A 49,080-nucleotide genomic window follows, 5' to 3' on the forward strand; every position below is an offset into this window, starting at 1 on the left:
CTTGTCGAAAGAACATTCGCATGGCTTGAAAACTTCAGAAGACTCAGTAAGGATTTTGAATATCTCTTGGAAACAAGTCAAGCGATGATTTACCTTGCTTCCATAAAATTATTATTGAATAAATTTTAAACAGTCTCTAAAGTGTTCATGAAATATTTTTCAATTTTCCATTGGAAATATCCAAAATCTTTTTCAATTTCTCTGAGTTTTTTATTTCTTGTATTGTTTTTAGTTTCAATGGTGGTGTTGGGTAATCCGCCAACTGCAATTGAAACCAGCGCGTGGTATGCCATTGATTTAATTTGAACCCGATGTTTTTGTAAAGGCCGATCGCTGTGAAGCCAAGCGAAGTGTGCAGCTTTTCACTTTTTTCATTGGGCAGTGCGATCCCCGCAAATGCATTTACAAATCCCTGCAAACGTAAAACATCAAAAAGAGTTTCGTACAGAATTTTTCCTATTCCTTTTCCCTGCGCTTCTGCTGCTAAATAAATAGTCACTTCCGGCGACCAATGGTAAGCAGCTTTCGGGCGGAATTTACTGGCATAAGCATAACCGGTTATTTTTTCATTCTTAGTGCAAACGAGCCAGGGATAATCGGCAGCGTTCATTTTGATTCTTTCGGAAAATTCCCTGACAGAAGGAACTTCGTACTCGAAAGTTATTCCTGTGTTGATTACATAGGGTTTGTAAACTTCCAGTGCAGAAGCTGTGTCTGATAATTCTATTGGGCGGATGGAGTACATGATTTTTATAATGATGGCTCGGTTCCTGCGGGAAAGAAAGACGGAGTACTGTTGCGTCAGCTTTTAAATCCCATACAAACTTCCATATTTTTCTTTTGCATAATTCATGAAGTATGAAAAATTAAGCGGTTCGCCCGTGACGCGCGTGCATAACTCGCCGGCGCGATACCGTTTTCCGTACTGGTGAATATTTTCCCTCAACCATTTCAGTAGCGAAGAAAAATTTCCGGATTCGATTTCTTTTTCAAGCGAAGGAATATTTTTTTTCGCATGTGCAAAAAACTGTGCGGCATAAAAACTTCCGAGCGAATAGGTGGGGAAATAGCCGAAACTTCCATGCGACCAATGCACATCCTGCAAACATCCGTGCGCATCATCAGGCACATCGATGCCGAGATAATCTTTGTAGCGTGCATTCCAGTAAGCGGGAATTTCTTCGGGCTGCAGTTTATTTTCAAAAAGCGCTTTCTCCACTTCGAAGCGTATCATCACATGAAAATGGTACGTGAGTTCGTCGGCGTTAATGCGGATGAGCGATGGCTGAACGACATTGATCGCAGCGAAGATGTCTTCCGCTTTAGAATTTTTCAATTGTTCCGGAAAATGGTTTTTCATTTCCGGGAATTGCCCTTTCCAGAAAATCAAACTTCTTCCCACATTATTTTCCCACAAGCGCGATTGCGATTCGTGAATGCCGAGTGAAACTGCTTCTGCAGAAGGCAAACCGTATTCGGAAGTTGGCAATCCCTGCTCGTAAAGTGCATGGCCGCCTTCGTGAATGGTTCCTGTTATGCAATCGGCAATATTATTTTCATCTACGCGCGTGGTCACGCGCACGTCGAGCGAACCGAAGCTGGTGGTGAACGGATGAACAGAAAGATCCTGGCGCCCGGTATTGAAATCAAATCCCATTTGTTTCAGCAGGTGAATACTGAAATCCCATTGCTGATCTTTCGGAAAATGCCTGTGAAGAATTTCATTACTGTGTATTTTTTTTTCCGTGATCTTTTTTACAAACGGAACTAATTCTTTCCGTACATCTTCAAAAAGTTTTTCTACGTCTTTCGTGGTGAGGCCCGGTTCATGATTATCGAGCAAGGCATCGTACGGATGTTCTTTGTAGCCGAGCAATTCGCATTCTTTTCTTTTCAATGCAATGAGTTTTTTCAGTTGCGGTGCAAAGACTGAAAAATCGCTTTTTGATTTTGCGATCTGCCACGCCGAAAAACTTTCTGAAACAGTACGGCTCATTTCTTCCACGAATTCGCGCGTATATTTTTTTGCTTTCCGGTAATCTTTCAGTGTTTGTTTTACATTGGCGCTTTGTGTTTCATCGAGGCCATTCCCGGCGTTGAGCCCTTCCAGCAATTTTCCGAGTTCTTCACTCGTCACCATCTCGTGCACGATGCCCGCGAGTGTGGACAGTTGCTGCGCGCGTGTGGCTGCGCTTCCTTCGGGCATGTAGGTTTCCTGGTCCCAGCCAAGAACGGCGGTAGTGTAACCGAGATCTGCTATTCTTCGCAGCGAATTTTTATAAGTGTTGTAATCAGTCATCGGAGTTAAAATTTGAAGATTTGCTATTCGAAGATTTGCAGATTGGGAAAATAAATTCAGGCATTGGAATTAATTTCTTTGCAGCGTGCGATTGCAATAGCGAGTAAGGCCCAGCCGGAGATGAAACAAATTCCACCAATGGGCGTGACGGGGCCGAGCCATTCCCAGCTTTTCATTCCGATCACGTTGCGCATGCTGAGTAAATAAAGTGATCCGCTGAAAAATATTATTCCAATGATGAACAATCCTCCGGCTGCTGAAACTAATTTTCCGAATGAAAATTGTTTCTGAAGAATTCCCGTGAGCACGAGCGCGAGTGCGTGATACATCTGGTAACGTGCGGCGGTCTGAAAATTTTCCAGCATCTGCGCATCCATTTCTCCGGTGGAAATATATTTTTTCAATCCGTGTGCTGCAAATGCCCCGAGGCACACGGAAAGCGCGGCGAAAATGGTTCCGGCGAGGATAATTTTTTTTGACATCATGCAAATATAGGGAGGAGTTGTGAGGGAGTAGAACAGAGATGCCCTAAAGTAAAAACGGCAACAAAGTTCAAAGGGAGGCACAGCAGAAAATTTAAAGTGATGAAGTGATGACGCATAGCCCGGCTACCGCCACTTCCCGAACACGTTCGGGATTGGCGGTAGCCGGAGCAGAGAAAATAAGAAGAGCAACCGGTGCGCTCCAAAAAATAATGATTGTTGGAAAAACTTTGTGTTCATACTAAGACGATCTCTTGGATTCCTTTCAACTGCCGCTTTTCTCTTCTGAAATATTTGTTTCGCCACCGAAAGTATTTCCATTTCACATCGTCTTATTCTTAAACAGTAGATTTGAGGGTTGGAAGAATCAGAATTACTTCGTCATCTGCGGGAGGGAAAGCAGGAATATTATTCTACGCTTTTCCGATTGCACGGCAGGCAGGTTTACAATACATGCCTGGGTTTGCTGCAGCATGAAACGGATGCGGAGGATGTGGCGCAGGAAGTGTTCATTGAAGTATTCCGTTCGGTAAAAAAGTTCAGGGGCGATTCGAAAATTTCGACCTGGCTTTACCGGATCGCGATGAATAAATGTCTCGATCATATCCGTTCAAAGAAACGCGGGAAGCGTTCGGGAAATGTGATCAGTATAGACGGGGAAATGAATGTGCAGATTCCTGTTTCAAATTCATTTGTTCATCCCGGAATTGCGCTGGAAAACAAAGAGCGGGCAAAAATTCTTTTCGGCGCGATCTCTGTTCTTCCCGAAAATCAGCGTGTAGCTTTTACGCTGAACAAAGTGGATGGATTGAGTTACCAGGAGATCTGTGAAGTGATGAAAATGAAATTACCTGCTGTGGAATCGCTGATCCATCGCGCAAAACAGAACCTGAAAAGATCGCTGGAAGAATATTATAAAAGTTAGTCAATTGTTTGTCTTCAACCGGCGCTAAGACGTACAGCGAACAAAAAAAATAAAAAAATGAAAACGGACCACGAAAAAGAAGCAAGGATGACGATGGAGTCGCTGGAGAATATTTTTCCTGCGGAAGTTCCTTTACATCTTGAGAAAAAATTTCTCGAGAAACTGGAACTGGAAAAACGTTCATCGGGAAGAGCTATGAAATTTTTCTGGGCGGCGGCGGTTATTCTTTTTGCAGTGAATGCGTTCGCTGCTTTCAATTACCTGGATTCTCCGGGCGAAGTTCCGAAAAGCAATACTTCGAATTCCTCAACTGATAAAACGATGAATGCAAAATTGCTCGGAAAATATTATTTCGATAACACTTCATCGTGGTACCAATAGAATTCAAGATTCAAGATTGTAAATTGCCTGCCTGCGGCGTGCAGGTAAAACATACAACCCAATGGATATTTTAGAAAATAAAAAATTCACCGGTGCAACACTTCTGCTGTTGCTCGTACTGAATTCTGCATTGCTGGTGATACTCGTGATGCGCCATCATGGTCCGCCCATGCGTCCGCCTTTCCCGCCTATGCGCCCTGATATGCAGATGCCCGGCGGCCCGCACGCAGGCCCGCGCGATTTTCTCGTGCATGAACTGGATCTGAATTCCGATCAGCAGAAAAAATTCGACGACATGATCTTTGCGCATCGTCAGTTGATGGAAGAATTGCAGCGGAAGATTCATGATCACCGCGATTCGCTGATTCACGAACTCGGAAAGAATAATTCCGATTCTTCATTGGTAAATTCGCTGACGATGGAGATCGGCGCAGACCAGGCGGCGATCGAGAAAAATAATTTCAATCACTTCCGCTCTTTAAGAATGATCTGCACTGATCAGCAGAAACTGAAATTCGACAGTGTGATCACGATCGCGCTTCACATGATGGGACCCGAAGGACATCCGCATCCGCACTCTCCGGGAAACTTTTAAAAAATAAAAACCCAAAACCCAAAAAACAAAAGTCAATTGGGATTTGAGTTTGTGATTTGCCTGCCCGCCCGGATGACCCGGTTGGACGGGCCGTAGGCAGGCAATTTTTATTTCTTACTGATGCGGATGCTGTTTAATATATTCATCAAGTGCATCGGTAGAGGAAGAAAAACTGAATCCATCATTTAACTGGTAATAATTATTCGGATCCGTTGTTTTTCCATAAGCAAATTTTGCCCAGTCGAGTTTGTTGTCTTCGAAGGAGAACATGCCCATTATTTCTTTCACCTGCGCCGTACTCATGCAATTGGAATTGAGAATTTGTTTCGCCACTTTTAATTTCCCTTCTTCGAAAGATTGTTTATCAATGGACGCTTTTGCGTTGGTGAAATCACTTTCCGACATGGGGAATGCACAAACATTCGCGGTATTACTTGCTGTTGTTGCTCCGGTAGATTGAGTATTTGTATTGGAAGACGTGGTGGTGGAAGAAGTGGTGGTAGTGGTGGTCGTTGAAGAACCTGTTGCCGGGCCCATTCCTGTAATATTGATATTCACACCCACACCACCTGCATTCACGCCCACATTTGCGCCGTCGGCAGAAGAAGTAGTGGTTGTAGTGGTAGTGGTTGTAGCTCCGGTTCCATCGGTAACAGTTGTTCCGGTAGAAACATTTCCTGCATTCGGATCATTCGTTGTTGTGGTTCCGGTAGTGGTGGTGGAAACGGTGGTGCTTGTTCCGCCGATCATGACTGATCCGGCAGGGTTGTATTGGTACACAACCTGTGTTGCCGAACTTGTTGACGTCCCGGTGATGTCGGCAACACTTTGCCCTTTCAGTTTCAAACCATTTTTTCCCTGAGCAATGGCGTAGGTGAATTCCTTGTTCGTCACATTCTCACCGCCGTCCATCATATAAACGTTTTGATCGATGGGCGCCATTTTTGTGTCTTCGAAGATCACGCGTACTTTGTAATTCGGCGCGTTGAGCCCGACCACCTTTACATTGGTTTCGGGTTTTTCATTTTGTTTGAGTCCGTTCACGATGAGTGTGAAGCGGTAACCGTCCTGCGAGAAGACGACAATGTTGTTCGATTGTTGTGCAGAAGCAAAGGATGTTGTGAAGAACAATATTGCGATTGCAGAGATCTGGAGAAAAGTTTTCATGAGGATTTTGTTTTTGATTTCGTGAGGTACAATTTCAACTGTTGTGCCAGACCTGTTGTGAGTTCACAGGAATCCGGAAACAAGGTACGCCGGAGTTTTGTTCCGTGTGGTTGTAAAATTCTTTTTTGATTCGGGGTTGTTGAGGAATGATCATGCAACAAATGTAGTTGTGGGCGCTGTGAAATCAATTTTAAAGTGTACATAATATGTTATTTTAGAATCATAAATCAGGTTAAGGAGTATTTCATATAATGAGAAATCTTATCTTGGCACGTCTGTTGTGAGTTCACATTATAGATAGTTTAATCGTAATAAAAATTATTTTCATGAATCAACTCTTACAGAACAGGTATAATGAGCTCGGTACGGAGCAGCGATCCGAATTGCGGCACGAGTTGAAAGATTCTCCCATGGCGCTGAAACTGATCGGAATTCTTGAACAGAAAAAAGATAAGAAGATCAATATGATCGAAGTGATCGGTTTATTGTATGGAAATGAAACAGGTTTTGAAGTGAGAAGGAATCGTTATTTCAAATTACGGAGACTCTTGCTCGACCGGATGGAAATCCAGGGCACAGACGAAAAAAGATCATCCGGAAAATTACTTCCACTTGAGAAAAAACTTTTTGAATGCCGGCAATTGGTCAGTGAAAATCATTTTCAATTAGCGAAGCAGCAACTCCGAGAACTGGTGAATGAATGTCGTGAACGGAATATTTTCGAGATCTACCCGGAAGCAGTGAGCCAGCTTATCTATTGCAATCTCGCCATGAACGTGCTGAAAGAAAATCAGAAACTCGCTGATGAATTGGTTGAAGCGAGTAAACTTCTTCACGATCTGCGATTGATGCAGGCCATCGTTCGTAAATTGTATTCGCACGTGGTAGCGCGATCGCACACGCACGTGCATGAAGCGCTTGCCCATCTGCGTCGCATTGCCATTCGAAGAAAAAATTTTCCGCGTTATCGTTTGTTCTATCATTTCACGGTGATCACGAATACTTCCGGAATTCCGGGTGGCAGTACAAAAGCAACAGCCCGTCATTTCACATCACTCAAACGTCTTCTTGAAAAACATCCCGGAATGCCGGCTGGATATTATGAGGCAAATGCTGCGACCATTCTGCAGTTTTATCTGAATATGGCGGAGGGCACACATTATTTCATGAAAGGAAATGTGCCGGCCTGTTATCGTCTTTTCAAAGAAGCGTGGAGCATTCAGGATCGCACGCCTAACCTGCGCATACGCAGGAGCGAGAGTAGTTTCTCCAATAGGATCGCTATAGAAATTGCCACCGGCAGATTCCGTGATGCGTTGAAAACTGCAGAAGAACTTATAGAATTCCAGAAAGAACAACACCAGGAAGAAAAAAGATTGAAAGGATTTGCAGACATGGCGATGATCTATACTTATTCGTGGCCGACATTGACGTGCAAAGATCCGGACTTCATCAAAGGAAAACTGCGTGAGTATATTTCTTCATTGAAGAAAAATGATTCGCCGCAGTTGACCGAAGCTTTAACGACACAGGCCGTTTTTCTTTTTCTGAATAAAGAATTCCGTGAAGCTTCTAAGATTGCGAAGCAAACCGCTGTGATGAAAATGTTTTCCGCAATGGGATTGGAAATTTATAATGAACTGTTGCTATTGACGGACAGATCGACGGCTGCGGAAATTGATGCGCTAAAGAAAAAAACAGAAGTGACCCTGCATCATGCCGTTTCATCTGATCTTGTTATTTCCATGAAACGCGCAATGAACCTGGTTAAGCTGGTGGAGAAATGAGGAGGAATAATTCCATTCCACAAAATGAAAATTGTTTTTTCTGAGTTCAGTATTTTTTCGAGAATGGCTGATTCTGGCACTATTTCCATCGGATTCTGCGATTTCTCATTTCCAAATGATATTAGTTATGAACAGAGATTTTTATTTAATAGCTTGATTTTCAAAAATTTATCATTCATAAACAATCCTGTTCTGTCGACGAACTTCAAATATTCTTCGACGGGTATTGACTTTTAGGAAAGAGGTTTGTACTTTTGCGCCCGAATTCACCCTGTTAAATGGTGGTGATAAACCGGCAAACAAAACAAAAAAATGAAAAATCTCGCAGCAGTTCTCTTTATTTCTTTCTCATTTTTTCTCGCATCGTGCGAAAAAGAAGAACTTCCAACTCCGGCAACTACCGGTACTACAGCAACAACTTCCACGGTTTCTGTTGAATACCGCGTATCATCAGTTTCCGGTCATTTCACTGCAACTTATTCTGTAATGGAAAACGGGGCGATGACTGAAAAAACTTATAACTACGACAGAACTCAGAATTCTATCACGTTCAACACGGCACCGGGAACAAATCTTTCTGTGAAAGCTCACAATTCAATTCCTTCCGGCGATGAAGTAGAAGTGGAGATCTGGGTGAACGGAGCGCTTTTCAAATCCGGAACGGCTGATGCGCCGGGTGCAATTGCAATTGCTGAAGGAAAATACTGACCCAGGAAAAACCCATAACCCCGAAAGAGACCCGCACAATCAGATGCGGGTTTTTTTATTTCCCGCTGTGAATGTTTCCTAAATTCGTGTCCGCATGAAAACAATTCTCATCATCGGTGCCGGCCGGTCTTCTTCTTCACTCATTCATTACCTGCTGACCGAAGGAAAAAAAATAAATTGGAAGATCAGAGTGGGGGATGCCGATGAACAAGCTGCATTTGCGAAAGTGAAAAGTTTTAAAAACGGTCATGGTTTTCGTCTTGACATTCACGATGAAAAGCAACGTGAAAAAGAAATTTCAGGATCCGATATTGTTGTTTCCATGCTTCCGGCTTCCATGCATGGCGCTGTTGCAAAAGATTGTGTGCGTCTTGGAAAAAGCCTTGTCACTGCGTCATACGTTTCCGAAGAAATGAGATCGTTCGATAAAGAAGCGAAAAAGAAAAAAATAATTCTTCTCAACGAGATCGGCCTCGATCCGGGGATCGATCACATGTCGGCGATGGAGATTATTTCGCGGATAAAAAATTCCGGCGGAGAAATGAATGCATTCTATTCTTATACGGGCGGACTTGTAGCGCCGGAATCGAACGATAATCCATGGGGATATAAATTTTCCTGGAATCCGAGGAATGTAATTCTTGCAGGACAAAGCACGGCACAATTCATTGAGAATGGCAAATACAAATACCTTCCCTATTATCGATTGTTTGCAGAAGCAAAAACAATTGAAGTGGATGGCTACGGAAAATTCGACGCTTATGCCAACCGCGATTCACTCAGTTATCGCAGCGTTTACGGGCTGGAAAATATTCCAACAATGCTGCGTGGCACTTTGCGTGCAGAAGGATATTGCAAAGCATGGAATATTTTTGTGCAGGCCGGATTCACAGATGACAGTTACAAGGTCAGCGATTCAGAAAACATTACGTATGCACAATTCTGCGAATCGTTTTTACCGGAAGGAAAAGGTTCGCTGAAAAAAAGAATGGCTCTTCTCGCCGGGCTGAAAGAAAATGATGAAGCAATGAAGAAAGTGGAGTGGACCGGAATATTTTCGAATGATGAATTCATTTTGAAAAATGCATCACCTGCGCAGGTGCTCCAGGCATTGCTCGAGAAAAAATGGAAATTGCAACACGGCGATAAGGACATGATCGTGATGCAACATCGTTTTGAATATTCGCTCAAGGGAAAAGAGCATCATCTCACTTCATCTCTTGTCGTTAAAGGAGAAGATGAAATTCATACCGCAATGGCGAAAACTGTCGGGCTTCCTGCGGCGATCGCGGTGAAACTTATTCTCACCGGGAAGATCGCACGTACAGGCGTGTGCGTTCCTGTACACGCTGACATCTACGCGCCCGTGCTGGAAGAATTGAAATCTTTCGGAATAAAATTCAGCGAAAAGAAAAATTAATTTCCTGATCGGCGGAATCTTTTCGGCCGGCCTAATTCTTCGGTCGGAACTGTTGAAGCGCTGTCGGCTTTAGGCGCACTGTTTGCAGAACCACTTTTGCTTTTATCCGGCTGTTGCTGTCCCGGTTCGTCAATGGTAATTGAACCAGCGCCGCTACCGCCACCGGATGCATTTTTCGGATTTACGGCTGCGCTGTCCGTGGTTTTCTGATCATTTTGATAAGTAGGACGGCTTTGTCCGCCTTCATCGATCGTGATCCCCCCGCTTGAATTAGAACTTCCCGGCGCAGGACTTTCTTTCTGTTCCGCGTTTGATTTTTTCGATTTCGATTTTCCTTTTTTTGTTTCCTGCGTTTGTGCAAAAGCAAATGCAGTGAGAAAAATTGCGAAGATGGTGAAGAGCCGTTTCATGATAATAGTTTTGAAGAAGTAATTCCAAAATCAGTGCCAGAGAAAAATAGGCGACCAAAAATTATTTCATCAGTTCCAGCGCTTCCGGAACTGTGACCTGTTGTCCTTTGAAGTAAGCGATAACAAATGCATCATCGAATCCCATCGATTTCAGTTGGTCTTTCATTGCAACTATTTTCTGATAATCATTCGTGCTTCCAACTGTGTAACGATTCAATCCGGCTGCCGTAACATCGGTCTTCACATCTTTCACATTGCTGAGTTTAGAAGTGAAATCAGATGGCGGTGTGTTTTTGAAAACGCCGAGCTGCACGCGGAATTCTATAAGATTTTTCACGTTGGCACTCTGCTGCGTGCTGTCTGAAAGATTTTCTTTTTCGTGTTTTACATAAATGGCGCCGGCTTTCTCCAGCGGAATTCGTTTTCCTCCCTGATAAGCCGTGATGAATGCACCGTTGTATCCTTTCACATTCAATTGCGCTTTTGCATTCGCTGCATCCTGGAAGGTTGAATAAGATCCACTCATGTATTTGTACAATCCGTCTTCCGTTTTGAAAACAGAAAGGTTTGGCACATCAGCAAACGTACTTCGTGATATAGGATGGCTGAATGCTCCCAGCTGAACACGGAATACAATGCAGGTATCACATCCGGGAACTCCGGGATCGCCGGAAATTTCTCCGGTTGAACCGGTGCTTCCTGTAGCGCCGTGTGTTCCCGTACTTCCTGTTGCACCATGTGTGCCTGTGCTTCCTGTTGCACCATGTGTTCCCGTACTTCCTGTAGCGCCAACAATTCCTGTTGCTCCCGTTGCGCCAACAATTCCTGTTGCTCCCGTTGAGCCCGTTGCACCATTCACAAAAATATCTTTCACTTCAATGAATTTTCCATCTGCATTTTTGTAAACGATCACCGGATCTTTGAATCCCTGCGCTTCGAGTTGTTTTCTTCTTTTCTCAGCAGAAAGAACATCAGGAAAATTTCCTGCTACATAAATTGTAGAAGAGTCGGGGAGAAAAACACCGCTCACATCAGATTCACTCAGCAATTTGGTCATGAAGGTTGTGGAAATTCCTTTACTGTAAGTTCCGAGTGAAACCATGTACATTTTTCTTCCGGCGCCACCTGTACCAGTGAGATCCTGCCCGCTGTGAAGAATCACATGCGTTGCAAAAAGTTCACCGGTTGAATCGTTGTAAAGATCCCAGCGATGCTGAATCATAGAATCTGTGAGAGTAACTCCCTGCTCATCGGTGAAAGATCCGCGGGAAGAACCGAGTTCTTTATCCATATAGTCAGCGGTGTGATCGGCATCATCATCAAGCGGACAACCGAGTTTATCAACCGGAACACCGTGTGGAGTCAGGCCGCATGAATCTATGAGATCGGGTACGCCATCGCCATCATAATCTTCATCATTGAATACGAGAATCTCATTGTTATTTTCATTTTCACCCGAGGTATCAATATCCTGTTTACTGTTGATGTTGTAGCGGATAGATAAAGCCGTAAAAAGAAAATTATCATTCTTCGCAGTTCCGGCGCGATTACCTAAACTTTTATCTGTAACTCCATCAATATAATCGGTCATTGTAAAATGAACTGACGTTCCTATTCTTGCATCAAGCTGATCAGTAAGTTTCATTTTAAATCCGATACCGACAGGAATAGACCACGAACGCTCAGAATATTTTCCGAAACCATCGAGATTCAATTCGCGCACATCCGTTTCGTAAGTGAAATCGCGCGTGAGAAAAGTTGCCAGCGCTGCATTCGGATCATTTTCCGGAAGACTGCGAATGGATCCGTCACTCCAGTAATTATAAAAATTTCCATTCTTATCCTTGAGATCAGTCTTGGTAAGAAATTCAAAGGATTCGAAACCGAATGTTACATAAGGAAAAACAGAATGCTTTCCTCCATCAATGAAATTGCTGAAATCATATTCGAGTTCAACGCCACCCATTCTTATCTGTGATTCAAAATTCAGGTTACGATAAATGAGATGTTCATTCGCACCGAGTTTTCCAAAAATAGAATAGAATCCGAATCGCAAACATGGAGTGATCGCCTGCTGAATAATAACCTGGTAACCTACGCGGCTTACAGAGGGACTCACAAGATGTTTTGAATACAGATCGCCATAGTAAGACATGAGGCCCGTACCCACACCGATCGTAGGATTAAAGACAAGCGGTTTCTGCTCCGTTTTTGCTCCGGTAGCATGCGAAAGAGTCAACGAGGATTCTTGCGCGCTGATCTGCAGATGGGGTGTCAGCAGCCCGATAAGGATCAGGCCTGTCAGCTTCAAATGGGTCATTAATACAAAAATAGCAAGAATGAACGAATGCTCACTGCACCCATTTCTGGCTCGTGATCATGAGCGCCTCCTGTACGGTAATGCGGGTACCGGAATTGTAGGCAGTAACAAACGGGCCAACCACTCCTTTTGCCTTCACTTCCTCACGGTGATTCCTTGCATCTCCATAAACTGTGAATGAACCAACCGTATATTTATTGAGGCCGTTATGCTGTTCCATATTTATATTTTCTGAAATGCTGTAAGTGCTTTTGTAGTAAGAGATCGGTACACGCCGACTCATTGCTGCAATCTGAACACTATATTTTACACCGGCGCCTGTCTTCGCCTGCTGTTGCTGTTGCTGTTGCTGTTGGTTGTCAACAACAACTTGCGTCTCTTTCACTTTCACAATCGATGCGGAGGTTTGCACTACTTTACCTGTGCCATTTTCCACATAGGAGAAAAAGCCGGTTATAGTTTGCGGCCCGCTCACATCGGGAGAAACAATGACTTTATATTTTATGTTCAATGAATTTTTTTGCGGCAATGCCCACCAGGAAAATTTCGCTTTGTTATTTTCAAATTTAAAATCAGATCCATCGGCGTCGATTACCTGTGCAGAAAAACCAGCGGGCAATGAATCTTCGAATTTTCCAAAGCTGGAAAGATCATCTTTGCCAATGGAAATACTCACTTCGAATGAACCGGAAACTTCATCGGCAGGAACAGTGCGGTCAGCATGAACATCTGCTGCAGGTTTCGCTGTTGAATCAGTATGCGAATCCACAACCTGGGTTCCACTTTCACCGGTCACATTCACTTTTAATGGTGTCAGTTGAATATTGCTGGGAAGATTATCTACAGTGTGAGAAATTTTGCTGGAAAGTTCGAAGGTGCCGGAAGCTGTTGCGGGTGGAGTGACTTTGTAAGAAATTTTCAATTCAGGAGTATCGCCCACGCGCGACCAGAGAAATTTCACAATTTGTTTTTCAAACATGAATGAAGAACCATCGGTTTCCACTTTTTCTGCGGTCCATCCTTCAGGAAGATTCATTGCATAGCGGAGAAATCCGGTTTCGCCATTGGTCTGAATAGTGACCTCAACAGTGAAAGGTTCTCCTGCTTTTACATCAGAAGGGGCTTTTACATCAGCGGTAGGATCAGTACCCGTGATCAATTTCACGAATAGCGCGATGAAAAGATTGACAATGATGATGAGCGATCTGACCATAGTTTTCTTTTTGTGTTATTATCACTGATCAAAGAAATAATCGATAAGGCGGTTAATGCGATCTGCTGTCCAGTCACCGATCCCGTCAAAGAAATTATCGATCACCGTATTGATCTCATCAGCGGTGATCACACAATCTTTATTGACATCAGCTGCACGGAATTCTTCGGGAATACAATCGGCGCCGGTCTTGTCAGTATGAACTTCATTGTTTCCCTGCGAAAGTGTCTGCTGTGACGGATGCGCAGCGAATGAATCGCGCTGTGCTTCGTTGAGTGAATCTTTTCGCGCCTGCTCTGCGATCTTATCGTAATCGATCGTCACTCCGTTTCCATCTACAATAGCGCCGTGTTTTGTATTGGGTTCTTTGTCGAGATAATCAGGAACGCCATCGTTGTCATCATCAAGCGGGCAACCTTTGTGATCTACTTTCACTCCTTTAGGAGTTCCCTGGCATTCATCACTTCCATCAACTACTCCGTCTCCGTCGTAATCTTCATTCAACATTGCTTTGATATCTATTCCTTCATTTTTTTCTTTATCTACTTTTCCGAGTTTGTAATAAACCGAACATCCCATCCACCACCAGGAATCATTGCCACCTTCTTTTACATTATCAATATAATCGGTGAACGTGAGAAAATAATTTGCGCGGACATCTACACCGAGATGATTTCCGAAATTGAATCGTGCGCCGATCCCGATCGGAATTCCAAATGTGTGTCGTGCATAATTATTCGTGCTATCGGTAAGTTTTGTTTCATACTTGTAATCGCGCTGTAGAATCGGAGAGAATTGTGCGATGGGAGAATTCTGATCCACATCGTGAATAGAACCATCTGACCAGTAGAAATATTTATTTCCATTCACATCTTTAAGGTCGCCATGCGGATCGAAAGTCATGAATCCGAATCCTGCTGTAATAAAAGGAGCGAAGATGGAATTCCGGGGCATGATCATATCGTTATTGAAATAGAAAACGCCATTCGCTCCTACAAAGAGTATCGGTGATTCGAAATTTCTGTTCAGTGTAACGCTTCTTTCATTTTTTGAAAGCGTTCCGTAGTTCGCAAAAATTTCTGCGCCGAAATAATTTCCGAAACGTTGTTCAACGCCAAAACGGTAAGCCGAACGGAAAGAACCGCCTGAGTGATTCGAGTGGCCAACATCGCCGGAAAAAAGAGTGAGGCCTGCGCCGCCACTGATGAGTGGCAATTCCGTGGAAGTGGATTGCGCCGATGAATAAACACTAGCGAGAAAAGCGATCATCACCAGCGGAAATTTTTTTCGCATCATGGGTTCCTAATTGCGGATCCGCAATAAACTGATTGCAGCACAATACGGATCGGAGCAAAACTATTTTATGCCACCCTGCGAAAATTTACCGGCGAGCTTAGTTTTAAACAGTGATTTGTTAATGGGGCGTGCACAATTCTCATTTCTCATTGGGGAAAAACGAAAATCGCTGTGAAGAAAAGAGGAAGGAGGGAACAGGCGGGGTTGTTAACAATCGAATGTTGAAAGCGAGAAAAATGAAATCTCCGGAATCAGAAATTCGGCTTCAACATATACTTCGAATAAAAATCGTTGATGATCTTCACCGCTTCATCGGCAGTATCCACCACATGGAAAAGTTCAAGATCATCGGGGCTCACATTTTTTTCTTTAGCAAGCATGGTGCTGCGTATCCAGTTCACCAATCCATTCCAGTATTCTGTGCCCACGAGCACAACAGGGTAATGCGCGATCTTCGAAGTCTGCACGAGCGTGAGCGCTTCGAATAATTCATCAAGCGTTCCGAATCCGCCGGGCATGGCAATGAATCCCTGGGAATATTTCAGGAAAATAGTTTTTCGCACGAAGAAATAATCGAAGTTGATATTCTTGTCGTGATCTACGTAAAGATTCGCTGATTGCTCGAAAGGAAGCCGGATATTCAATCCTACTGATTTTCCTTTTCCGGCTTTCGCTCCTTTATTTCCTGCTTCCATAATTCCCGGTCCGCCACCGGTGATCACACCGTAACCTTCCAGCGTTAGTTTCATTGCTATTTCTTCAGCAAGCTGGTAATATTTATTGTGAGATTTCGTGCGGGCCGATCCGAAAAGGGAAACGCACGGGCCGATCTTCTGCATTTTTTCAAATCCCTCTACAAACTCCGACATGATCTTGAATATCTGCCAGGAGTCGCCCGCTTTTATTTCACTCCAGTCTTTTTCTGCAAAGGCACGGCGGATCTTATCTTCATTGGTCATAAATAGCAGGAGTAAGTGAATAGAGATTTCAATTCAAATTTTCTTTTCTTGGAAACGATCGGGGGAAATAAGGGCTTTGCGAAAATGTATTGAATTGATTGCACTTGTTTAACGAATAGAGAAGGTGAATGTTTCAGTGTAAAAGTAACCTTTGGCCTCTATAACGTATTTTAACGTATGATTTTGAATAATGATTTTCTGCAACCGTTGAATGCTGAAATTTATTCGTTGCTTCTTTGCTTTCATTTTACTTCAATGAGTTTTATGACTTTGGAATATTCGCCGCTTTTGAAACGGATCAAATAAATTCCCGCATCAAGCGTGCTCAGATCAGTGGTGAAAGTGTGATCGCCAGCCGACTGAAAATTATCATCAGATAAAATTACGGCAACGCGTTTCCCGATCGCATCAAACAATTCTATTGAAACCTGTTCATCACCTGGAATTTCATAATGAATGGTGAGCGAATTTCCGAACGGATTGGGATAAACGCTGAAATCAAACTGGAAATTACCAGGTGGAGTTACCGGCGTTGAAGAACAGATCCAGCCAATTGAATCGAGTTCTGCTATCACGTGCGCGCGCCTGTTCGCCATGAATTTTTTAAGCGCTGGAATATCTCCGATCGGTGTGTGAATGGTCATCGTATCGATCGTTGCGTAGAATGCCTGTTCGGGAAACATCTGGTTCGAATCGGGTTCGGCAGCAAAATCAGGATAGATAATAGCTGCAAGACTATCGATCTCTGAATATGTTTTACTGGTTGTGTCCAACTCATCAAGATAATCGCAGATCGTGTTCAGGTAAGTTGTTTTATAATTAGAATCGGCGATCATTTTTATTGCAAGTGTATTCATAGCGCGAAGAATGCTCACATTCTCAGTTGAATCTTCCGACCAGAATGGGTAAAATCCGAAAGCTACACTTACATCCCAGGTACACCATTCGAATTTACCGGTGAGCGTGTCGTCGTACAGGTAATAATTGTGAGCGGCATTGAAGTACGCATCCAGATCTACAAAAAGATTTCTTGCGGCCCATTGTTCTATCAGCGGATCAGTGTCAAGATAATTTTCGAGCGAGTCATAGAATTCTGCAGTTGGAGTATTGTTGATCTTGTCGATGAGATTCACAAGGTCGCTCCAGTCATTGATGGTTGTGTTGGAATGCAACTCGTAATAAGGATAGTAAGTTGACGGCACGCTTCCCATCCAGGTGAGTGTTCCGCCCGGATCACCTTTAAAAAGATTTCCTCCCCAGGTGTTATAATGGGTTTGTATGAATTCTTTGTCCACTTGTTCTATGATTTTGTAAAGTCCCACGTATTGCCCGTTGTACGATACGCGTGCGTAAGTGCAACGCGGCGCAGGCAATCCTTTACGATTCATGAAATCAAGCAGGAGTTTTTCCCGCATCATGGTTGGATCAAGCGTGTTGTTGTTGAGATCGATCACCGTCAACCCTTCCAGTTTTTTTCCAATCACGTAATTATTGAAAGTTATTTTAATAGATTTTTTCCGGCCGGGATAACCGAAACTTGAATTTCCCTTCAGCTTTATTCCCACAGAATCAATGGGCGTTCCGTCAATGATAAAATTTCCCATCATATTTTTTGTACTGATATTGAAAGAATCGGCATGTTCTTTATAAAGCATCAGGGAATCCCAGAAAGAAGGTTGAGAAAAAGTGATATTAATATCGTGAATGTGAGAAGAATTGAAAAGCGTATCACCCGGATTCTGCGCAAGGAGAAAACGGGAAATAATTGTAATGAAAAAAAATAAAAACCGAAATTTGATTTTCATCCTGGTGGTTATAATTAATCGGAATACGTAATTTCTTCACTCATCTTCCACAATTTTTCCTGGTTGTCCCTGTCATAGGAGTAAGCGTTCGATTTGATTTGTTTGCCATTGAATTTCAGGAATATTCCGTTCGAATTATTGTAGTTGCCGCCGATGGTCATTGTACATAACATCTTTGCCGCTTTTTCGGGCGGCGAAGACATCATCCCGAAAATAAAATTAGCGAACGCCGACATTTCGCGGGTCAATTCCGATTTCATCAAACCGGGATGATAAACACTCGCGGTAACTCCACTGCCTTCGATTCTCCGCGCGAGGGCGTATGTGAAAAGTAAATTCATCATTTTTGTTGCGCCGAAAGTGCCCATGAAACCGGGATTCCATTTTTGTTTTCCGTGAATGTCATCGAAATTCACCTTCGTCGTCGAAGGAGCGGACACGGTGAGAACGCGCGAAGGTTTTCCGGCTTTCAAAAGATCAAGCAATTCATTCGTGAGTAGAAAAGTGCCGAGGTGATTTGTCGCGAACATGTATTCATGTCCGAGTGAATTTTGCTTTCGTTGCTTAATGAAAATGGCAGCGGTATTGATCAAACCATTCAATGAAGAATGTTTGCTTTTTATTTCGGCAACAGCTTTTCGGATCGAAGAAGGTTCACTCAGGTCGGCAACGAAATATTCTACATCGTTGTTTTTCGTTGCGCTGATAATTTCATTTTTGATCTTTAAAAGTTTATCCGCGTTTCTTGCAAGAAGAATAATGCGGCAATTATTTTTTGCAAGTTCGAGCGCAGTCGCTTTTCCAAGAGAACCTGTTGCGCCGGTAACGACAATTGTTTTTTTCATGAAAGGTGTAAATAGGTTGAGAAAGTTAGTGCATTCTGACAATTTTCCCCGGTAAAATCCAATGATGGGCTTATAGATTTTGCAGATAATTCATAAAGTCCTCTCCTTCCAAAATCCTATCTTTGCCATCCAATTTCTCACTATGTACACGATCAGATTCGGAACCGACGGATGGCGCGCCATCATTGCACAGGAATTCACGGTTGAAAATGTTGCGCGGCTAACAGAAGGAACAGCGCTGTGGATGAAAAAAAATTTCAAGGATCCTTCAGTGGTTGTTGGGCATGACTGCCGTTTCGGTGGCGAACTTTTCGCAGAAACTACCGCAAAAGTTTTTATTCATCACGGCGTGAAAGTTTTTCTCGCAAAGGATTTTGTGAGCACGCCCATGATCTCACTCGGTGCAAAAAATTACAACACTTCGATCGGCGTCATCATTACCGCTTCGCATAATCCGCCTTCGTATAACGGATACAAACTGAAAGCCGGTTATGGCGGGCCACTTTCGCCGGAAGACATTGCTGTGATAGAACCCATGATCCCTGAAAAATGTTCGGTCGATCTTAATTCTGTTCAATTAAGCAACTTGCCAACCGATCAACTGCAGTGGGTAAAGCTCGAGGAAGATTACATTGTTCATGTGAAAAAAAATTTCGATCTCGATGCGATCCGCAATTCAGGAATTCGTTTTGGTTATGATGCGATGTATGGCGCCGGGCAGAACGTGATCAAAAGGTTGTTTCCTAACACAACCATGCTTCATTGCGATTACAACCCATCTTTTAACGGGCAAGCGCCTGAGCCCATTCTCAGGAACCTGAAAGAATTTTCCGATCTCATCCGAACTTCAAAAAAAATAGATTGTGGTTTAGCGACCGATGGAGATGCTGACCGTATCGGCTTATTCGACAGCGACGGAAATTTTGTGGACTCGCATCACATCATTCTCCTGCTCATTCATTATCTGGTGAAATACAAAGGCATGAAAGGAAAAGTGTGCACTGCATTTTCCACGACAGTGAAAATTAAAAATATGTGCAAACATTACGGCCTTGAACTGGAAACAGTGAAGATCGGTTTCAAATACATTTGCGGAATTATGGTGAAGGAAGATGTATTGCTGGGAGGAGAAGAATCCGGAGGCATTGCGATCAAAGGCCACATTCCCGAGCGTGATGGAATATGGATGGGACTCGTGATCTGGGAATTCATGGCGAAGAGCGGGAAAAATCTGAAACAGCTGATTGAAGAAGTTTATGCGATTACCGGCCCATTCTCATTCGAGCGAGTGGATCTTCATCTTGATGAACGTGTGAAGCAAAAAGTGATTGCCGACTGCAAAGCCGGAAAATATTCTTCCTTTGGAAAATATAAAGTGGATCGCGTGGAAGATCTCGACGGATGGAAATTTTTTCTCAATCACGAATCGTGGGTGATGATACGCGCGAGCGGGACTGAGCCCGTGTTGCGCACATACGCAGAGGCGGCTACGCACGAGGAAGCTGTTGCAATACTGGAAGCGACGAAGAAAGTTTTGCTGGGGTGAGTTGTTATGCCTGTCCGGCCCTATGTTCTCAGGCGGTGCAGAATAAACGCGCAGAAAACTATTTAATGAATCGCTACAGTCATAATGATTAATACCAACTGGCGTTGCCGCTGAATGCTGCCGCCTCTTAGTACTTCCCTTCCAACAAATCCTTCATCACAGGCGCAATCAATTTTTCCCACACTGCATATTCTTTCGCCGAAGGATGAAGCCCATCGCCGGCGATCAGCGTATCATCACTTCCCATATTTTTTGAAACAGGAAAAATATCAACGAGTTTCAATTCTCTTTTTGCTGCTTCTTCCGAAATAATTTTATTGAATTCCGAAATTCCCGCAGAAATATCTCTTCCGCCCGAATATAATTTTCCAGTGGGTGTTACTCCGAAATCAGGAATGGTAATAAGCACAATATTATTTTTCTTAGCAAGTTTTTCCTGGAGATGATCGAGAATAAAAATAAGATGAGAATGAAAAGTTTCTTTACTCACTCCCTGCACCCAGTCGTTCACACCAATGAGCAGCGTCACCACATCTGCTTTGCTGTCATCGAAAACAGAAAGTTCATTGTCGATCAGGTCCTGCGTGGTCCAGCCCGTGCGCGAAGGATTTGCAACAAGATCCACTTTTATTTTATCCGATGAAATTTCATTCGCCATGATCAACGGCCACGACTCATCACGTGTAGCACCTTCGCAAATTGTGTAGGAATCGCCAAGCGCAACATATCGAACAGAAGAAGAATCAATAGTGTTCATGGAATTATTTTTCGGATCGCAACTCCAGCTCGTGAGCAGGATCGGGGCAAGTATCGGAAGGAAAAGAATTTGTTTCATGTGAAGATATACGAAATTTCAGATCGCGCGGATTCAATACTCAAGATTGAAAATTCAAAATTGTTTATAGCATTATTTGATCCTGAATCTTCAATTTTGAATTTTGAATAGCGCTTATCTTTACAAAATGAATTCCCTTCCCATCGAAGAAGTAGTTGCGGAGATAAAAGAAAAACTTTCTTCGGGCAATACTGTTATTCTTGAAGCACCACCCGGTGCAGGAAAAAGTACATGGCTTCCTTTGCAGTTGCTGAATGAAAATTGGCTTGATGGAAAAAAAATTCTCATGCTCGAACCGCGGCGGCTTGCTGCAAGAACTGTTGCAGCCCGGCTTGCTTCGCACCTTGGAGAAGAGAGCGGTGAAACGATCGGCTACCGGATTCGATTTGAAAAAAAGATCAGTGAGAAGACAAGAATTGAAATTCTTACCGAAGGAATTCTTACCCGCATGTTGCTCGATGATGCTTCACTTGAAAATGTGGGCCTCGTCATTTTCGATGAGTTTCATGAGAGAAGTATTCACGCCGACCTTGGCCTGGCGATTTGCCTCGAAGTGCAGAAAATTCTCCGGCCTGATCTCAGAATTCTTATCATGTCGGCTACCATCAGCGGAGAAAAAATAGCTGCTCTGCTTGATCATGCGCCGGTGATCACGAGCCAGGGACGCCGGCATCCGGTTGTGTTTAAGTACAACTCTTATGAGGAAAACATTCCACTTCCGGTTCAAACAGCGAAATTAGTGAGGCAGTCCTTCCGCGAGAACGATGGCGATGTTCTTGTTTTTCTTCCGGGGGCAGGGGAAATTCTCCGCACAATTGAAAATCTTGAAAAGGAAAACACCGGTGCGCTCATCGTTCCATTGTACGGCGATCTTTCTATTCAGAAGCAGCAGGAAGCGATAGAACCGGATAAAAATGACCGGAGAAAAATTGTTCTAGCGACTTCCATTGCGGAAACAAGTTTAACGATCGAAGGAATAAAAATTGTTGTTGATTCCGGTTTTGCGCGTGTGCCGCGATTCGATCCATCTTCGGGAATGACAAAACTGCAAACAGTTCGCGTAACGCGCGACAGTGCGGATCAGCGTGCGGGGCGCGCCGGACGACTCGGCCCCGGAATTTGTTACCGGTTGTGGAGTGAAGGATTCGACCATCATCTTATTCCGCATCGTGCGCCGGAGATCGAAGAAAGTGATCTTGCCTCCTTGTTGCTCGACGTGATGAGATGGGGAAATGAAAATATTTTTTCGCTCACGTGGATCACCGTACCCCCGCGAGGCGCGGTGGCGCAGGCAAAAGAATTACTGGAAGAAATCGGTGCGACCGAAAATGGAAAGATAACGGAGAAGGGAAAACAACTTGCAAAAATTCCCGCTCATCCCCGGATCGCCAATATGCTCTTGCATGCAAAAGAGATTCACGCGGAAAAATTTTCCTGCGATCTCGTTTCAATTCTTGAAGAACGCGATCCATTACCAGCAGGAAGTGGCGCAGATATTCATTTGAGGATAGAATCACTGGAGAAATGGAGAAAACGGGAAATGGTGAATGCAGACAAACGGCGTCTCGAACAGATCAACAGGGGATCAGAAAACTGGAAACGTATCATTGGATTAAAAAATAGTATTTCAGAAAAAAATAATTCTTCAGCCGGAGAATTGCTCGCGTGTGCGTACCCGGAACGCATTGCAAAAAAATGGAGGGGAAAAAATACCGTCTCGCTAATGGAAGGATTGCGGTTCTTCCCGAACACGATGCACTGCTAAATGAAGAATACATTTCCATTGCGCAACTTGATGCCGGCATGAAAGGAGAAGCAAAAATATTTCTCGCTGCGGCGCTTGACCCGGAAGTGATCGCACACCTCGCGCAGGAGAAGCGGGTAGTGGAGTGGGATGAAAAGAAAGGAGAGCTGGTCGCACATACGGAACTCCGCTTCGGGGAAATTATTCTTGAAAAAAAAATTCTGAAAACGATCCCTGAAGAAGAAAAAATAAAACTTGTCATTGACGCGGTGAAAAAAAGTGAAATGCAGTTGTTGAATATTTCAGAAGAATTTCTTGAATTTACATCGAGAGTGATCTGCCTGCGAAAATGGAATGCATCAAAAAACTGGCCGGATCTTTCTATGGAAAATCTTGTTTTGACCTCTGACGAATGGCTTGCTCCTTACCTGCAACATGTAAAAACAAAGAACGATCTTCTGAAAATAAATCTCCTGGAAATAATTTCAGCCAGATTCTCCTACGAAGAAAAACAATTGCTTGAAAAACTTGCGCCGCAGAAATTATCCGTACCAAGCGGATCGCACATAAAAATTAAATATCACGATGATGGAAGTGCGCCGGTGCTCGCGGTACGTTTGCAGGAAATTTTCGGAATGATAAAAACGCCGTCCATCAACAACGGAAAAATAAAATTGCTCATTCATCTCCTCTCGCCCGCGTACAGGCCCGTGCAGGTTACGCAGGATCTTGAAAGTTTCTGGAAGAATACATACTCCGAAGTGCGGAAAGATCTTCGCTCACGTTACCCGAAACATTCCTGGCCTGAAGATCCGCTAACGGCTGTTGCGGTTAGAGGAGTCAAAAGAAAATAACATCACCTGCAGTTTTTGGTCAATTGTCATTGTGGAAGTTTATCTTTTTTATAAATAGAAAAACTGCTCATAAGAAAAAGAAGCAGCGCGAAAACAGGAATTGATCTCGACATTTTATTTCAGGTTTAATGAGCGATCCATTGACATTTTACTTTTCCATTTTCAAAGATCATGCCCGGAGCAGGAATTTTAAGAAATCCAACAGCAACAAAAACAGTATGAAGAAAATGGGAATGAGTTCTGATCTTTGAGAGATCGATGTCGGGAGAAATATAAAATTGCTGGTAACGCTGGAAAGTGAGAAGATTTCCATTCGCAGAATAGTAAGGAGGATTGGTTCTTGCCCCCGTCATTCCGTTTGCTCCATAACCGAACGCAATATTCAGCCAGGAAGGAAACCTGTTTTCGCCGGGAATAAAAGAAGAAATATTTACCGACGCCCAATAGATCTGCCCGTTGTAATCTTTGAAGAGTTGTGAAGAAAAATTTTCGCCAAGCAATGAAGGGCGATATTGGGCATAACCACTTTTAGAAAAAGAAAATTTCGGAGTGATGAATTGTTTTTTTAAAAAAATATTTTGCCCTGCATATAAAAAATAGCCACCCGCATTCGCAGCCATGTCTCCCCATGAAAATCCCCATCCCGAAGAATAACCATCGAAAATTTCAAGTACACCCTGGTAAGTGAAACCCGTCAGTCCGCCAAGCAAAGTTGAATTCCTGAAATTCATTCCACTCCAGTAATAAAGATCGGTGCAGTAACGGCCGATCTCATACGAAGCAGTGATGTGTCCGCATTTATCCATTCCCATCCACTCGGCGTTGTCATTGAAGTAATGAAATTTTTCACGCGGATAATCTTTGTACCATACATTTTGCAAAGCAATGAGCGATCCGCCGCCGCCAGCGAGTTCGAAAGAAAAAATTCCGATCGCTCTTTTTTTATTGAAAGTTTTTGAAGGATTAAAAAATGTATCGATATGATTTTCCGGCCTGGCATAAACGTCTCCGCCACATCGTGGAAATTCCACGTCCTGCGCCCCAGCGAAAAAATTCAGAAATAAAACAGTGAAGAGCAATAATGCAATTCGGCTCATTTCATAAAGTTAAGGGAATGAAAGAATAGCTGAGTTAACAGGGCATTTTTATTCTCAAATTCTTCTTTTCTGCCTTTCTTATTTACGCAAAAAAATCCCCGATAAAATCAATTACCGGGGAGAGTGGGTCTTCGGTTGAAAAGATCAATGCATCACAGAAAGTTTTTTTGTGATCACTGATCCTCCTGCGATAATCTTCACAAAATAAATTCCCGGAGGAAGTGAAGATGTTTCCAGCTCTGTTTTGTGGTCTCCTGCGCCAAGAACTCCAGGTTCATTCGCACGCATCATGAGTTTTCCTGCATCGTCGAAAATATTTATTTCAACGGCGCTGTTTTCTGTCAATGAATAATTCACAGAAACATTTTCATTCGCCGGATTCGGATAAAGAGTCGCATTTTCATCTGGTAATATTGCATTCGAAATTCCACTTGCATTTGGTGTGTAATTTATATTTCCCGCGAGTAATCCTGCATTGTTAGTTTCATCGGTCTCCGTTATAGCACTGTTCGAATCAGTCCACACACCGAGACGATAAGTTCCCGCAGGAATTCCCGATGTCTGATTGATGTCAATGTTCCAGTTGGAAATCGTGATGAGTGAATTTCCCGAGAGTGAAGGAATATTCTGCGTACCAATGATCCAGTAATTTGTGGTGTTCGGATCGTAGAGATACATAGCTACATCAAAAGAACCGGCAGCATTCGCATCGTTGTTCAGAACATCAATGGTGATATTCGTGATGATCCCGTTTGCGCCGGGCGGATTGTAACTGTAATTGATGCCGGGTAAGAGATCCTGCGCAGATAGTTTCACGAGGCCGAGTCCAAGCGCGGCGATTACAAGTAAAATTTTTGTTTTCATTTTGTTTTGAGTTTAGTTCCGTAAGCAGATTTTACTAATCGCTCCGGGATGTTTCATCCGGCTTCACTTTTACTCTTGAAAAATGACCAGCAGGATTCCGGAGAACAAATGTTGAAACAATCGGGCCATTTGATTTTTGATGATACACCGGAATGTCCGGTTAAGCTTGAGAAATTGCAAATGAATATTCATTAATGAGAGGAGGGAATGGAATTTTTGTGTGACTTCACAGAGGAGTTATTGGCTATCGGGGTTTTGGAGTATTGAGGTAACGGGGTAATGTTTTAAATTCATTCATAACCCAAAACCCAAAATTCAAAACTCATAACCAATCCCTTATCTTTACGCATCATTTCTCTATGAAAAAAGAATCGCATTACACCCGGCAGGTCATTCTGCTCATCATCGTTGCAGGCCTGGGTTACTTCGTCGACATTTATGATCTGATCCTTTTTCTTTTCGTAAAAAAATCTTCGCTGAATGAACTTCATATTCCGGAAGATCAATACCCTGTTCTTCTGAATTTCCAGATGTTCGGAATGCTCCTTGGGGGAATTGTATGGGGTGTGCTTGGCGATAAAAAAGGACGACTTTCAACTTTATTTTTTACGATCTTCATTTATTCGCTTGCAAATATTGCGAATGGTTTTGTGCAGACACTTCATCAGTATGAAGGATTGCGTTTCATTGCAGGATTCGGACTTGCCGGCGAACTCGGTGTCGGAATCACATTGGTTTCAGAACTCATGTCGAAAGAAACACGTGGCTACGGGACATCGATTGTTGCAGGAATAGGAATTGCCGGTGCGGGGCTGGGTTATGTTATATCACAACATTTGGGATGGAGACAGGCTTACTGGGCAGGCGGAGTACTCGGGCTCGTGTTGCTGGTGATGCGGATGTCTGTAAGTGAAAGTTCCCTGTTTCACAAATCGAAAAAAGATAATGTGGCGATGGGGAATTTTTTCAGTTTATTCACGAATGGAAATCGAACGATGAAATATATTTATTGTATTCTCATTGGAATTCCTGTCTGGTTCGTGATCGGGATCGTGATCGCGGGCGCGGAAAAATTTGCGACAAATATTTTTCACGTTGAAGGGATCTTCGATGCAAATGGAAATCCTTTAAAGAATATACATGGAAATAAGATTGTTGATGAGATCGGCGCTAAGGCCGTGTTGTATCATTACATCGGTGCATCGGCCGGAAGTTTCCTATTGGGATTTCTCGGGCAATGGCTGAAGTCGAGAAAGAAAGCACTCATTATTTCGCTTACGATGCTCTCGATCTCGCTCGGCGCATTTTTCTATTCCTCCGGAATTTCACTGTCACTTTATTATTTCATCATTTTTATTCTCGGAATTGCACAAGGATACTGGGCGATCTTCATCACGGTTGCATCCGAACAATTCGGAACCAATCTTCGCGCAACAGTTTCTACAACTGCACCGAATTTTGTGCGCGGTGCATTACCGCTCATGGCATTCGGCTATGCGGCTCTCGGCACAGCGAAGGATGGAACGATGAAAGGTGCAATTATTGTTGGGGCAATTGTAATTGCCCTTGCATTTTTCGCGACGACACAATTGAAAGAAACCTATGGTAAGGAATTGGATTATTTAGAACCTGTCGAATGAAAACACTGGTGCTTGGTGCTTCCGAAAATCCGGAACGGTATAGTTTTCGTGCCGTGAATTCACTTTTGAATCACAACGAAGAAGTGGTAGCGTTGGGAATAAAAGAAGGAGAGATACGTGGTGTAAAAATTCTTACCGGTAAACCGGAAATAAAAAACATTGACACGGTAACGATTTATGTAGGACCGAAAAATTTACCGGAGTGGTATGATTATATTCTTTCATTGAAACCGAAACGGGTGATCTTCAATCCCGGCGCAGAGAACCCGGAGTTTGAAAAAATGTGCAGGGAAAATAATATTGAAGTAGTGGAAGCGTGTACGCTGGTGATGTTGAGTATCGGAATTTACTAGAGTACGAAATACGAAAAGTTTACTAAAAGTTACGTAATACGAAATCCCGAACGCGTTCGGGAAAAAGTCTATTGGGGAACACAGATTTCGTATTCATCTGCATGACGTAACTTTTAGTAAACTTTTTGTATTTCGTACTCACCCGATCTTCATAACAGATTCTGTTTCTTCGAATCCAAAAAATTATTCTTTCCAATACACATACTCCCACCTTGTCACCGCTTTTGTTTGTGGAACATGTGTGGGATGAAATTCGTCGTCAATCGCCTGAGCGTATTGCGTGCTTGTGAATGTGTGCGCGAGGCCGTTTTTAAAATAAAAATAAACGTCTGAACTTAACGTGTCTCCGTTGTCAGAAAAATAATATTCATTTTCTCTTTTGTCCTGGTTAATGTCGGCATGATAAAAACGTTTTCCGTTCTTCCAGCGTTCGAATGTAAGTTCCTTGTCGTTCCTGTCGTAATAGTAAACTGTTTTTGATCCCACCCAGTTTTTTTCCGGCTTATCCGGGTGATCCGAATTATTGGAAAGAAGTGTAACCACGTAACTGCTGTCAGTATCGTATTGGTAAGAGTATTCCTGGTAACCTTCCTGCCTTGTGGTCACGAAATGTTCATAAATTATTTTATGCTCGCTGTTGAATTTTTCCTCCACCGTGCAATAGTAATCCGGTTGGGTTGTGTTATAATACACCGGGTCTTTATGCCGGTCGTAACGGAAATGATCGTAACGCACAACTTTTCCGTGCTGATCGGTTACTTTTACCCTGTAATTCGGGTTGTTGTATTTCGTTTTATAAAAATAATTTTCGCCTGAGATCACTTCACCATTCGGCCCATAATGGTAATCGCTTAAGAGACGATGCATACTATCGATTGTCATTTTTTTTACTTCAGTTTGTCCGCTGTGAGAAGTTTCCCTGCTCGTCACGGTCATTGCGTTGTAAGAATAAGAGGTGAGCGAAAAAAGTTCGTTGTTGATGATCATTTTTTCTTCAGTGATGCGGTTGCGATCATCGTACTTTGTGATTACTTCCTTTGTGCGCACGGTCAATGAATCGCGGTAGATAAATGTATAAGAACGGTAATTATCGGAATAAAAATATTTTTCAGAATATTTTTCACTTCCATCTGCATGATAACAAATGACACTGTCTGTTAATCCCGGCTTGTTGTACCAGGTAACGGTAGAATCGAGTAACCCGGTTTTTGAAGTGGTGCAATCATAAATAGTTTTTATTTCAGTTTGTTTTCGGATCGCATGCATCCGCACATACGCGCTGTCCTGCGCCTGCGTGACCGCGGGAATGAAAAAAATAATAAACATGAAAAAATTCCGCATAAAGAAATGGATCCGAGAAGATGTGCGCTGGTTATACGATGCTTTTACCGGGCAATTTCCATACCCGGCTTCGTCATTCAGACCAACATAAAAATACGGAAGTCAATAATGCGGACAATCAACTACTTCTTTTGCTTTTTCCTTGAGCCGGGTAAAATTGTAACGTACTGTAAAAGTGTAATTGTCATTCTGCATCGACGGCTCTCCCGGCATGCACATGATGTAAACATATTTTGAAAAATACAAAGGCCTTCCCCGGTTGCACATTGCCGTAAATTCAAAATTCTTCCACGCTACTGAAAGCCCGCCGCAGAGTTGCGAATGAAAATGTGTCATAGGAAGCACATTCGATTTACTAAATGGATCAGTGTTTTCTGAAAAATAATCATCAAGAGAATCGTTGCTGGAATTCAAAGTATAATCGTGATGATAATTTCCATTCACAAAATAATTCAAACGGTAACCGGCAAATAAATGAAAACGTAATTGATTCACCTGAAAAACAAATCCTGCTGTGACCGGCATGCAGAGTTTCGTAAAATGTTCTTCGAAATTCTCTTCACGGTTCCAGGTTCCGGAATTATCCTGTCCGCTATTCGTAATCTGCTCGTGGTATCCTATCAGTTCATATTGAATTCCTGTTCCAAAACGCAAATGCTTTTTTATTGTAAATTCAGTTCCCACGCCTGCGAGCGGTCGCGTGAAGTAAGTTTTGTCTGAAGAATATTGTGATGAGGTATAAATTCTACCGGCTCGCGAAAGAAATTCAGTGGAGACTCCGACTTCCGGCCCGAAAGAAAATTCAACCTGCGCGAATGTAATTTTTGCCGAAAGAAAAATGAATTGCAGAATAAAAAGTGAACGGGCTATCATGGGGTTTTTATTTCAAGACGGAGAAATTGGAAATTGGTTGTCAGGGATGAAATGAAAAAAGCCGCCTGATTAGGTCGGTCTTTTTCATTTCTGGTGTCAGATCGGGCAGGTGCATTTGTCAGTCCGGGCCCGAGTCGAGGACTAATTATTCAGCATCACCGGCATCACCAGCATGAGCGTGTCTTCTTCTGCATTTGGTTTTACCGATGGAAGAAGAATTCCAGCACGATTCGGCGCCGACATTTCAATGAGCGCTTCTTCACTTCCGATATTCGTGAGCATCTCGGCAAGAAATTTTGAATTGAAACCGATCTCCATATCATCACCGGAATAAGAACAGGTCAAACGTTCAGCAGCTTCATTCGAGAAATCAAGATCCTCCGCGGAAATATTCAATTCGTTTCCCACTACTTTAAGTCGCACCTGGTGCGTGGTTTTATTCGCGAAGATCGCAACGCGGCGAATAGAACCAAGAAGAGAATTCGTATCGATAGTAAGTTTGTTCGGATTATTTTTCGGGATCACCGCTTCGTAGTTCGGATATTTTCCGTCGATGAGGCGACAGATCATCGTTGTCCCTACGGTTCCGTCAGGTGCAATTCCCCAGGTGAATCTTGCGTTCGTTGCATTGTATTCCACGCGGATAATTCCATCAACACCTACAAGAACATTCTTGAGAAGATTCAAAGGTTTTCTCGGAAGAATGAAAGAAGCGCTTCCGCTTGCTTTGATATCGGTGCGGCGATAACGCACGAGTTTGTGCGCATCAGTTGCAACGAAGGTCGTACTGTCGGGCGCGAATTGAACGAACACGCCCGACATAACGGGACGAAGTTCATCATTACCGGCAGCGAATAAAGTTTTTGCAATGGCGCGGCCAAGTACAGAAGCATCCATCTCTATCTTCGAACCTTTGTCAACCGTAGGCGCTTTCGGAAATTCATCACCGTTCTGGCCGGTGATCTTGTACTTTCCGTAATCGGAAGAAATTTCTATTGCAAATCTTTTTTTGTCGACAGAAAAAGTGAGCGGTTGTTCCGGAAAAGTTTTCAGCGTATCGATGAGCAGTTTTGCAGGCACCGCTACATTACCCGTGTCTTTCGATTCCACGGTAAGATGTGTGGTCATCGTAGTCTCAAGATCAGAGGCCGATATCGTAAGTGATCCTTTGTCTATCTCAAAAAGAAAATTGTCGAGAATAGGAAGTGTGTTGGTAGAATTCAGCACGCCGCTCAGTGTCTGGAGTTGCTTCAGAAGTGATGAACTGGAAACAATGAATTTCATAGGAAAATGGTTCTGAAAAAGTGAATCACAAAATTATCCCTTTTGAGGGCGAACACAGAATGAAAAAAACCGACTTTTTAACTTATTACTAACAATTTGGTGGGAAGATTACAGATATACAGATTGCTCACGCGCAAGATTGCTTCTCCCGAATGAATTCGGGATCGCAATGACCACGCCCAATCTGTATAGCTGTAATCTTCCCTTTACTTTTTCTTCGGAGTTCTTCCCAGCGCTGCGTCCATCTTTGCTTTCTCTTCATCCGCTTTTGCTTTCTGCGCAGCGAGCGAAAAATAATCGGGATCGATGAGTAATTTTCCGAACACGAAATAATTCAGTATCACAAAATCTTTTCCGTTGTTCACAATGCCGTACATGTGATCGGGATCGAAGGGCGGGGGAGCGGCCGCAGTAGTATCGTCCGGCATGAAGCCGTCATTTTTTTTCATGAACATCAGCACTTCATTCGGTTTTCCGCTGGCGTCGGTAACGGTGATGCGTTGTGCCCACGGGGAATGCATGATGGAATCCTTGTGTTCCGGTTTCAGTGTCGTTTCAAAATTCTCGAAATTTATTTTTCCGAAATAGGAAATGTATTGACGGACCGGAATAGTATCGAAATAAATTTTTTTCCCGTCGAGCGATGTTACATTATAACTTTTTCCGTCGGCGCCCTGGCTTACAATGAAAGAAGTTTCGGGATGGCCGGCATGTTCCACTTTTATAGAACGGATATCGGGAGCGTAGTATTGAAAAATAGTGCGGTCTCTCCATTCTGCTTCCTTCGTGAAATAATACGGCGAGAGATAACCTTCCCACCCTTTCACTTCTATCACGAAAGGTTCAGTGGAATTCAGAATATCATCGGGATCTGAAACATCGCAATTGAGCATATAGGTTCCGGTTTCGTCGGGAGTAGCGCCGCCTATGTAATATTGTTTTACAAGATCATCTCCCACGTAGATCGCGCATTTTGTTGCACCGGTTGCAAGTTGTTTGATGATGTTCTCTCTCGCTTTGAGTCCCACCGGTTCTTTCACCGAAAGATTATGAATGGTGCGGAGTAATTGTGTAATTGCATCCGGCCGCGCCACATATTTTCCGTCCACCATCCATTTTATTTTTCCGCCCGGCATAGTTTCTTTGGTGAGCGTCACCTGGTTCAGCGCTTTATCGGCGAGAAAAATTTTTGTGACATGGGCAGTATCTTCAAATGAAAAATCGCGGAGTTCTTTTTTCATCGAACTTCTGTCGCGTTGCATCACCATCCAGAAAGTGAAACTTCCGAGAATGATCACGACCACCAATGCGAATACATTGCGTTTCATAGGGAATGAAGAATAAATGAGAGGGGAGTTGTACTTTTCAAATATCGCGATAAAGTTCCATCGCAATCGGCCTTGCTTGCCAATGGAAGAATATTTGCATTAACTGGATGGATACGGTTCACGTGCGGTAAATGAAAGATCATTTTTTTCTTCTTATTCGGGCAATTGAAGTGCGGAACATTTTGTTTGCTGGTACTGAGAAATTATGAAGGAGCACAATGATCAGTGAGTAAATGATCGCAACTATGAACGCCACCCATAATTTCACAAAGAAGAAAAGTATGAGTCCGATTGCGAAACTCACAATGACCGTATCGATCACCCGATAATTTTTATCAAACACATATTTCTGTTTCCGCATCCATGCGCGATAAAGGCCAATGAGAATAATAATGAACACCGGCGCAAGCGTATTGATCAGTTGCCATTTCAACCGGTGATCTTTTATTTTTCCTCGATCGAGCAAACGAAGCGTTACTTCGCGAGAACGCAGCGCGAGCATTCCTTTGTCATCACACAGGTAATTCACGCAGTTGAGCAGGAAAGTTTTATTTGCATACAATACAGGGTTGTGATAATTCATCAGGTCATAACCGAGATCGGCGGTTTCTGTTCCTTTCACAGGATTCATTGCCACTTCTCCGTCACCAACAACAATGATCTTCGAATCTTTTATGCTGTGTTGTTTGTAACCGATGATCTTGCTGTTCTTGAAGGTGTCGGGCAAAAATTTATTTTTATAATAAGAATCAAAATTTCCTTCGAGCAGCACAGCAACCGACTGATCAGGTTTATCAAACATACGTTGATCGGGCGGCTGAAGAATTGCAAGTTTTATGCTGATGTGTGCGGGCGTACGCATGAAGCGCGACTTATCTGAACTCTTCAGCAGAATTGTTTTCTTCACATTCGTCGTGGTTCCAACCGTGTCAATCGTGGAAAGAAAATCGAATTTGATGCGATCAAGATTTCTTACAATGGGATGATCTTCGAGCGGAAGAATGGTAGGTGAATAAACCCACGGCACTTTGCGGTACTGTCCTCCTCTCATTGGTAAAACAAGATCGCTGCAATAGAGATCCTGCACCAGCGTTGTATTCATTCTCGCTCCATAACGGAATGTGAGATCTTCAAGTCCAAGTTTACGCGGCATCGCAAGTGTCTGGTAAGTCGCCGCAAGACTATCAATATCCGTGTACACCGGATCCACGAGAAAAAGCGCTTTTCCGCCGTACATAATAAACTGGTCGAGAATAAATAATTCCTGCGCGGTAAATACAGAATCGGGAGAATCAACAATGATGGCAGAATATTTATTCACGATCTGCGTTGCATCCTGCATCGTATCGCGGAATGCACCCAGGTTATTGTGAAACGGAACAAAATCGACATCATAATATTCGCGAAGCCCATTCACAAGATCGCGCAACTGGAGCGTATCGGCCTCGCCATGTCCCTGCGTGATCGCGATCTTCGGTTTCAATCGCATCTGTAATTTGCGAATCGCATTCGTGAATTCATATTCGAGCCCTTCCACCGCGTGATTGATTATTTCTTCATCGCTCTTTTCCATATTCGTTCCAAGCAATGGAATTTTCACTTCTTTCCCTTTATAACTCGCGATCGCCCATGGATAAAGTTTCATCACAGTCTCCGCACCTTTATCATCAACGAATGGTTCGGAATGCGGTTTCAACCCTTTTCCTTCAAGCTGTGTCTGGAAAGCGGTGCGCTGTGCGGGATTAGGATTTTCATTCGGATCTATGAATTCATAAGCGATGCGGTCTCCGCCATAAGCACGGAATTCATCGAGCATGATTCTCGCTTCATCACGCAGATGTTTGAAATCGCCTGCACCCTGCGGAAAATCGCCTTCAAGATAAACTTTGAAATAAACAATGTCATCGAGATCCTTCAGCATCTGCTTGGTCGTCGGCGCAAGCGTGTAGCGTTTTTCCTGTGTAAGATCGAAGCGCACAAAATAATATTGTGAGGCCACATTGAGCAGCACAATGATCACTAATCCCAGGAAGAGATTGATGATGTCCGATCTTTTATTTCTTTTTGTGCGCAATGAAATTATTATTTACCACTTTCTCGATTCGAGAATGGTTTTGGTAAGCGTTACGAAAAATCCGTTGAACGTAATAAAGTAGATCACATCTCTGGTGTCAATGACGCCGCGGGCAAGTGAATTGTAATGTTCATTGATTCCAATGGACTGTATGAACGTATCTGCTTTTCCGAAAAGTGAAAGCGAACTGATCTGTTCGAACCCGATGTAACAGAAAAAACAAAGGGCAAGAGCGAGAATAAAAGAGATGATCTGGTTGTCGGTGAGTGAAGATGCAAAAATTCCAATGGCCACAAAAGAAGAACCAAGCATCAGCAATCCGAAGTAGGAGCCCCATGTTCCGCCCGAATCTATATTTCCCTGCGGACTTCCGAGTTTGATCACGCTGTAATAATAAACGAGCGTAGGGAGAAGTGAAATTAGAACGAGAATGAATCCGGCAAAATATTTTGCGAGAATGATCTGGATGTCGGTGAGCGGGCGGGTGAGGAGCAATTCAATTGTGCCCGATCTTTTTTCTTCGGCAAAAGAACGCATGGTGATCGCGGGAATGAGAAAAAGAAAAACCCACGGTGCAATCGCAAAAAGAGTTTTCATATCGGCGCGGCCGTCATCGAGAATATTGCTTTCCCCGCGGATGATCCACATGAAAAGTGAAATGGCGAGAAGGAAAACAATAATGACTATGTACCCGATGAGGGAACTGAGAAAACTTCGGATCTCTTTTGCAAAAAGTGAATACATATTTTCCTTCGGGGACGTTCTGTTTCCGGTGAATCAACAGGCGGGTTCAAAAATAACGATTCATCCGGTAGAAAGATTTGATTTGCATAGAAGCTTTTAACATCCTTTTGCACAATGAAATTTAATAATTCAAAAATTCAAAGATTCAAAGATTTTAAAGGAGTGAGTCTTCTTTTCATTGAATCCTTGAATCTTTGAATTTAGAATAATGAAATGATAGTTTTTGGAGTAATTTCGCTCCTTAAAATCAGCAATGTTAGTTCTCAAATTCGGTGGAACATCAGTGGGCAGTCCTGAACGGATGAAAGCTCTTGTTCCGCTTATTGTCAATGAAAAACCGAAGATCGTGGTGCTTTCTGCCATGTCGGGAACAACGAATGCGTTGCTGGAGATCGCCAATTCTCTTTATGCAAAAGATAATGATGCGGCGAGAAAACAGATCGAATTGCTCGAAGCGAAATACCGCACCGTAGTAAAGGAACTTTATTCTTCCACCAAAGCGCAGCAGAAAGGAAATGAACTGGTGTCGGAACATTTTAATTTTCTCCGCAGTTTCACTATCGATCTTTTTACTTCCAATGAAGAGAAATCGATTCTTGCACAGGGAGAATTGCTAAGCACGGCGCTCGTGCAGTTTTATCTCGAAGAAAAAGGAATAAAATCTGTTCTGCTTGCGGCGTTGAATTTCATGCGCATCGATGAAAATGATGAACCCGATCTTGTTTACATCGAGAAAAATCTGCAGGAACAACTGGCAAAACACAAAGGCGTGAATCTTTTCATCACGCAGGGTTACATCTGCAGGAATGCATTCGGTGAAATTGATAATCTGAAAAGAGGCGGCAGCGATTACACCGGGACGCTCATTGGCGCAGCGATCCGTGCAGAGCAGGTTCAGATATGGACCGACATCGATGGTATGCATAACAATGATCCGCGCATCGTGGAAAAAACTTTTCCCATTCACGAATTAACTTTTGATGAAGCAGCAGAGCTCGCGTATTTCGGAGCGAAAATCCTTCATCCCACCTGCGTGTTGCCCGCGCAGAAGAGAAATGTTCCGGTTGCGTTGCTCAATACCATGCAGCCCGAATCGAAAGGAACAGTGATCGGAAATAATATTCTTGCCGAGCGCTTCACGGCGATCGCGGCGAAAGACGGGATCACGGCAGTCAAAATAAAATCGACACGTATGTTATTGGCGTATGGATTTCTCCGTTCTGTATTCGAAGTTTTTGAACGCTACAAAACGCCGATCGATATGATCACCACATCCGAAGTGGCGGTTTCCGTTACCATCGACAACGCTTCTCATCTCAATGACATTATTCCCGAATTGGAAAATTTCGGAAGCGTGGAAGTAGATAAAGATCAGACCATCGTTTGTATTGTTGGAACTTTCGGCAAAGACAAACAGGGATATGCTTCGAAAGTTTTCGACTCGCTGAAAAATATTCCCATTCGCATGATCTCCTATGGCGGAAGTGAAAATAATATTTCCATTCTCATTGATACACCCAGAAAAAAAGAAACGCTCCAGGCACTGAACAAAGGATTATTCAATCTTTGATAAACCTCGCTCCGTTGCGCCTTAGCGGTTACCATTCATGTTTTCCAACCAAAATATAGCTCTCTTTCAGCAACACGCTACTCCTTTCTACGCGTATGATCTTTCATTGCTCGATGATACGTTGAAATTTTGCAACAAATCCTCCTCGAAGCATGGCTTTCATGTTCATTATGCTCTGAAAGCAAATTCAAATCCGGAAATTCTTCAGCGTATTCAGAAAGCCGGACTCGGCGCCGACTGTGTGAGTGGCAATGAAGTGACACGCGCCGTGGAATGCGGATTTACTTCTTCTTCCATTGCTTTTGCCGGAGTTGGGAAGAGCGACGCTGAAATTAAAATTGGTTTGTCGAATGACATTTTCTGTTTCAATTGCGAATCGCTTCCTGAACTGGAAGTGATTGATCAGTTGGCGCGGGAGGCAGGCAGGCAGGCGCGCGTGGCGTTGCGCATAAACCCGAACGTACACGCGAACACGCATCATTACATCACGACGGGACTCGAAGAAAATAAATTCGGTATCAGTATTCATGAATTGCCGGGTGTGATTGACGCGATGAGTGTACTGAAAAATATTTCGCTTTGCGGGATTCATTTTCACATCGGATCGCAGATCACTGATCTGAATGTTTTCCGTTCGCTCTGTATGCGCGTGAATGAAATACAGGAATGGTTTGCTTCGAAGAGAATTTCACTGGCGCACGTGAATGTCGGCGGCGGACTCGGTGTGAATTATCATGAGCCGGAAAGAAATGCTATCCCTGATTTCGAATCTTTCTTCAGCATCTTCGCGAAATTTCTCGAAATACGGAGAGGACAGGAAGTTCATTTCGAGCTCGGCCGCGCACTCGTTGCGCAATGCGGAACGCTCGTATCGCGCGTGCTGTATGTGAAGAAAGGTGTGAATACGAATTTTGCAATTCTCGATGCAGGAATGACGGAACTAATTCGTCCGGCATTGTACCAGGCCTACCACAAAATTGAAAATCTCACGCCTTCGCCAGGCGCAACAGAAAATCGTTACGATGTTGTCGGGCCTGTTTGCGAAAGTTCCGATTGTTTTGCAAAAGCAATTGATCTTCCTGAAGTAAAGCGAGGAGACCTTATTGCTATTAGAACGACGGGAGCGTATGGAGAAGTAATGGCGAGCGGATATAATTTGAGAGAGCGGGAAGAGACGATGTATTATTGATTTTCAGTTGGAAGAGATGCAGTTTGAAAATTCTTTGTGACTTAGCGCCTTTGCAGTTAAATAAAATAATGGTTTAGGAACCGCCCTTCAATTCTTCAGGGCAGGCTGTGGCGCCAAGGCGCGAAGTTGAATCTCAAAAGAACAAGACCATCCTATTGATTTTTCAGTTTTCATTCGGGAATACGATAAGCATACATCACGCGCTGCGGTGTGTAACCGAGCAAGTCAACACTTCCATCATCGTAAACGCGGAATGTCCAATTCAGATAATAGGGTAAACCGCTTTTATCATGTGGGAAAAAATAAAAATAATCGACATCAGTGTACCCGGTGCCGGCGTGTGAGGTCATGTAACTTCTGGTAATGTTATCATATTCCCCGGGCATGGAAGGACTGAAGTATTCGCAACCGTATCGCGGATTCATTTTTTTTAGCAAGCTGTCGAAAGCCCTGTCGTTGAAATTAATATCGGAAGTAAATCCGCGCCTTATTCCGCCGTTATCATCGCCGTAACATTCATCAAAAACAGGTTTGAAATGCATTTCAGAAATAATTTTATCCAATTGTGGAGGCCATGATCCCGTGCCCGCACAGGAAGATGTATCGCCGGGCCTTTTCGGCGTCCAGGGATAATCAAGATAGACGTGAGTTCTTTTCAATAAAGAATCATAATGAACAAGACGAGCGGTATCAATTTCTGGCGGAATGAAATAATAAATGGAAACGAGTACAGAAAGTAATTTTTTTTGCGCCGAATCGGATGGATACAACTGTGAATTGAAATTACTATACCCGTCATTCAAATTCATCGTTTCCAGGATCTTTGCATCGGTCTTATAGATAGCTCTTACAGAATCCACATTCGCGCCCGTGCGCACCGGTGCTATGTGATTCGGCCCCACGGGTTCTCCATTCATAAAATCCTGTTCGTAAACAAGCTCTCCTGCTGAATTCCATTCCTTACATCTTCCGCTTCGTACATCATTTGTATAATTAAATTCTCTCCATACTTTTGCTTTTCCTCCGGTATCTTCCGGCACTGCATCCGGAAAATACCAGTAACATTTTCCATCGCGTTGATAATTCTTATAACTGATCTCGCAACGCAGTGTTCCGTCCTCGCGGAAATATTTACAATTTCCATTCAGGCCTCCGTTCAAATAATTTTCTTCCACCCGGAGTTTTCCATTTGAATAATAATATTTACAAATTCCGCTCTTCGTATATTTCAAATAATTTTCTTCCTTTTCAAGAATACCTGATTCATAATAAGTGGTCCATTTACCAATGAATCTTCCATACTTATCCGTTTGAGTTTCCTCTCTCAGTTTTCCGTTTTCCCAGTAGTCCCGATCTGTTTGTGTGAAGTCATTTCCATTGGTCCGAATAGTTTCGGTTTTTAAATTTCCATTATCCCACCACGTCGCCTGGCGTCCGGCATAACGACCGCTGTCGGAATAATTATAAGAAGCAGCCGGCTTTCCATTTTCAAACCATTCTTCATCTTTGCCAATGGGGAATCCATTTTTGTAAAAAGCTTTTTTCTTCGGGCTTCCGTCTGGCCAGTATTCAAAGTAATCTCCGTTTAGTTTCCAGTTGGAATAAGCAGCAACGGTTTTCGGCTGGCCATTTTCATACCACTCTTTAAAATTTGCGGAGGGCTGATCATTGCAATAATCGATGTCTGCTTTCAATTGTCCGTTCTCATACCATTCACGCCATCTTCCGTTTCTGAATCCATAAGGAGAAGAATAATTCTCATCGCTTTTCAATTTGCCGGAGGCGTACCATCTTTTCCATTCACCGCTTTTATAGTTATTGTGATATTGACCTTGTGCGGTTAAAACTTTTCCTCCATATTCGTAATAAGGCCCATCCTGCACAGGAATGCTGTAAAATCCGTCGGCAGTTAAGCGCGAATCTTTTTTGTAGTTGCGGTAATTTCCCCAGTAGTTAAGCGAGTCGCCTTCTTCCGGATAAAAATAATTGGTAATTGAACTTATCTCTCCATCAAAGTTGTAAGCATATACACGAAGAAATTTTCCGCCGTGAGAGTAATAATAAATTTCGCGTGCTTCAAAACGTCCGGACTGGTAATTGAATCTTTTTGTTTCAGCGAAAATGGAATCTTCCTTCACGCGATGAAAATATCCTATCGTATCGCCATGCTGATTGAAGGAAACGTAATATTCCAATGCTCCGTCTTTGAATTCGCCATGCTGATAAGTGCGCGAATAATCGGGTTGCACGTAAGCCACTGCCATATAATAAGTGTGACAAACGCCGGTGTACGGCCTTTTAATTATTTCATTGTGATTGTAATAAGACGTTTGAATTTCGCCGATGTAGAAAAAATCCGGAATAGGAGTGAGGGAAATACAACTGCAACTGTCGCGCTGAGCGCGCGCATCATGCAATGCGAATGTAAAAGCAATGGAAAGTATAAAACAGATTTTTTTCATCGGAGTCAATAATCTATTTGATAATATTTTCTTTTACGCCATACAAAATGCTGCCGGTAGTGTGACCTGTTCTTTTTTTGTTTTGCTGTTGACGGGGCAATATAATGATAAGCCGGCCTCCATTGCTGGCTTGTAAATTCTGCCGAATGGTCTTCATAAACAGTAAAGCAATAATATTTTGCTCCGCTGTTTGATAAATAATTTTCATTCGACCAGGTATAATCTGCGCTGATCTCCACATCGGCCACCGGATATTTCTCCACAAACCAGATTATATAATTCAATTCCTGTTTATGATTCCCGGCATCCGGCTCATAAATTTTAGTGGATGCGTTTCTGAAATCATAAGAGTTGCCACTTGAAGCGGCATAACTGTAAATTTTCGTGTTCAGTGGCTGATCAACTATTACAGTTACTGTTCCTGAATTCTTAGAAAAGGAATAGGACGAAACACGATATGAAACATGTGCAAAAATGGAATCAACATTGCGATCCGTCACAATTATTTTTCCTTTACCGCAATTGTCCATCCACTTCAACGAATCGCTCGTTCGTGAAACAATCGTGTAAGTAAATTGCGGTTTTCCATTGGCAAATGTCAGCCCGGTTGTTTTTGCAGAATCGGTCATAAGTTTCCGGAGAAACTTCAACGAATCCGGCAATGATAAATAAACAGTCGTGAGAATTTCCTGGATGGAGTCAATATAAGTTACCGGGATCTGGTACGATTTTCTCCAATACGTTTTAGGATTAAACCAGGGAACATTGCCATTTAAATCGGTCTGTTGGGCAATGTACCATGCCGGGCGATAGAGCAATTGTTTGATACTGTCGCGCACGAGATTATTTTTATTGTAATTTGAATCGTAAGCTTTAAGAAATATTCCATTGTCATATTCCCTGTCAATTAATAAAACTCCGGAAGTATCCCATTCTTTGTAACGGCCATCGCGGTAAGAAATGTATTCTCCCTTGCGGTCCGGCCACTGTTCGTTGGTTTCTTTCTGCAATTTTCCAGTCGGATACCAATAGCGCGAGGGTTGATTTAATTTATCGAGCGGTTTGTAATATTTTATTTTTCCATCCGGATAAAATTCAGCAACAGATGTATCGCCGGCTAAAAAATCGGATTGTACTTTTTGTAATTGTCCGTTCCGATAATAGTCCTGAATTATGCCCGAATACTCCGATGATTTATTGAGCAGAGCCGCATCGTGAATAATTTGATTTCCATTATGAAATTCTCCAAGGTAAGTTTCCTCAATCTTCCCATCCGGATAATAAGTGCGCGAAGAATCGAGTATCGAAGAATATCCGAGCACATGTTCGAATAGCGGATTATTAGTAAACCATTCTTCCAGTAGAACATGACCCAAAGTATCATAATAAATCCAGTGGCCTGCTTGTTCGCCATGATTATGATAGCCCTCGCTTATTGGAATTTCATTTCTGTAATTTGCTTCATAATTATAGCCCTGCTGAGCGCCGAATTCGTCAGTGGAATCCTGTAAAAATAATTTACCATCCGTAAAAAAATCTTTTTCAGCAGTACGATCTCCGTTTTTGTAGATATAATAGTAGTTGATCTTTCCCTCGCTGTAGAAGTACAAACCGTCATTCACACCAACATAACTTTTACTATCGCATCCGCATTCCTGAATGTAGCGGTTAATACAACCCGGAATGATATAATTATTTTCCTGTGTCAGCGTTCGGGTCGAATCGAATACCTGCTGCCTCATTCTCCATTCGTTATTTTTCCTGTAAATGATCTGCGTTTGAAGAAACACAACACCTGTAAATGGATTATTGTTATCGATTTTCTTCCAGTCGCGCCGGATTGAAGTATCTATTGCAATTACCGAATCTTTTTCAACGAGATGAAAATGGTACCGTTCGTAACCATTATCCTGGTAGAATAAAGTTATTTTTCCATTCACCAGTTCATAGTATTCCCCGTTATATCCTTTTGCTTTTCCGGAATAAAGTTTTTTTGCGAGATAATATTTTTCCTGGATCGCGTAAAGAATATTGGTGGGGCCATAATAAGTCATTGCTGATTTTGGAGCGCCGTATCGTTCCGGTTTCAGATCAAAAATGGAAATGGTATCCGATTGCGAATAAAGCAAATCAGGAATTGAAATAAAAAAAGCAAGAATGAACAGGGTTAACCGCATTTGGATATATAACGGTGGAGTTGAATAAAGTTACAATAGGAGTACTAAATACGAAAATTTACTAAAAGTTACGAAATACAAATGAATTCAAATTTTATTCTCTAAACGAAGCTTCATTCGCCATGACAGACGCACTTTCGTAACTTTTCGTTTTCTTTTCGTTGTTCGTACTCCCTTTTTAGCCATTCATCAGTTTTCCATTTCCATTCAGCATACATTCCATTTTTCAGAGGAGAAATTGTGTAAACTTGCCTGCCCGCCGAAATAATACCAATGATGGCGGGCGATCTCAAAATTCTCCTTATGAAAAAATATCTTCTTTTCTCCTTTCTCATTATTTCATCCTCTATTCTCGACGCACAGTTTGTCGGCAACGGATCTTTCGACGGATCGAAACGCACTTATCTTGATGATGGTGCCTGGGCGCCGCGCGAACATAACGTGGATTTCATTCACATGTCGCTCGAAATTTCTTTCGACACGAAAGCAGGAAAAGTGAATGGAAAAGTTACGCATCGCTTTTCTCCATTGCAAAAAAATGTCGATTCGGTTTGGGTGGATGGGCCGGGAATAAAAATTCTTGATGCTTCTGTCAATGGAAAAACGGTTTCCTTCAGAACAGAAGAGCAGGGCACCTGGATAAAAATGGAAAAAACACATCAGCCACTCGAGACCGATTCGATGACTTTGGTTTATGAATGCACTCCGCGTCATGGACTTTATTTTGTGGGATGGAATGATCCTGCAGGAATTTGCAGAAAACAGATCTGGTCGCAGGGACAGGGAATTGATAATAGAAACTGGATTCCATTCTATGATGAGATGAATGACAAGATCACGACGGATATGATGGTGACGTTTGATAAAGATTACAAAGTTTTGTCGAACGGAAATAAAATTTCGGAAAAAGAAAATAAAGACGGAACAAAAACATGGCATTATCAATTGACAAAACCATTTGCTCCCTATCTCGTGATGCTCGGCATTGGAATTTATGATATCAAAGAAACGCATTCGAAATCGGGAGTGCCTATGTATTTATATTATTATCCCGATTGGAAAGATCGCGTGGAAGTAACGTACCAGCACGCCGAAGAGATGATCGACTTTTATGAAAATGAAATTGGTGTGAAATATCCGTGGCCTTCCTATTCGCAGATTCCCGTGCAGGAATTTATGTACGGCGCAATGGAAAATGTTACGGCAACAGTTTACGGCGATTTTCTTTTCGTGGATGCGCGCAGCGATCTCGACCGCGGGTACATGAGCGTGAATGCGCACGAACTTGCACACCAGTGGTTCGGCGATTATGTAACGGCAAGAAGCGATGCGCATCACTGGCTGCAGGAAAGTTTTGCAACATATTACGATGCGCTGTTCGAAAAAAATCTTCTTGGTGAAGATCATTTCAAATGGGGGATGAAAGGAAACCAGGACGCGGCTCTTTCTGAAGGAGAAAAAAATGATCTGCCCATCGCGCATAGCCAGGCAGGCAGCGCACGGCATTATCCGAAAGGCGCATTCGTTTTGAATATGCTGAAGTATGTTGTTGGCGGAAGAGAAATTTACAATCGCGCCATAAAAAATTATCTTGAAAAACATGCGTATGGAAATGTGACTTCCGATGATCTGCTTGAATCATTTGAAGAAACTTCAGGAATGAATCTTCATTGGTTCTGGGATGAATGGGTTTATCGCGGCGGAGAACCGGAATACAATGTGAATGCAGAGGATCTCAACGAGAATGGAAAACGCTTTACAAGATTTACTGTGGAACAGGTGCAGCATGAAAATGAGGTGACCGGACTTTTTAAAATGCCAATTTGGTTTGAAGTGCATTATTCGGATGGTACGATGGATCATGTGATGAAATGGATCAACGAAAAAACGCAGATAATCGATCTTGCAAACGCTTCAGGAAAAACAATTTCGTATGTGCTATTCGATCCGAATAATGAAGTGCTGAAAAAAGTTCATTTCAAAAAATCGTTTGAGTGGTTGAAGAACCAGGCAGCTTCTGCTGCTAATATGCTCGATCGGTATGACGCGCTTGTGGCAATGAGAACAATTCCGGTGGAACAGAAACGCGAATTTCTAAGTACGATCTATTCAAAGGAAACTTTTTTCGCAACAAAGTCAGAAATTGTTTCTCAACTTATCAATGATCCGAATGAGATCAGCGCGAATATTATCAAGTCGGCCGTGAACGATAAAGATGTGCAGATGCACAAGGCCGTCATTAACAGTACGAATATGATCCGGAAGGATATGGTTTCTATTTACAAGCAACTGCTCACTTCGCCGTCTTATGAAGTAGTGATGAATGCGCTTGATAAACTTAGTTTCCAGTATCCCGACAATACGATTGAATATCTTGAATTGACAAAAGGTGTGATCGGCACTGCGGGAAGGAACGTGGAAGTAAAATGGCTGGAGATAAAAGCAAAAATGGGTGGGATGGATAAAGATGCTATAGATAAATTGGTTTCTTACACGGGCGAGTCGTACGAGTTCCGCACGCGTGTGAATGCGGCGCAGGCGCTCAAACGATTGGATTATTTCGATCCCACGATGATGAAAAATCTCATCAACGCTTCGTTCAGTGCTAATACGCGCCTTGCAAATCCATGTGAAGAGGTGCTGACGACTTTCTACAATCAGGATCGTTTCCGGAAAATGATATGGGATTATGTGTCAGCAACGGCGTGGAATGACTGGCAACGGGAGATACTGATGAATGTGATGAAATAAGGTGTGTTTTCTGTTAGCGGTTTTCTGTTTTCAGTTGTCACCGGGAAAGATTTGATAAATGCGAAAACTGACGATACCGGGCTGAGAACGTTTTAAAGCATATCAGGAGTTCTTGCTTTTTTGTTTTCTTAATTGTTGCTCAATATATTTTTCCGAGGTAATTAGAGCACGTTGAATTCTGCTTGCGTAGTGAATGCTGTCCAGAATCTCTTTTTGCTTTTGACTGATAATTTTGTTTTGAATTTCCATTTTTCGTTTGTTTTTCCGGACTTGGTAATAACTGTAAAGGATGGCAATAAGAGCCAAACCAAAGACTATTGAGAAAATCAAATAGAGAAGATTCTTTTGCTTTTCGGATTTCAGTTTTACACTGTTCAATTTTGCTTCTGTTTCGGCTTTTTCGAGATTGACAATTCTGAAGATATTTGCATTCTGATTTTTTACATAATCAATAGTGGAGCTATCTTCAGGGAAGGATTCCGTTGTTGGTACTTCCCTCATTTTTCTTGCCACTGAATCAAAAACGTTCTTTCTCTTTGTGATGAAATTTCCGAGTGAATCAAAATCATACATGGGACCTTCCTCGAAACCCTCTTTCATAAATACTATATGTGAAATTATTCCATTGGTGTAGTAATAGGTTTGTGTACCTATTCGCTTTCCGTTAACGTCATAATTAAACTCCTGCCTTTTCACTCCATTCGGCCAATAGAGAACATAGTTTCCGACCCACCGCCTGTTGTACCAATGTCCGGCCTCAGAGAGATTACCTTCCTTATTGAACAACATTGCAAATCCAAAAGCTTCGCCATCTTTAAAATAAATTTTGCTTTTTAATTTTCCATTTGGATAAAATTTGTTTTGTAGTCCATCCTTAATTTGAAGCGTATCTTGCGAATGTGCTGAAACAAAAAGAAAAAGAGAAAAAGTTATTATTTTTACTGGTATCATTTTTTTATTCTGGAAAATCGGAGGTTACGATGTTTAAATATAGCAATTCATTGTACTGATAACCGAAAACTGACAACTGAAAACTGTTTACCTTTAACCCATGTCAAAAGTTTTCATCATTGCTGAAGCGGGAGTGAATCACAATGGAAGTTTAGTGGCCGCTATGCATCTTGTAGATAAAGCGGTGGAGATAGGCGCCGATTGTATAAAATTCCAGACGTTCAAAGCAGAACAGATCGTTACCGCACATTCTCCCAAAGCAGATTACCAGTTAAAAGTCACCGATAAAAAAGAGTCGCAGTTCGAGATGCTGAAAAAACTTGAACTCAACCGCGATGCATTTAAGGCGTTAAAAGAATATTGCGATAAGAGAAAAATAAAATTCCTCTCGACTCCTTATAATCCGGAAGATGCCGATCTGCTGAATTCGATCGGGGTAGATGGATTTAAAATCGCCTCAGGGCAATTAGTGGAAACTTATTTTCTTAAGTACGTGGCGAAATTCGGAAAGCAGATGATCATTTCTACCGGCATGGGAAATATGGAGGAGGTGAAAAGCGCGGTCGATGCAATTCATTCTACCGGCAACAAAGACCTGGTTGTGCTACAATGCAACACCGATTATCCTTCTAAGATCAGTGATTCTAATCTGCGTGCTATGCTCACCATGCGCGATGAATTGAAAGTGCGCGTTGGTTATTCCGACCACGTTCCGGAAAATTATGCCTGCTTTGCCGCTGTTACGTTGGGAGCGGAAGTGATCGAGAAACATTTTACACTCGATAAAACTTTGCCGGGGCCTGACCATTCTTCTTCGCTTGAGCCCGAAGAATTCCGTGAACTCATCAAAGGTGTACGCAGCATTGAACTTTCTCTTGGCGACGGAATAAAAAAACCATCGGAAGCAGAAATAAAAAATACGTTCGGAATGCGGAGGAGTCTTGTCGCAAGAACCGATCTGGGAAAAGGAACGATCTTAAAAGCGGAACATATCGGTTTTAAAAGGCCGGCGAACGGATTATCTCCCGCATTATTTGAAAAGGTGATCGGCAAAGAATTATTGACCGATCTTAAAAAAGATGATCCTTTTACCAAAACCTCTGTTCTCCTATGACAGATTCAAAATTTAAGATTGATACCTTTTGTTCCTGCACCTGATTTTTCGGCGATGAAAATTTTGAATTATGGAATTCATCTGCATCAATAATAAGAATCTTTATTACCTCGAAGCTTTTGTAAAGAAGGCAGGCGATTCCCTGAAAACATTCCGCTACTTCGACAAACGGCCATTTTCCATTGTGAAAGATCACATCTGCACCTGGGTGATAGAAGAAAAGAATGAAGTGTTGGCCTATGGTCATCTGGATAAGGAAAATGAAACAGTATGGCTGGGCATCGCAGTTGCGGATCACGCGCGCGGAAAAGGCCTCGGAAAAAAAATGATGCAGCGGTTGATGGAGTCTGCTGCCGGTTGCGGAATTCAGAAAATAAAATTGTCGGTCGATCATGTGAATGAAGCAGCAATTAAACTGTATGAGTGTTTTGGTTTTCATCTTGCAGAGAAAAAGGAAACGTTCGGTTTTTACGAATGGAATGCGGCCCCATTTGAAAAAATAGTGATCAGCACCCTTGCATTTACCGGAATGAAAGCGGAAGAGATCATCAAGGTTGCGTTAGAACACAACTTTGCGCTGGAGTTCTCTTCCGGAATGTACTATCGGGCCGATATGGAAAAAATATTTCTCGAAGCGCCGGTGAAAAGATTTGTCCATAATTATTTTCCACCTCCCGAAATCCCTTTCGTGCTGAATCTCGCCAGTGCCAATGAAGAAATAAGAAAAAGATCGGTGGAGCATTGCGTAAATGGAATAAAATTAAATTACGCGGCAGGCGCTTCTTTTTTTTCTGCTCACGCCGGATTCTGCATCGACCCAAAGCCATCGGAACTGGGGAAGGAACTTTCTAAAGTAAAGTCGTTCGATCGCGCGAAGCATTGGAAAATATTTCTTGAAAGTATCCGCGAAGTTCTTGAAAGGGCCAAAGATCTTCCCACCGGTTTTTTATTGGAGAATAATGTACTTGCAAAAATGAATTTGTATCCCGATGGATCGAATCCATTGCTGAACGTGCGCGCCGCAGAAATGAACCTGATGCTTGAAGAAATAAATGATCCGCGTATCGGGAACCTTGTGGACACGGCTCATTTAAAAGTTTCTTCGGCCACCCTCCATTTTGATCTTGTTTCAGAAATGAATTCAATTTCCGGTGTACGCTGTATTCATCACAGTGACAATGACGGATGGAAAGACGATAATCAACCATTTGGAAAAAATTATTGGTTTTTACCATTGATGAAAAACTATCGGCACGCAATTCATGTGCTTGAAGTGAGAAAGCAAAGTGTGGAAGAATTGAAGAAGATGGAGAAGATGTTGTGAAATAATTTGTAAATTTATTTCCTGAGTAAGTTCATTGACATCTTGGTTCTCTCTTTGAAGTTTTACCTTTTTTTGAAAATTTCTCTTTGTGGTGATTTCAGTATAGTGATGCAGGACAAGTGCACCGTTGTGGTTTGATTTCAAAGAGGGATAAAAAACTTTGAACCAGTCAAACCCAATAAAATCAATAAGGTTGTGGTTTGATTTCAAAGAGGGATAAAAAACTTTTTCCCATACCCAAACATTGCGCTGTTTACCGTTGTGGTTTGATTTCAAAGAGGGATAAAAAACTTTACAGAAAAGGAAAACACACCGTCACCATTGGTTGTGGTTTGATTTCAGATCGGAAGAGC

At 42.6% G+C, this 49,080-nt stretch carries 38 protein-coding genes and 1 pseudogene; 16 read left to right on the forward strand and 23 right to left on the reverse strand.

Annotated elements, in window-relative coordinates:
* Positions 1-129, forward strand: a 129-nt coding sequence (locus HY064_00515; GenBank protein MBI3509116.1) for a transposase, incomplete at its 5' end; no start/stop codon positions are given.
* Positions 130-145: 16 nt separating this feature from the next.
* Here the strand turns inward: HY064_00515 and HY064_00520 are convergent.
* From HY064_00520 to HY064_00530, 3 genes are all read right to left on the reverse strand, one after another.
* Positions 146-745: an N-acetyltransferase gene (locus tag HY064_00520; GenBank protein ID MBI3509117.1), complete on the reverse strand. Its 600-nt coding sequence runs from the start codon at positions 743-745 to the stop codon at positions 146-148.
* Between the two features lie 63 nt (positions 746-808).
* Positions 809-2,299 (reverse strand): carboxypeptidase M32, encoded by a 1,491-nt coding sequence (locus HY064_00525; GenBank protein ID MBI3509118.1) that lies wholly within the window; start codon positions 2,297-2,299, stop codon positions 809-811.
* Between the two features lie 56 nt (positions 2,300-2,355).
* On the reverse strand, positions 2,356-2,781 hold the full coding sequence (locus tag HY064_00530; GenBank protein MBI3509119.1) for a DUF423 domain-containing protein: 426 nt from the start codon (positions 2,779-2,781) through the stop codon (positions 2,356-2,358).
* A 358-nt stretch (positions 2,782-3,139) separates the two neighbouring features.
* Here HY064_00530 and HY064_00535 point away from each other — a divergent pair, with 358 nt between their 5' ends.
* The 3 genes from HY064_00535 (at position 3,140) to HY064_00545 (ending at position 4,682) form a co-directional block, all read left to right on the forward strand.
* Positions 3,140-3,706, forward strand: coding sequence for an RNA polymerase sigma factor (locus HY064_00535; GenBank protein MBI3509120.1), 567 nt, complete (start codon positions 3,140-3,142; stop codon positions 3,704-3,706).
* A gap of 57 nt (positions 3,707-3,763) precedes the next feature.
* Positions 3,764-4,087, forward strand: coding sequence for a hypothetical protein (locus HY064_00540; protein MBI3509121.1), 324 nt, complete (start codon positions 3,764-3,766; stop codon positions 4,085-4,087).
* 61 nt (positions 4,088-4,148) lie between these two features.
* The gene (locus HY064_00545; protein ID MBI3509122.1) at positions 4,149-4,682 is read left to right on the forward strand and encodes a periplasmic heavy metal sensor; all 534 of its coding nucleotides are present in this window, start codon (positions 4,149-4,151) and stop codon (positions 4,680-4,682) included.
* Positions 4,683-4,796: 114 nt separating this feature from the next.
* Here HY064_00545 and HY064_00550 read toward each other — a convergent pair whose 3' ends face one another.
* On the reverse strand, positions 4,797-5,849 hold the full coding sequence (locus tag HY064_00550; protein ID MBI3509123.1) for a DUF4476 domain-containing protein: 1,053 nt from the start codon (positions 5,847-5,849) through the stop codon (positions 4,797-4,799).
* A 326-nt stretch (positions 5,850-6,175) separates the two neighbouring features.
* Here HY064_00550 and HY064_00555 point away from each other — a divergent pair, with 326 nt between their 5' ends.
* The 3 genes from HY064_00555 to HY064_00565 all read left to right on the forward strand — a co-directional run bounded on the left by HY064_00555 (position 6,176) and on the right by HY064_00565 (position 9,764).
* A complete protein-coding gene (locus tag HY064_00555) occupies positions 6,176-7,636 on the forward strand; it encodes a hypothetical protein (protein MBI3509124.1) in 1,461 nt (486 codons plus the stop codon).
* Positions 7,637-7,948: 312 nt separating this feature from the next.
* Positions 7,949-8,344 carry a hypothetical protein gene (locus HY064_00560; protein ID MBI3509125.1) on the forward strand — a complete coding sequence of 132 codons (396 nt, stop codon included), beginning with the start codon at positions 7,949-7,951 and terminating at the stop codon, positions 8,342-8,344.
* Between the two features lie 94 nt (positions 8,345-8,438).
* Positions 8,439-9,764 (forward strand): saccharopine dehydrogenase NADP-binding domain-containing protein, encoded by a 1,326-nt coding sequence (locus HY064_00565; protein MBI3509126.1) that lies wholly within the window; start codon positions 8,439-8,441, stop codon positions 9,762-9,764.
* Here the strand turns inward: HY064_00565 and HY064_00570 are convergent.
* From HY064_00570 to HY064_00600, 7 genes are all read right to left on the reverse strand, one after another.
* On the reverse strand, positions 9,761-10,174 hold the full coding sequence (locus HY064_00570; protein ID MBI3509127.1) for a hypothetical protein: 414 nt from the start codon (positions 10,172-10,174) through the stop codon (positions 9,761-9,763). The two genes, HY064_00565 and HY064_00570, sit on opposite strands and share 4 nt — an antisense overlap.
* A gap of 61 nt (positions 10,175-10,235) precedes the next feature.
* Positions 10,236-12,494 carry a hypothetical protein gene (locus HY064_00575; GenBank protein MBI3509128.1) on the reverse strand — a complete coding sequence of 753 codons (2,259 nt, stop codon included), beginning with the start codon at positions 12,492-12,494 and terminating at the stop codon, positions 10,236-10,238.
* Positions 12,495-12,525: 31 nt separating this feature from the next.
* Positions 12,526-13,707 (reverse strand): hypothetical protein, encoded by a 1,182-nt coding sequence (locus HY064_00580; GenBank protein MBI3509129.1) that lies wholly within the window; start codon positions 13,705-13,707, stop codon positions 12,526-12,528.
* 21 nt (positions 13,708-13,728) lie between these two features.
* Positions 13,729-15,003 (reverse strand): outer membrane beta-barrel protein, encoded by a 1,275-nt coding sequence (locus tag HY064_00585; GenBank protein ID MBI3509130.1) that lies wholly within the window; start codon positions 15,001-15,003, stop codon positions 13,729-13,731.
* A gap of 251 nt (positions 15,004-15,254) precedes the next feature.
* A complete protein-coding gene (locus HY064_00590; protein MBI3509131.1) occupies positions 15,255-15,962 on the reverse strand; it encodes a TIGR00730 family Rossman fold protein in 708 nt (235 codons plus the stop codon).
* Between the two features lie 242 nt (positions 15,963-16,204).
* Complete coding sequence (locus HY064_00595) at positions 16,205-17,767, reverse strand: CotH kinase family protein (GenBank protein ID MBI3509132.1); 1,563 nt, start codon at positions 17,765-17,767, stop codon at positions 16,205-16,207.
* A 14-nt stretch (positions 17,768-17,781) separates the two neighbouring features.
* Positions 17,782-18,612 carry an SDR family NAD(P)-dependent oxidoreductase gene (locus HY064_00600; protein MBI3509133.1) on the reverse strand — a complete coding sequence of 277 codons (831 nt, stop codon included), beginning with the start codon at positions 18,610-18,612 and terminating at the stop codon, positions 17,782-17,784.
* Positions 18,613-18,754: 142 nt separating this feature from the next.
* Here HY064_00600 and HY064_00605 point away from each other — a divergent pair, with 142 nt between their 5' ends.
* On the forward strand, positions 18,755-20,158 hold the full coding sequence (locus HY064_00605) for a phosphoglucomutase/phosphomannomutase family protein (GenBank protein ID MBI3509134.1): 1,404 nt from the start codon (positions 18,755-18,757) through the stop codon (positions 20,156-20,158).
* A gap of 127 nt (positions 20,159-20,285) precedes the next feature.
* Here HY064_00605 and HY064_00610 read toward each other — a convergent pair whose 3' ends face one another.
* On the reverse strand, positions 20,286-20,993 hold the full coding sequence (locus tag HY064_00610; protein MBI3509135.1) for an SGNH/GDSL hydrolase family protein: 708 nt from the start codon (positions 20,991-20,993) through the stop codon (positions 20,286-20,288).
* A 127-nt stretch (positions 20,994-21,120) separates the two neighbouring features.
* Here HY064_00610 and hrpB point away from each other — a divergent pair.
* A pseudogene (hrpB, locus tag HY064_00615) lies at positions 21,121-23,591 on the forward strand (ATP-dependent helicase HrpB).
* Positions 23,592-23,716: 125 nt separating this feature from the next.
* On the opposite strand, the gene HY064_00620 reads toward hrpB, so the two are convergent.
* On the reverse strand, positions 23,717-24,688 hold the full coding sequence (locus HY064_00620; GenBank protein MBI3509136.1) for a DUF2279 domain-containing protein: 972 nt from the start codon (positions 24,686-24,688) through the stop codon (positions 23,717-23,719).
* Positions 24,689-24,832: 144 nt separating this feature from the next.
* Positions 24,833-25,552, reverse strand: coding sequence for a T9SS type A sorting domain-containing protein (locus HY064_00625; GenBank protein ID MBI3509137.1), 720 nt, complete (start codon positions 25,550-25,552; stop codon positions 24,833-24,835).
* A gap of 359 nt (positions 25,553-25,911) precedes the next feature.
* On the opposite strand from HY064_00625, the gene HY064_00630 reads away from it, so the two are divergent.
* Both HY064_00630 and HY064_00635 read left to right on the forward strand, forming a co-directional pair.
* Positions 25,912-27,192 carry an MFS transporter gene (locus HY064_00630; protein MBI3509138.1) on the forward strand — a complete coding sequence of 427 codons (1,281 nt, stop codon included), beginning with the start codon at positions 25,912-25,914 and terminating at the stop codon, positions 27,190-27,192.
* The gene (locus HY064_00635) at positions 27,189-27,545 is read left to right on the forward strand and encodes a CoA-binding protein (protein ID MBI3509139.1); all 357 of its coding nucleotides are present in this window, start codon (positions 27,189-27,191) and stop codon (positions 27,543-27,545) included. The genes HY064_00630 and HY064_00635 overlap by 4 nt, the downstream gene beginning before the upstream one ends.
* 183 nt (positions 27,546-27,728) lie before the next feature.
* Here HY064_00635 and HY064_00640 read toward each other — a convergent pair whose 3' ends face one another.
* The 6 genes from HY064_00640 to gldF form a co-directional block, all read right to left on the reverse strand.
* A complete protein-coding gene (locus HY064_00640) occupies positions 27,729-28,871 on the reverse strand; it encodes a hypothetical protein (protein MBI3509140.1) in 1,143 nt (380 codons plus the stop codon).
* 117 nt (positions 28,872-28,988) lie between these two features.
* Positions 28,989-29,759 carry a PorT family protein gene (locus HY064_00645; protein MBI3509141.1) on the reverse strand — a complete coding sequence of 257 codons (771 nt, stop codon included), beginning with the start codon at positions 29,757-29,759 and terminating at the stop codon, positions 28,989-28,991.
* A 141-nt stretch (positions 29,760-29,900) separates the two neighbouring features.
* Positions 29,901-31,043, reverse strand: a complete 1,143-nt coding sequence (dnaN, locus tag HY064_00650; GenBank protein ID MBI3509142.1) for a DNA polymerase III subunit beta — start codon at positions 31,041-31,043, stop codon at positions 29,901-29,903.
* Positions 31,044-31,249: 206 nt separating this feature from the next.
* Positions 31,250-32,371, reverse strand: coding sequence for a DUF4340 domain-containing protein (locus HY064_00655; protein ID MBI3509143.1), 1,122 nt, complete (start codon positions 32,369-32,371; stop codon positions 31,250-31,252).
* Positions 32,372-32,510: 139 nt separating this feature from the next.
* Positions 32,511-34,445 (reverse strand): gliding motility-associated ABC transporter substrate-binding protein GldG, encoded by a 1,935-nt coding sequence (gene gldG / locus HY064_00660; GenBank protein ID MBI3509144.1) that lies wholly within the window; start codon positions 34,443-34,445, stop codon positions 32,511-32,513.
* A 12-nt stretch (positions 34,446-34,457) separates the two neighbouring features.
* Entirely contained in the window at positions 34,458-35,189 is a 732-nt protein-coding gene (gene gldF / locus HY064_00665) for a gliding motility-associated ABC transporter permease subunit GldF (GenBank protein MBI3509145.1), read from the reverse strand.
* Positions 35,190-35,442: 253 nt separating this feature from the next.
* Between gldF and HY064_00670 the strand changes: the two genes are divergently transcribed.
* Positions 35,443-36,759, forward strand: coding sequence for an aspartate kinase (locus tag HY064_00670; GenBank protein MBI3509146.1), 1,317 nt, complete (start codon positions 35,443-35,445; stop codon positions 36,757-36,759).
* A gap of 37 nt (positions 36,760-36,796) precedes the next feature.
* Complete coding sequence (gene lysA, locus HY064_00675; protein ID MBI3509147.1) at positions 36,797-37,948, forward strand: diaminopimelate decarboxylase; 1,152 nt, start codon at positions 36,797-36,799, stop codon at positions 37,946-37,948.
* Positions 37,949-38,118: 170 nt separating this feature from the next.
* Here the strand turns inward: lysA and HY064_00680 are convergent, their stop codons facing one another.
* Positions 38,119-40,410, reverse strand: a complete 2,292-nt coding sequence (locus HY064_00680; GenBank protein MBI3509148.1) for a toxin-antitoxin system YwqK family antitoxin — start codon at positions 40,408-40,410, stop codon at positions 38,119-38,121.
* 5 nt (positions 40,411-40,415) lie between these two features.
* Positions 40,416-42,587, reverse strand: a complete 2,172-nt coding sequence (locus tag HY064_00685) for a hypothetical protein (protein MBI3509149.1) — start codon at positions 42,585-42,587, stop codon at positions 40,416-40,418.
* 303 nt (positions 42,588-42,890) lie between these two features.
* Here HY064_00685 and HY064_00690 point away from each other — a divergent pair, with 303 nt between their 5' ends.
* Positions 42,891-45,338, forward strand: coding sequence for a M1 family metallopeptidase (locus HY064_00690; GenBank protein MBI3509150.1), 2,448 nt, complete (start codon positions 42,891-42,893; stop codon positions 45,336-45,338).
* A gap of 102 nt (positions 45,339-45,440) precedes the next feature.
* Here HY064_00690 and HY064_00695 read toward each other — a convergent pair whose 3' ends face one another.
* Complete coding sequence (locus HY064_00695) at positions 45,441-46,289, reverse strand: hypothetical protein (protein ID MBI3509151.1); 849 nt, start codon at positions 46,287-46,289, stop codon at positions 45,441-45,443.
* A 100-nt stretch (positions 46,290-46,389) separates the two neighbouring features.
* Here HY064_00695 and neuB point away from each other — a divergent pair, with 100 nt between their 5' ends.
* Positions 46,390-47,403: an N-acetylneuraminate synthase gene (gene neuB / locus HY064_00700; protein MBI3509152.1), complete on the forward strand. Its 1,014-nt coding sequence runs from the start codon at positions 46,390-46,392 to the stop codon at positions 47,401-47,403.
* Positions 47,404-47,473: 70 nt separating this feature from the next.
* The gene (locus HY064_00705) at positions 47,474-48,727 is read left to right on the forward strand and encodes a GNAT family N-acetyltransferase (protein ID MBI3509153.1); all 1,254 of its coding nucleotides are present in this window, start codon (positions 47,474-47,476) and stop codon (positions 48,725-48,727) included.
* Positions 48,728-49,080: the final 353 nt, after the last annotated feature.

This window comes from Bacteroidota bacterium (assembly GCA_016194975.1).
In the GTDB taxonomy this organism is placed as follows: Bacteria; Bacteroidota; Bacteroidia; order Palsa-965; family Palsa-965.

Coding starts and splice junctions, on each gene's coding strand:
- HY064_00620 (MBI3509136.1), bottom strand. CDS start 24,688: ATGAGCCGAATTGCATTATTGCTCTTCACTGTTTTATTTCTGAATTTT.
- HY064_00645 (MBI3509141.1), bottom strand. CDS start 29,759: ATGATAGCCCGTTCACTTTTTATTCTGCAATTCATTTTTCTTTCGGCA.
- HY064_00690 (MBI3509150.1), top strand. CDS start 42,891: ATGAAAAAATATCTTCTTTTCTCCTTTCTCATTATTTCATCCTCTATT.
- HY064_00590 (MBI3509131.1), bottom strand. CDS start 15,962: ATGACCAATGAAGATAAGATCCGCCGTGCCTTTGCAGAAAAAGACTGG.
- neuB (MBI3509152.1), top strand. CDS start 46,390: ATGTCAAAAGTTTTCATCATTGCTGAAGCGGGAGTGAATCACAATGGA.
- HY064_00680 (MBI3509148.1), bottom strand. CDS start 40,410: ATGAAAAAAATCTGTTTTATACTTTCCATTGCTTTTACATTCGCATTG.
- HY064_00570 (MBI3509127.1), bottom strand. CDS start 10,174: ATGAAACGGCTCTTCACCATCTTCGCAATTTTTCTCACTGCATTTGCT.
- HY064_00670 (MBI3509146.1), top strand. CDS start 35,443: ATGTTAGTTCTCAAATTCGGTGGAACATCAGTGGGCAGTCCTGAACGG.
- HY064_00605 (MBI3509134.1), top strand. CDS start 18,755: ATGTACACGATCAGATTCGGAACCGACGGATGGCGCGCCATCATTGCA.
- HY064_00695 (MBI3509151.1), bottom strand. CDS start 46,289: ATGATACCAGTAAAAATAATAACTTTTTCTCTTTTTCTTTTTGTTTCA.
- HY064_00630 (MBI3509138.1), top strand. CDS start 25,912: ATGAAAAAAGAATCGCATTACACCCGGCAGGTCATTCTGCTCATCATC.
- HY064_00540 (MBI3509121.1), top strand. CDS start 3,764: ATGAAAACGGACCACGAAAAAGAAGCAAGGATGACGATGGAGTCGCTG.
- HY064_00525 (MBI3509118.1), bottom strand. CDS start 2,299: ATGACTGATTACAACACTTATAAAAATTCGCTGCGAAGAATAGCAGAT.
- HY064_00685 (MBI3509149.1), bottom strand. CDS start 42,587: ATGCGGTTAACCCTGTTCATTCTTGCTTTTTTTATTTCAATTCCTGAT.
- HY064_00705 (MBI3509153.1), top strand. CDS start 47,474: ATGGAATTCATCTGCATCAATAATAAGAATCTTTATTACCTCGAAGCT.
- lysA (MBI3509147.1), top strand. CDS start 36,797: ATGTTTTCCAACCAAAATATAGCTCTCTTTCAGCAACACGCTACTCCT.
- HY064_00580 (MBI3509129.1), bottom strand. CDS start 13,707: ATGGTCAGATCGCTCATCATCATTGTCAATCTTTTCATCGCGCTATTC.
- HY064_00625 (MBI3509137.1), bottom strand. CDS start 25,552: ATGAAAACAAAAATTTTACTTGTAATCGCCGCGCTTGGACTCGGCCTC.
- HY064_00585 (MBI3509130.1), bottom strand. CDS start 15,003: ATGATGCGAAAAAAATTTCCGCTGGTGATGATCGCTTTTCTCGCTAGT.
- HY064_00575 (MBI3509128.1), bottom strand. CDS start 12,494: ATGACCCATTTGAAGCTGACAGGCCTGATCCTTATCGGGCTGCTGACA.
- HY064_00550 (MBI3509123.1), bottom strand. CDS start 5,849: ATGAAAACTTTTCTCCAGATCTCTGCAATCGCAATATTGTTCTTCACA.
- dnaN (MBI3509142.1), bottom strand. CDS start 31,043: ATGAAATTCATTGTTTCCAGTTCATCACTTCTGAAGCAACTCCAGACA.
- HY064_00600 (MBI3509133.1), bottom strand. CDS start 18,612: ATGAAAAAAACAATTGTCGTTACCGGCGCAACAGGTTCTCTTGGAAAA.
- HY064_00635 (MBI3509139.1), top strand. CDS start 27,189: ATGAAAACACTGGTGCTTGGTGCTTCCGAAAATCCGGAACGGTATAGT.
- HY064_00545 (MBI3509122.1), top strand. CDS start 4,149: ATGGATATTTTAGAAAATAAAAAATTCACCGGTGCAACACTTCTGCTG.
- HY064_00520 (MBI3509117.1), bottom strand. CDS start 745: ATGTACTCCATCCGCCCAATAGAATTATCAGACACAGCTTCTGCACTG.
- HY064_00655 (MBI3509143.1), bottom strand. CDS start 32,371: ATGAAACGCAATGTATTCGCATTGGTGGTCGTGATCATTCTCGGAAGT.
- HY064_00640 (MBI3509140.1), bottom strand. CDS start 28,871: ATGTTTATTATTTTTTTCATTCCCGCGGTCACGCAGGCGCAGGACAGC.
- HY064_00595 (MBI3509132.1), bottom strand. CDS start 17,767: ATGAAAATCAAATTTCGGTTTTTATTTTTTTTCATTACAATTATTTCC.
- HY064_00610 (MBI3509135.1), bottom strand. CDS start 20,993: ATGAAACAAATTCTTTTCCTTCCGATACTTGCCCCGATCCTGCTCACG.
- gldF (MBI3509145.1), bottom strand. CDS start 35,189: ATGTATTCACTTTTTGCAAAAGAGATCCGAAGTTTTCTCAGTTCCCTC.
- HY064_00530 (MBI3509119.1), bottom strand. CDS start 2,781: ATGTCAAAAAAAATTATCCTCGCCGGAACCATTTTCGCCGCGCTTTCC.
- HY064_00560 (MBI3509125.1), top strand. CDS start 7,949: ATGAAAAATCTCGCAGCAGTTCTCTTTATTTCTTTCTCATTTTTTCTC.
- HY064_00555 (MBI3509124.1), top strand. CDS start 6,176: ATGAATCAACTCTTACAGAACAGGTATAATGAGCTCGGTACGGAGCAG.
- HY064_00565 (MBI3509126.1), top strand. CDS start 8,439: ATGAAAACAATTCTCATCATCGGTGCCGGCCGGTCTTCTTCTTCACTC.